At 73.1% G+C, this 47,901-nt stretch carries 41 protein-coding genes and 1 pseudogene; 25 read left to right on the forward strand and 17 right to left on the reverse strand.

The genetic code is table 11. The features are described 5' to 3' along the window. Nucleotides 1–287: 287 nt before the first annotated feature. Together ACOJTC_RS28620 and ACOJTC_RS28625 are read left to right on the forward strand one after the other, a co-directional pair. The gene (locus ACOJTC_RS28620; RefSeq protein WP_145921537.1) at nt 288–503 is read left to right on the forward strand and encodes a biotin/lipoyl-binding carrier protein; all 216 of its coding nucleotides are present in this window, start codon (nt 288–290) and stop codon (nt 501–503) included. Further along, a complete protein-coding gene (locus tag ACOJTC_RS28625; RefSeq protein ID WP_363656304.1) occupies nt 503–1,048 on the forward strand; it encodes a GNAT family N-acetyltransferase in 546 nt (181 codons plus the stop codon). The genes ACOJTC_RS28620 and ACOJTC_RS28625 overlap by 1 nt, the downstream gene beginning before the upstream one ends. Before the next feature lie 6 nt (nt 1,049–1,054). Here ACOJTC_RS28625 and ACOJTC_RS28630 read toward each other — a convergent pair whose 3' ends face one another. Then, nucleotides 1,055–1,636, reverse strand: a complete 582-nt coding sequence (locus ACOJTC_RS28630; RefSeq protein WP_420119222.1) for a TetR/AcrR family transcriptional regulator — start codon at nt 1,634–1,636, stop codon at nt 1,055–1,057. 116 nt (nt 1,637–1,752) lie between these two features. On the opposite strand from ACOJTC_RS28630, the gene ACOJTC_RS28635 reads away from it, so the two are divergent. Beyond that, a complete protein-coding gene (locus ACOJTC_RS28635) occupies nt 1,753–3,342 on the forward strand; it encodes an MDR family MFS transporter (RefSeq protein ID WP_420119223.1) in 1,590 nt (529 codons plus the stop codon). Between the two features lie 409 nt (nt 3,343–3,751). On the opposite strand, the gene ACOJTC_RS28640 is transcribed toward ACOJTC_RS28635, so the two are convergent. Then, entirely contained in the window at nt 3,752–5,599 is a 1,848-nt protein-coding gene (locus tag ACOJTC_RS28640; protein ID WP_420119224.1) for a tetratricopeptide repeat protein, read from the reverse strand. A gap of 188 nt (nt 5,600–5,787) precedes the next feature. On the opposite strand from ACOJTC_RS28640, the gene ACOJTC_RS28645 reads away from it, so the two are divergent. The 5 genes from ACOJTC_RS28645 to ACOJTC_RS28665 all read left to right on the forward strand — a co-directional run bounded on the left by ACOJTC_RS28645 (nt 5,788) and on the right by ACOJTC_RS28665 (nt 12,840). Further along, nucleotides 5,788–6,819 (forward strand): SIS domain-containing protein, encoded by a 1,032-nt coding sequence (locus tag ACOJTC_RS28645; protein ID WP_420119245.1) that lies wholly within the window; start codon nt 5,788–5,790, stop codon nt 6,817–6,819. 52 nt (nt 6,820–6,871) lie between these two features. After that, nucleotides 6,872–8,395 (forward strand): sensor histidine kinase, encoded by a 1,524-nt coding sequence (locus ACOJTC_RS28650; protein ID WP_204926834.1) that lies wholly within the window; start codon nt 6,872–6,874, stop codon nt 8,393–8,395. Nucleotides 8,396–8,657: 262 nt separating this feature from the next. Beyond that, nucleotides 8,658–10,310, forward strand: coding sequence for a glycosyltransferase family 2 protein (locus ACOJTC_RS28655; RefSeq protein ID WP_420119225.1), 1,653 nt, complete (start codon nt 8,658–8,660; stop codon nt 10,308–10,310). Continuing rightward, entirely contained in the window at nt 10,307–11,305 is a 999-nt protein-coding gene (locus tag ACOJTC_RS28660) for a glycoside hydrolase family 26 protein (RefSeq protein WP_420119226.1), read from the forward strand. Before ACOJTC_RS28655 ends, ACOJTC_RS28660 begins: the two co-directional genes overlap by 4 nt. Continuing rightward, nucleotides 11,302–12,840 (forward strand): glycosyltransferase family 39 protein, encoded by a 1,539-nt coding sequence (locus tag ACOJTC_RS28665; protein ID WP_420119227.1) that lies wholly within the window; start codon nt 11,302–11,304, stop codon nt 12,838–12,840. Before ACOJTC_RS28660 ends, ACOJTC_RS28665 begins: the two co-directional genes overlap by 4 nt. 78 nt (nt 12,841–12,918) lie before the next feature. Here ACOJTC_RS28665 and ACOJTC_RS28670 read toward each other — a convergent pair whose 3' ends face one another. Further along, nucleotides 12,919–14,592: a glycosyltransferase family 39 protein gene (locus tag ACOJTC_RS28670; RefSeq protein ID WP_420119246.1), complete on the reverse strand. Its 1,674-nt coding sequence runs from the start codon at nt 14,590–14,592 to the stop codon at nt 12,919–12,921. A 477-nt stretch (nt 14,593–15,069) separates the two neighbouring features. On the opposite strand from ACOJTC_RS28670, the gene ACOJTC_RS28675 reads away from it, so the two are divergent. Genes ACOJTC_RS28675 through ACOJTC_RS28690 form a run of 4 tightly spaced genes read left to right on the forward strand, consistent with a single transcriptional unit; the run spans nt 15,070 to nt 18,492 of the window. Further along, complete coding sequence (locus ACOJTC_RS28675; RefSeq protein WP_420119228.1) at nt 15,070–16,791, forward strand: nitrite/sulfite reductase; 1,722 nt, start codon at nt 15,070–15,072, stop codon at nt 16,789–16,791. Beyond that, entirely contained in the window at nt 16,788–16,946 is a 159-nt protein-coding gene (locus ACOJTC_RS28680) for an IS1 family transposase (RefSeq protein ID WP_141723017.1), read from the forward strand. Before ACOJTC_RS28675 ends, ACOJTC_RS28680 begins: the two co-directional genes overlap by 4 nt. Then, nucleotides 16,943–17,707 carry a phosphoadenylyl-sulfate reductase gene (locus tag ACOJTC_RS28685; protein ID WP_357929831.1) on the forward strand — a complete coding sequence of 255 codons (765 nt, stop codon included), beginning with the start codon at nt 16,943–16,945 and terminating at the stop codon, nt 17,705–17,707. Before ACOJTC_RS28680 ends, ACOJTC_RS28685 begins: the two co-directional genes overlap by 4 nt. After that, a complete protein-coding gene (locus tag ACOJTC_RS28690) occupies nt 17,689–18,492 on the forward strand; it encodes a sirohydrochlorin chelatase (protein ID WP_420119229.1) in 804 nt (267 codons plus the stop codon). Before ACOJTC_RS28685 ends, ACOJTC_RS28690 begins: the two co-directional genes overlap by 19 nt. A 142-nt stretch (nt 18,493–18,634) precedes the next feature. On the opposite strand, the gene ACOJTC_RS28695 is transcribed toward ACOJTC_RS28690, so the two are convergent. Beyond that, on the reverse strand, nt 18,635–18,892 hold the full coding sequence (locus ACOJTC_RS28695; protein WP_067311984.1) for a WhiB family transcriptional regulator: 258 nt from the start codon (nt 18,890–18,892) through the stop codon (nt 18,635–18,637). A 443-nt stretch (nt 18,893–19,335) separates the two neighbouring features. Next, nucleotides 19,336–20,286: a diacylglycerol/lipid kinase family protein gene (locus ACOJTC_RS28700; RefSeq protein WP_204926841.1), complete on the reverse strand. Its 951-nt coding sequence runs from the start codon at nt 20,284–20,286 to the stop codon at nt 19,336–19,338. A gap of 42 nt (nt 20,287–20,328) precedes the next feature. On the opposite strand from ACOJTC_RS28700, the gene ACOJTC_RS28705 reads away from it, so the two are divergent. Then, nucleotides 20,329–20,718: a hypothetical protein gene (locus ACOJTC_RS28705; protein WP_204926842.1), complete on the forward strand. Its 390-nt coding sequence runs from the start codon at nt 20,329–20,331 to the stop codon at nt 20,716–20,718. A gap of 42 nt (nt 20,719–20,760) precedes the next feature. Here the strand turns inward: ACOJTC_RS28705 and ACOJTC_RS28710 are convergent, their stop codons facing one another. The 3 genes from ACOJTC_RS28710 to sodN are packed head-to-tail and all read right to left on the reverse strand — an operon-like array spanning nt 20,761 to nt 22,126. After that, nucleotides 20,761–21,168 (reverse strand): ATP-binding protein, encoded by a 408-nt coding sequence (locus ACOJTC_RS28710; protein WP_204926843.1) that lies wholly within the window; start codon nt 21,166–21,168, stop codon nt 20,761–20,763. Continuing rightward, nucleotides 21,165–21,725 (reverse strand): GNAT family N-acetyltransferase, encoded by a 561-nt coding sequence (locus ACOJTC_RS28715; protein WP_377684269.1) that lies wholly within the window; start codon nt 21,723–21,725, stop codon nt 21,165–21,167. Before ACOJTC_RS28715 ends, ACOJTC_RS28710 begins: the two co-directional genes overlap by 4 nt. Further along, on the reverse strand, nt 21,722–22,126 hold the full coding sequence (gene sodN, locus ACOJTC_RS28720) for a superoxide dismutase, Ni (protein WP_088645999.1): 405 nt from the start codon (nt 22,124–22,126) through the stop codon (nt 21,722–21,724). Before sodN ends, ACOJTC_RS28715 begins: the two co-directional genes overlap by 4 nt. 84 nt (nt 22,127–22,210) lie before the next feature. Between sodN and ACOJTC_RS28725 the strand changes: the two genes are divergently transcribed. From ACOJTC_RS28725 to ACOJTC_RS28735, 3 genes are all read left to right on the forward strand, one after another. Continuing rightward, nucleotides 22,211–22,561, forward strand: coding sequence for a S24/S26 family peptidase (locus ACOJTC_RS28725; protein WP_204926844.1), 351 nt, complete (start codon nt 22,211–22,213; stop codon nt 22,559–22,561). Nucleotides 22,562–22,701: 140 nt separating this feature from the next. Continuing rightward, on the forward strand, nt 22,702–23,880 hold the full coding sequence (locus ACOJTC_RS28730; RefSeq protein ID WP_420119230.1) for an NAD(P)-dependent malic enzyme: 1,179 nt from the start codon (nt 22,702–22,704) through the stop codon (nt 23,878–23,880). Between the two features lie 98 nt (nt 23,881–23,978). Then, a complete protein-coding gene (locus ACOJTC_RS28735) occupies nt 23,979–24,941 on the forward strand; it encodes a zinc-binding dehydrogenase (RefSeq protein WP_420119231.1) in 963 nt (320 codons plus the stop codon). 8 nt (nt 24,942–24,949) lie between these two features. On the opposite strand, the gene ACOJTC_RS28740 is transcribed toward ACOJTC_RS28735, so the two are convergent. Genes ACOJTC_RS28740 through pta form a run of 4 tightly spaced genes read right to left on the reverse strand, consistent with a single transcriptional unit; the run spans nt 24,950 to nt 30,150 of the window. Then, nucleotides 24,950–25,927, reverse strand: a complete 978-nt coding sequence (locus ACOJTC_RS28740) for an alpha/beta hydrolase family protein (protein WP_420119232.1) — start codon at nt 25,925–25,927, stop codon at nt 24,950–24,952. 39 nt (nt 25,928–25,966) lie between these two features. Then, entirely contained in the window at nt 25,967–26,869 is a 903-nt protein-coding gene (locus ACOJTC_RS28745; RefSeq protein ID WP_420119233.1) for an alpha/beta hydrolase family protein, read from the reverse strand. Nucleotides 26,870–26,926: 57 nt separating this feature from the next. Continuing rightward, nucleotides 26,927–28,078: an acetate/propionate family kinase gene (locus tag ACOJTC_RS28750; RefSeq protein ID WP_420119234.1), complete on the reverse strand. Its 1,152-nt coding sequence runs from the start codon at nt 28,076–28,078 to the stop codon at nt 26,927–26,929. Then, the gene (pta, locus tag ACOJTC_RS28755) at nt 28,075–30,150 is read right to left on the reverse strand and encodes a phosphate acetyltransferase (RefSeq protein WP_420119235.1); all 2,076 of its coding nucleotides are present in this window, start codon (nt 30,148–30,150) and stop codon (nt 28,075–28,077) included. The genes ACOJTC_RS28750 and pta overlap by 4 nt, the downstream gene beginning before the upstream one ends. Before the next feature lie 249 nt (nt 30,151–30,399). On the opposite strand from pta, the gene ACOJTC_RS28760 reads away from it, so the two are divergent. Both ACOJTC_RS28760 and ACOJTC_RS28765 read left to right on the forward strand, forming a co-directional pair. Continuing rightward, nucleotides 30,400–31,005 (forward strand): hypothetical protein, encoded by a 606-nt coding sequence (locus ACOJTC_RS28760; protein WP_420119236.1) that lies wholly within the window; start codon nt 30,400–30,402, stop codon nt 31,003–31,005. Next, nucleotides 30,998–33,208 carry a bifunctional polysaccharide deacetylase/glycosyltransferase family 2 protein gene (locus ACOJTC_RS28765; RefSeq protein ID WP_420119237.1) on the forward strand — a complete coding sequence of 737 codons (2,211 nt, stop codon included), beginning with the start codon at nt 30,998–31,000 and terminating at the stop codon, nt 33,206–33,208. Before ACOJTC_RS28760 ends, ACOJTC_RS28765 begins: the two co-directional genes overlap by 8 nt. 72 nt (nt 33,209–33,280) lie before the next feature. Here the strand turns inward: ACOJTC_RS28765 and ACOJTC_RS28770 are convergent, their stop codons facing one another. The 5 genes and pseudogenes from ACOJTC_RS28770 to ACOJTC_RS28790 form a co-directional block, all read right to left on the reverse strand. After that, nucleotides 33,281–33,460 (reverse strand): DUF6104 family protein, encoded by a 180-nt coding sequence (locus ACOJTC_RS28770; protein WP_091241170.1) that lies wholly within the window; start codon nt 33,458–33,460, stop codon nt 33,281–33,283. A 73-nt stretch (nt 33,461–33,533) separates the two neighbouring features. Then, nucleotides 33,534–37,364, reverse strand: a pseudogene (locus ACOJTC_RS28775) (multifunctional oxoglutarate decarboxylase/oxoglutarate dehydrogenase thiamine pyrophosphate-binding subunit/dihydrolipoyllysine-residue succinyltransferase subunit). Nucleotides 37,365–37,581: 217 nt separating this feature from the next. Continuing rightward, on the reverse strand, nt 37,582–38,400 hold the full coding sequence (locus ACOJTC_RS28780; protein WP_420119238.1) for an ABC transporter permease: 819 nt from the start codon (nt 38,398–38,400) through the stop codon (nt 37,582–37,584). Continuing rightward, complete coding sequence (locus tag ACOJTC_RS28785; RefSeq protein WP_204926854.1) at nt 38,397–39,329, reverse strand: ABC transporter ATP-binding protein; 933 nt, start codon at nt 39,327–39,329, stop codon at nt 38,397–38,399. Before ACOJTC_RS28785 ends, ACOJTC_RS28780 begins: the two co-directional genes overlap by 4 nt. A 151-nt stretch (nt 39,330–39,480) precedes the next feature. Then, nucleotides 39,481–40,146: a hypothetical protein gene (locus ACOJTC_RS28790; RefSeq protein WP_420119239.1), complete on the reverse strand. Its 666-nt coding sequence runs from the start codon at nt 40,144–40,146 to the stop codon at nt 39,481–39,483. Nucleotides 40,147–40,343: 197 nt separating this feature from the next. Here ACOJTC_RS28790 and ACOJTC_RS28795 point away from each other — a divergent pair, with 197 nt between their 5' ends. The 7 genes from ACOJTC_RS28795 to ACOJTC_RS28825 all read left to right on the forward strand — a co-directional run bounded on the left by ACOJTC_RS28795 (nt 40,344) and on the right by ACOJTC_RS28825 (nt 47,836). After that, nucleotides 40,344–41,123: a GNAT family N-acetyltransferase gene (locus ACOJTC_RS28795; protein WP_420119240.1), complete on the forward strand. Its 780-nt coding sequence runs from the start codon at nt 40,344–40,346 to the stop codon at nt 41,121–41,123. Further along, nucleotides 41,120–42,082, forward strand: a complete 963-nt coding sequence (locus ACOJTC_RS28800; protein ID WP_420119241.1) for a lysophospholipid acyltransferase family protein — start codon at nt 41,120–41,122, stop codon at nt 42,080–42,082. The genes ACOJTC_RS28795 and ACOJTC_RS28800 overlap by 4 nt, the downstream gene beginning before the upstream one ends. A 237-nt stretch (nt 42,083–42,319) precedes the next feature. After that, complete coding sequence (locus ACOJTC_RS28805; RefSeq protein ID WP_420119242.1) at nt 42,320–43,150, forward strand: DUF4097 family beta strand repeat-containing protein; 831 nt, start codon at nt 42,320–42,322, stop codon at nt 43,148–43,150. Next, the gene (locus tag ACOJTC_RS28810) at nt 43,147–43,764 is read left to right on the forward strand and encodes a PadR family transcriptional regulator (RefSeq protein WP_420119243.1); all 618 of its coding nucleotides are present in this window, start codon (nt 43,147–43,149) and stop codon (nt 43,762–43,764) included. The genes ACOJTC_RS28805 and ACOJTC_RS28810 overlap by 4 nt, the downstream gene beginning before the upstream one ends. Nucleotides 43,765–43,883: 119 nt before the next feature. Next, entirely contained in the window at nt 43,884–44,585 is a 702-nt protein-coding gene (locus tag ACOJTC_RS28815; RefSeq protein ID WP_088646020.1) for a response regulator transcription factor, read from the forward strand. Continuing rightward, a complete protein-coding gene (locus ACOJTC_RS28820) occupies nt 44,582–46,132 on the forward strand; it encodes a sensor histidine kinase (RefSeq protein ID WP_204926860.1) in 1,551 nt (516 codons plus the stop codon). The genes ACOJTC_RS28815 and ACOJTC_RS28820 overlap by 4 nt, the downstream gene beginning before the upstream one ends. A gap of 84 nt (nt 46,133–46,216) precedes the next feature. Continuing rightward, nucleotides 46,217–47,836 carry a trypsin-like peptidase domain-containing protein gene (locus ACOJTC_RS28825; RefSeq protein ID WP_420119244.1) on the forward strand — a complete coding sequence of 540 codons (1,620 nt, stop codon included), beginning with the start codon at nt 46,217–46,219 and terminating at the stop codon, nt 47,834–47,836. The last annotated feature ends 65 nt before the right edge of the window (nt 47,837–47,901 follow it).

A 47,901-nucleotide genomic window follows, 5' to 3' on the forward strand; every position in this document is an offset into this window, starting at 1 on the left:
CGTGGTTCGCGCCGCTCTTCTTACGGGCCTTCTTCTTACGGGCCTTCTTCGCCATGCTGACCTCCTCGTGATGGGTCCGACCCTGCTGCGGTCGACCCGCGACTGCGTGCACGCCGCCGGCCTCCCGGCGTCGGGTCCGACCTGATGATGCTAGTGCGGCCGGCGGGCACCGTCGTGCGCCGGGGCGGCAGCGGTACGCGGGGCGCGCGTGGCGCTCTCCGCCCACGCGGGGCCGGTCCGTGATTGGATACCGACGCAGACACACCCGGTGGAGAGGGAGGGCCGTGATGGCCGAGGAGATCCGCGCCGAGATGGTGGCCAACGTGTGGAAGGTCGTCGCGTCGACCGGGGACACCGTCTCCGAGGGGGACACGCTGGTGATCCTGGAGTCGATGAAGATGGAGATCCCGGTCGTCGCCGAGTCCGACGGGGTGGTCGAGCAGCTCGCGGTCAACGAGGGCGACGTGGTGCAGGACGGTGACCTGATCGCGGTGATCGGTTGATCCCCGACGACCGGACGACTGGCCTGCTGGTCCGGCGGGCCGTACCGGCCGAGTTCCCGGCGGTGGCCCGGTTGACCGTCGCCGCCTACGAGGCCGACGGTCAGCTCAAGGGCGAGAACGGCTACGGCGTGGTGCTGGCCGACGTGGCCGGTCGGGCGGAGCACGGCGAGATCCTGGTCGCCGTCGACGGGGCGACCGGCACGGTTCTCGGCTCGGTCACCTACGTGCTGCCCGGCAGCCCGTACGCGGAGCTGTCCGGGCCGGGCGAGGCGGAGTTCCGGATGCTGGCGGTGGACCCGGCCGCCCAGGGGCGGGGCGTGGGGGTGGCGCTGGTGCGGGCCTGCCTGTCCCGGGCCGTGGCGCAGGGCTGCACGGCGCTGGTCATCTGCGTCCGCAGCGGGCTCGCCGACGCCGCCCACCGGCTGTACGCGGGGCTCGGATTCGTGCGTACCCCGCAGCGGGACTGGTCGCCGCTGCCCGGTGTCGACCTGCTCGCCCTGCGGCTGGCGCTGCCCGCCGGCGCGGACCGGACCACCGTCGGCTGAACGCCGTCAGCGGTCCGCCGGGCCGCCCTCGTCGATGCCGGCCAGCAGTTCGTCGGCCAGTTCGAGGGCGATCTTCTTGCGTTCGTCGTCGGTGATGTCCGGTGTCCGCACGGCGAACCAGCTGCTGTGTACGGCGAACAGCACGAGCGTCGCCCGCAGCTGGGCCCGGGGTGAGTCGTCGCCCTGGCAGATCGCGTCGGCCAGGCGGAACATCCGCTCACGCATCTGCTGGCCGGCGACGAGGCTCTTGAGCACTGTCTGGTTCTGCTCGAAGAACCGCATCACCACGGACTGCCCGGGGGCGAACATCGTGTCGGCGTACTGGCTGACCAGTTCCCGCCGGGTGGCCCGGCTGGCCGGTTGGTCGCGGGCCCAGTCGATCAGCTCGTCCATCCGGTGCAACCGGTCCTCGACGTAGCTGTTGACGATCTCTTCCTTGCTCTTGAAGTGGTAGTAGAGGGCGGCCTTGGTGACGCCGAGGCGCTCGGCGATCTCCCGCAGCGAGGTCTTCTCGTATCCCTGCTCGGTGAAGAGCTCCAGGGCGACGGCCTGGATGCGCCCGCGCGTGCCGCCTGTGCTCTGAGTCACCTGTACCTACCACCCAACTCGCTTGACGGGGTCCCGCCCTCCAACTTACCGTGCGGCTAGTAAGGTGACTAGCCGGGCGGCAAGTAAGTGCGACAGATCTCCGGGGGAGCTTACCCATGACTCAGGAAACCCAGGCGAGGGCGAAACCCAACATCCGGGTGGTGCTGTTCGGCCTCATGATCGCGATGATGCTCGCGATGCTCGACAACATGATCGTCAGCACCGCGCTGCCGCGGATCGTCAGCGAGTTCGGCGGCGTCAACCACTTCACCTGGGTGGTCACCGCGTACGTGCTGGGCACCACGGTCTCCACCCCGATCTGGGGCAAGCTCGGCGACCTCTACGGCCGCAAGGCGGTCTTCCTGACCTCGGTGGTCGTCTTCCTGATCGGGTCGGCGCTGTGCGGGATGTCCGGCTCCGAGCTACTCGGCGGCACCGGCAACGGGATGGTCGAGCTGATCGCCTTCCGGGCCGTGCAGGGGCTCGGCGCCGGCGGCCTGATGGTCGGCGTGATGGCGATCATCGGCGACCTGGTCCCGCCGCGTGAGCGGGGCCGCTACCAGGGCATGATCGCCGGCATCATGGCGATCGCCATGGTCGCCGGCCCGCTGGTCGGCGGGTTCATCACCGACAACCTCTCCTGGCGCTGGGCGTTCTACGTCAACCTGCCGCTCGGTGGCCTCGCGCTGCTGATCCTGGCCACCACCATGCACCTGCCGAAGTACCGCACCGAGCACCGGATCGACTGGCTGGGCGCGGGCCTGCTCTCCGTCGGCATCACCGCGATCGTCCTGATCACCACCTGGGGCGGCAACGAGTACGACTGGGCCTCCGCGCAGATCTTCGGCCTCGCCGCACTGGCCCTGGTCAGCCTGGTGGCCTTCGGCATCGTCGAACGGCGGGTCGTCGAGCCGATCCTGCCGCTCGGCCTCTTCGCCAACCGCAACTTCGCGCTGATCTCGGTGATCGGCTTCCTGCTCGGCTTCGCCATGTTCGGCGCGATGAACTTCCTGCCGCTCTACCAGCAGACCGTGCAGGGCGCCTCGGCCACCAACAGCGGCCTGCTCCTGCTCCCGTTGATGTTCGGCATGCTGGTGGTGTCGCTGGTGGTCGGCCGGGCCATCACCAGGACCGGCCGCTACCGGATGTTCCCGATCGTCGGCGGCGTGGTGATGGCCGTCGGCATGGCGCTGCTGTCCCTGCTGGAGGTCGACACCGGCAAGCTCGAGTCGTCCCTCTACATGCTGGTCCTCGGCGCCGGCATGGGCTTCCTGATGCAGACCTCGATGCTGATCGCGCAGAACAGCGTGGAGCAGAAGGACCTCGGCGCGGCCAGCGGCGCGGCCACCTTCTTCCGCTCCATCGGTGGTTCGTTCGGCATCTCGCTGTTCGGGGCGATCTTCGCCAACCGGCTCGCCGACTCGCCGGCCGGCAGCGCCTTCGAGGGGGGCACCGGCGAGGGCCGGGGGATGGACCTGACGAAGCTCAAGGAGTTGCCGGCGCAGGCGCGCGAGGTGGTGCTCGGCGGGCTCTCCGACGCCATCTCACACGTCTTCTTCTGGGCGATGATCATCGCGATCGCGGTGCCGGTGCTCGCCTGGTTCATCCGGGAGATCCCGCTGCGCACGGCGAACGCCGCCCCGCCGCCGGACGCCAGCGGCGAGGAGCAGGCCGAGGGTGCCCTCGGCAAGGGCCCGGGCGCCTGACCCGGTCCCGTCCGTAACGGCCGGTCCGTCCCCGCCAGGGGTACGGGCCGGCCGTGTCCGTGGTGCCCGTGTCCGTCGCACCCGTGTCGGTGATCGACTCGCCTGGGCCGATGGTGCGGCATCAACCCGCTCGGATTGCGCTACATCGGCCCAGATGAGTTGATCGAGCTACGGGGGCGGGCCCCTTCGCCGGGTGTCCGCGTGGCCGATGCCTCCCGATCATGATCAACTCTTCTGGGTCGATGTAGCGGCATCAACCTGGCCGGATACCGCTACCTCCGCCCCATGAGTCGGTGCGGCAGCTGGCAGCCCGTGCCCATGCCCGCCCCGCGTCGGTGATCGACTCGCTGGGGCCGATGTAGCGGCATCAACCCGACCGGACACCGCTACGTCGGCCCGGGTGGGTTGATCAATCCGGGCGGGGGCGAGAGCGGGGTCGGCGGCGGACGAGGGCGGTGAGGCGACGCCAGGCACGGGCCAGGGGACCGGACCGACGGGTCCCGGCCGGGGTGGCGAGCAGCCGGTGGGCCAGTGCGGTGGTGTCCGGGTCGACGGCCGGGGTGGCCAGCGCCAGGTGGGCCAGGGAGATGGCGATCGGCACCGGCCGGTCCTGCGCGACGGCCGCCACGTCGGCGAGCCGCTCGGCCACCAGCCCGGCCACGTCGGGGCGTACCGTCGGGTCGATCCAGGCGGCGGTGACCAGGGCGAACAGCGCCGCTTCGGTGATCCAGTCCTCCACGCCCCAGATCAGCTCCACCAGTACCCGGCGGCGGGTCGAGGTCGCCCACGGCTCGTCCGTGCTGTGGTGCAGCAGGCCGAGGCAGGCCCAGACCTGCACGCACCGGACCCACAGCGACGGGTCCTGGCCGCTGAGCACCCGGCCCAGCGCGGTCGGCGGCGCGTCGGGCGGGTGCACCAGCAGACCGAGCAGGTCGGCCAGGTCCAGGGTGGCCAGCCCGACCGCCGCGTCGTACGCGGCCGGTGGGTGCGGCCAGGCGGGGTGGGCCAGGTGGCGTACCCGCTCGGCGGCGGCCGGGGACGGGGCGGGCAGGGTCGGTGCGGCGGTGGTGCCGTCGTAACGCCAGAGCCGGTAGCCGGTGTCCCGACGGGGCTCGCGCGGGTCCGGTTCGGCCACCCCGGTCACCTCGACGTGCAGGGCGGGCACGGCGGCGGTGACGGTACGCATCGCGCTCGGTGGTTCGACGGTGTCGAGGCGTACCGCCGCGTCGGGGAAGCCGTCGGCGGCGAGCGCGCGGCGCAGCGCGTCGACCATCGCGCCGGTCGCCGGGGTGACCTGCCCCAGCCAGGGGCGTCCCCGGCAGGACTCGGCGAGGTCGGTGTGCTCGTGGCTGTCGTCCGGGTGGTCCCGGGTGAAGTCGGCGAGGTCGACCAGGTGCGCCACGTCGCCGTCGCGCAGGAACCGCAGCCGGTGCGCGGTGTGCACCGCGCAGTCGAAGGTCGGGTCGCGGGCCAGCGCCCGGTCGATCCAGCCGAGGGCGTCGTCGAGTCGGCCGTGGTCGGCCAGGGTGCCGGCGATGTCGGCATAGACGGCGAGGTCGTCGGGGTCGTGCCCGACTGCCCGTTCCAGCGCGGCCAGGGCGTCGCGGGTCCGCCCGGCGCTGCGGTAGGCATACCCGAGCCAGACCTCGCCGAGTTTGGACGGCGTCTCGCGTACCCCCCGGCTGGCCCAGGTGACCGCGAGGGTGATCTCGCCGAGCCGCCGGGCCAGCGCGGACGCCGCCCCGAGCAGCAGGGCGTGCCGGGGGTGCGCGGCGACCGCGTGCCGGGCCAGGGTGAGGTACGGCGTCAGGGGTGCCCGCCCGGCGCGGGGGACGGGGTCGGGCACGGCGGCGCAGACCTGCATGAGGATCCGGGCGCAGCGGTCCGGGTCGAGCCGTTGGGCCAGCTCGGGGGCGGTGACCCAGGGCACCCCGGCCCAGTCGACGCCGGGGGCGTGGCCGGTGGCGGCGACCAGCAGGTCGAGCCCTTCGGCCGGGCGGCCGGCGGCGGCGAGCAGGTGGGCGCGGGCGACCACGGCCCCGACGTGGGCCCGTTGGCCGAGCGGGAAGAGGTCGAGGTCGCCGCCCGAGGCGGCGGCGATCCGGGTGAGCGTTTCGTGCGTGTCGGGCAGGGTCGGTGCCAGCACCAGGGCGGCGGCGAGGTGGTCGGCGGCGTGGGCCAGGTCGCCCTCGTCGAGCGCGAGCCGGGCGAGGGCGAGTTCCTCGGCCGCGGTCAGCGCGGGTGGCTCCTCCGACACGTCGGCCTCTCACTAGCAGGGGGTTGCCAGGGCTGGGCAAGCGTAGGGGATGCCGGCAACCGGTGCCGATCTTCTGCTCATTAGTGCGCGCTGGATTGTCCCCAGCGACAGAATCGTGCAAGACTGAACATGAAACGCGCGGCGATCGCGCAGCGAGGGGAGTTTCCGTGACGCAGCCAGGGGCCGGGATGGCCGCCGACATCGCCGAGCAGCCGGCCGGTTACGCGCGGCTGCTCTCCACCGAGCACACCGCGGCGATCGCCCGGGTCGCGGCGGCCGTCGCCCAACGCCGCCCCCGGCACGTGGTCTTCACCGCCCGGGGCACCTCCGACCACGCCGCCCTCTACGGGGCGTACCTGACCGAGATCCGGCTCGGACTGCCCGCCGGGCTCGCCTCGCCGAGCGCGGTCACCGTCTACGGGGCCCGCCCCGACCTCTCCGACGCGCTCGTCGTCGGGGTCAGCCAGAGCGGCGGTTCACCCGACCTGACCGAGGTGCTGCGCACCGCCCGCGAGGCCGGCGCGCTCACCCTGGCGGTCACCAACGACCCCGGCTCGCCGCTGGCCCGGACCGCCGAGCTGGGCGTCGACATCGCCGCCGGGCACGAGCGGGCCGTCGCCGCCACCAAGACGTACACCGCCGAACTGCTCGCCCTGCTGCTGCTGGTGGAGGGCATCCGGGCCGGGGACGGCGTGCTGCCGGCCGACCAGCGGGCCGCCCTGGAACGCCTCCCCGAACTGGCCGAGCGCACCCTCGCCGACCCCACCCCCACCCAGCTCGCCCCGCGCTACCGGTTCGCCGGCCAGCTCGTCACCACCGGCCGGGGGTACGCGTACCCGACCGCCCGGGAGGCGGCGCTGAAGCTGATGGAGACGTCCTACCTGCCGGCGCTGGCGTTCTCCGGCGCCGACCTGCTGCACGGCCCGCTGGCGATGACCGACCCGGACGTCCCGGTGCTGGCCGTGGTCGGCTCCGGCCCCGGTGGCCGGTCCATGGGCGAGGTGCTGCCCCGCCTCGGCGAGCGGCGGGCCGACGTCGTGGTGGTCGGCTCGGCCGAGGTCGAGGGGGCCACCCGGATGGCGGTGCCCGAGGTCGACGAGCGGTACGCCCCGCTGCTGGACATCCTGCCGTTGCAGCGCCTGGCCCTCGCCCTGGCGCTGGCCCGGGGTGAGGACCCGGACGCCCCGCGCGGCCTGAAGAAGGTCACCGCGACGATGTGACCCGGGCCGGCCAGCGGGACGGCGTCCGGGTGGGCGTGGCACGCTGTGTCTCGTGTCCACGCTGCGCGACCTCGCCGAGGAGCACACCCAGCTCCGCCCGGCCGACATCGACCACCTGCACCGGATCGCCGGCGACTGGCAGCTGCTGTCCGACCTGTCCTTCGCCGACCTGCTGCTCTGGGTGCCGGTGGACGCCGACGGCACGTTCCTCTGCGTCGCCCAGGTCCGCCCGACGACCGCCCCGACCGCCTACCTGGACGACCAGGTGGGGCGGATCGTGGGCGGGCCGGAGGTGGCGCACCTGGAGGTCGCCTACCGGCAGGGCCGGATCTGGCGGGAGGGCGACCCGGTCTGGTACGGCGACGTGCCGGCCCGGCACGAGGCGATCCCGGTGCGGCTGCGGACCGCCGACGGGGAGGCCGGGGAGGTGATCGCGGTGGTCGGCCGGGACACCAACCTGTCCACCGCCCGCACCCCCAGCCAGCTGGAGCTGAACTACCTCACCACCGCCGACGACCTGGCCCAGATGATCGCCGACGGCACCTTCCCGCCGCCCCGGCACCCGGGCGAGACCACCTCCGCGCCCCGGGTCGGTGACGGGCTGGTCCGGCTCGACGCGGGCGGCAAGGTCACCTACGCCAGCCCGAACGCGCAGTCGGCGTACCGCCGGTTGGGGTACGCCTCCCACCTGGTGGGCGAGGACCTGGCGAAGCTGCACCGCCGGCTGGCCAGCGACCCGCTCGACGGCACCGAGGCGGCCAACGGCATCCTCGCCGCGCTGCGCGGCGAGGGCCCGCCGCGCCGGGAGATCGACGCCCGGGGGGCGACGATGCTCACCCGGGCCCTGCCGCTGATGCCCGCCGGGGTGCCGATCGGCGCACTGGTCCTGGTCCGTGACATCACCGAGGTACGCCGCCGCGACCGGGCCCTGATCACCAAGGACGCCACCATCCGGGAGATCCACCACCGGGTGAAGAACAACCTGCAGACCGTCGCCGCGCTGCTGCGCCTGCAGGCCCGCCGGGTGTCGATGCCGGAGGCCCGGGTCGCCCTGGAGGAGTCGGTACGCCGGGTCGCCTCCATCGCCCTGGTGCACGAGACGCTCTCCATGTCCAGCGACGAGGCGGTCGAGTTCGACGGGATCGTCGACCGGGTGGCGAGCGCGGCGACGGAGGTGGCCGCGACCGAGGTGAGCGTCGGGATGCGCCGTACCGGCAGCTTCGGGGTGCTGCCCGCCGAGATCGCCACCTCGCTGGTGATGGTGCTCAACGAGTTGCTGCTCAACGCCGTCGAGCACGGCTTTCCGCCGGCCGAGGAGGGCGACGAGGTGGTGGAGCCGGCGACCCGGCCCGAGGTGGTCGTCGCGGCGCACCGGCAGCGCAAGCAGTTGCACGTCTCGGTTACCGACAACGGGCGCGGGCTGCCGGCCGAGTTCGACGCCGACCGGGGCGGGCGGCTCGGGTTGCAGATCGTCCGGGCCCTGGTGACCGGGGAGTTGCGGGGCAGCATCGAGCTGCGTCCCGGCCCGACCGGTGGCACCGAGGCGGTGCTGGTGCTCCCGTTGGCCAAGGGCTGACGACGGTCGGGGCCGGGACGGGTGTCCGGCCGGTGACGCCCGGATGAATGTGAGTAGGGCGACGCGCGATCTGCGGGCTGGTGGGGCTTTCGATCGATTCGCGGGCATTGACACCTTGCGGCCGACTGAATAGTTTTCTAGCTTCACCACCATGTAGCCACGGCCAGTTCACCGTGCCCGGCTTTCCTGGACGCGTCCGGCGACATCCCGCTCGCACTGTCGGGGAGGGCGTGCGGACCGGCGAGCGGGGGAGACGAAAGCGATGACCTCACCGCCTGCGGTCGACCCGGCCGCGGTGCTGTCGCCGACCGCCGAGTTCCGGGTGCCGCGGCAGGTGTCGAAGTGGACCCCGCGCCGGACCGACGACGCGGCGCACCGGCCCGCGTACGCCCCGGTGCCGTTGCCGCCGACGGACGCCGAGATGGTCTCCTACCGCAAGCGGCGACTGGCCGCCCTGATGGTGCCGTCGCTGGTCAGCTTCGGTTGCCTGATCACCAGCCAACTGCTCTTCGTCCGGCTCGCCCCGTGGCTGTGGCTGCTCGCCCCGCTGCTGTTCTTCACCGTCGTCTACTACCTGATCTCGCTCGCGGTCAACCTGTTCACCCCGGGCTTCGACCTGGCCCGGCACCAGGAACTGGTGCGCACCTGGCGGCCGGCCCGGTACCCGAGCGTCGACGTCTTCCTGCCGGTCTGCGGCGAGCCCGCGCACGTGCTGCGCAACACCTGGGAGCACGTGCGGGCGATGGGCCGCCACTACCGGGGCGAGGTCACCGTCTACGTGCTCGACGACTCGCCCAACGAGGCGATGGAACGGATGGCGCTCGCCTTCGGCTTCGTCTACCAGCGGCGACCCAACCGGGGCTGGTTCAAGAAGGCCGGCAACATGCGGTACGCCTTCGAACGCACCATGAGCGACTTCATCCTGGTCCTGGACGCCGACTTCGTCCCGCGTAAGGACATGCTCGACCAGATGCTGCCCTGGTTCGACGCCGAGCCGAAGGCGGGCATCGTGCAGTCGCCGCAGTACTTCCGGGTGCACCTGGGGCAGACCTGGGTGGAGCGCGGGGCCGGGGCGGTGCAGGAGCTGTTCTACCGGTCGGTGCAGGTGTCCCGGCAGGCCCACGACTCGGCGATCTGCGTGGGCAGTTGCGCCGTCTACCGGCGTGACGCGCTGTTCTCCATCGGCGGGTCCACCCTGATCGAGCACTCCGAGGACGTGCACACCGGCTTCGACCTGCGGATGAAGGGGTGGAGCCTGCGCTACATCCCGGTCGTGCTGGCGGCGGGGCTCTGCCCGTCGGACGTGGACTCGTTCTTCACCCAGCAGTACCGCTGGTGCGCCGGCTCGATGAGCCTGCTCGGGTCGAGGAAGTTCTGGTCGACGAAACTGCGGCTGCGGGCCCGGCTCAGCTACATCTCCGGCTTCTGTTACTACCTGCACACCGGGCTGTTCACCTTCGTCGCGCCGGTCATCCCGGTGCTGATGCTGACCGTGTTCGCGCACCAGATCGCGATCGCGAACTACCTGCTGATCCTGCCCAGCGTGGTCTACAACCTGATCATCTTCCCGTTCTGGCACCGCAACCGGTACGGCCTGGAGAGCTGGACGGTCAAGATGATCTACGGCTGGGCGCACGCCTTCGCCATCATCGACATCGTCCGGGGCCGGCGGATGGGCTGGCAGCCCACCGGCGGCACCGCCAAGAAGAGCAAGACCCGGCGGCTGTGGACCGGCATGAGGGTCTGGACCGCCGGTACCGGCCTGGTCTGGGTCGGCGTCGCCGGCTGGCGGATGCTCGTCGAACCCGAACCGTGGATCTTCGTGCCGGCCCTGCTCAGTGCGGTCTTCTACCTGGCCGTCGTCGGGCAGGCGCTGCTTGTCGATCCGGAGCGCGACGTCGAGGTCGTCCGGTGAGGACGAAATACCTGGTCACCTTCCTGCTGGTGGTCGCGCTGGCGTTCACCGAGTTCGCCGTGCTGCGCCGGGTCGACATCAAGGTCGCCGGGTCCGCCGGCGGGCCGGGCGGGGTCGCCGCTGCCGAGGAACAGATTCCGGCGTACGACGTCACCGCGCTGAAGTCACCCAAGGGCAGGTACCTCGGCGTCACCGTGACCGGCGGTGCCGAGATGGAGCGGGTCCGCAAGTTCGCCGGGGAGACCGGCAAGACGCCCAACCTGGTGGCGATCTTCGAGAGCTTCGACGACAAATTCGCCGCCAGCGAGGTCCGCGAGCTGCACAACTACGGTGCGCTCGCGGTGATCCGCTGGGAGCCGTACGACGTGCCGCTGCGGGACATCGCCGCCGGCAGGCACGACGCGTACGTCAAGGAGTTCGCCACCGCCGTGCGCACCCTGAACCTGCCGATCGCCCTCACCTTCGCCCACGAGATGAACGGGCACTGGTACTCCTGGGGGACGAAGCAGACCAGGGCCACCGAGTACGTCGCCGCCTGGCGGCACCTGCACGACATCTTCACCCAGCAGGGCGCCACCAACGTGATCTGGACGTGGACCCCGAACGTCGTCAACTACCTGCGCAAGGTCAGCATCAGGGCGCTGTACCCCGGGGACGCCTACGTCGACTGGGTCGGCATGGACGGCTACTACACCAACCGGGGGCCCAAGACGTTCCAGGACCTCTTCGTCCCCACCATCACCGAGATCCGCACCTTCACCAGGCGTCCGCTGCTGATCGTGGAGACCGGGGCGGAACCGAGCAGCCGGCGACCGGCCCAGATCACCGACCTGCTCACCAACGTGGCCAAGCGCAGGGACCTCCTCGGGGTGGCGTACTTCAACATCAACGGCTCCGGGAAGTGGAACATCGACCGGGACGACGCCGCGCTGCGCGCGTTCCGCCGGGCCGCCGCGAAGGACACCTTCGGCTTCGACATCAGGACCGTGAAGTGACCGCGCCGACGGTGCAGTGGACCGGGCAGGCCGACCCGGCGGAGGTCACCGGTCACGCCGTACCCCGGCGGGCGGCGGGCCGGGGCGGCGGCTGGTGGGCGCTGCTGCCGACCGTCGTCGCGCTCGGCCTCGGCTGGTGGCGGCTGGACGCCCGCGACCTGTGGAACGACGAGCTGGTCACCTGGCACGTCACGTCGCTGTCGGTCGAGCAGTTCCGGATGCTGGTCGGCAACATCGACCTGGTGCACGCCGGCTACTACGTGATCATGTCGGTGCTGACCACGCTGACCGGGGACTCGACGACCGCCCTGCGGCTGCCGTCGGTGCTCGCGATCGGGCTCACCGCCGGGCTGGTCGCCCTGATCGGGCGGCGACTCTTCGACACCCCGGTCGGGGTGCTGGCCGGCCTGGTCTTCGCCCTGCTGCCCACCGTCTCCCGGTACGCCCAGGAGGCCCGGTCGTACGCCCTGGTCACCCTGGCGGCGGTGGCGGCCACCTGGCTCTTCCTGCGCGCGGTGGACCGGCCGACCCGGGGCCGCTGGTGGGCGTACGGCGTGCTGCTGGTGCTGGTCGGCTGGCTGCACTTCGTCGCGCTGCTGGTGGTGCCCGCGCACCTGTTCCACCTGTGGCGGTCGGTGCCCGGCGAGGAGCCGAGATGGCGGTGGGCGGCGTCCACCGGCATCGCCGGGCTGTTCGTCCTCCCGGTGCTGATCCTCGGCAGCCGGCAGTCCGGGCAGATCTCCTGGGTGGAGAACGACGGCGACGCCGTGCTCCGTTTCGTGGCGAACCTGACCGGCACGACGGCCGCGTTGGCGCTGGTCGCGGCGCTCTCCGTCCTCGCGGTGGCGGTGGCCGGCCCACGCTGGCGGGCCACGGTGCTGATGCTGCTGATCTGGGCCGTGCTGCCCCCGGTCGCCGGTTACCTGACGTTCAGCGTGGTGCACCTGTTCCTGGCCCGGTACTTCCTGTTCACCGTCCCGGCGTGGGCGCTGCTCGCCGCGTTCGCGGTCTGCCGTACCGCGCGGCTGGCCACCCGGGAGCGGTTGCCGGCGGCCTGGCTGGCCGGGGCGCTGGTGCTGCTGCCGGTGCTGGCCTGGCAGACCCTGCCGGCGCAGGAGCGGGTGCGCTCCAACGAGGCCGACGGGCAGCCCCGCTACCTCGACGCGGTCCGTTACCTGGGCAAGCAGGTCAAGCCGGGCGACGGGGTCGCGTACAACGACGGGTTCGGTGGCTCCAGCGACGTGGCCCGCAAGGCCACCGACTACGGCCTGCGCGACCAGCTGCACCCCCGGGACATCTTCGTGGCCGTCCCGGCCCGGCAGACCGGCTGGCTGACCGCCCGCGAGTGCCGGGAGCCGCTGCCCTGCCTCGGGGACACCAGGCGGATCTGGCTGGTGGAGACCGGCCACCTCAACGACCCGCTGGCCGGGTTGCCGCCGGCCCGGGAGGCGCTGCTGCGGCAGCGCTTCCTGATCCGGCACGTCGAACGGTTCGACCGGGTCCGGGTGGTCCTGCTGGAACGCAAGCCGGCCTGACCGGGCGACGGCACCGGCCCGGCACCGGACCGTCGGCGGCACCGGCCCGGCCGGGCACCGGCGGGGGAAGGTCGCGGGTCAGCGCCGGCGCGCGAGCAGCGCCACCGTCCCCCCCGGCCGGGGGTGGACCTGCTCGACGGTGAACCCGTCCCGCAGCGCGTCGCCCTTGCCGCCCGGGACCGTGGCGAGCGGGTCGTCGTGCCGCCCGGCGACCACCAGCCAGACCCGGTCCACGCCGGCCAGGCAGCCGGCGGGCCGGTCGCACTCGCGGACCCACAGGTCGGCCCGGTCCCGCCGCCCCTGGGCGACCAGCACGTCGCGGGGCCGGGGCCCGTCGGCAGCCCGGTCACCGGCGATCCGGGGCAGGTGGTAGTCGATGCCGAGGTCGAGGAAGAGCCATCCGTCGCGGGGCGCGTAGAGCACCGCGTCGCCGGGCCGCGGGCCGGCGGCGCTCACCGCCGCCGCCCCCCGGTAGTCGACGGTCGCGCTGCGCGGCCAGCCGTGGCTGTGCCGTACCGCCGCCTGGTCGGGCAGCCCGAGCAGCGCGGCGAGTGCCACCACCGCCAACCCCGCCCCCACCGGGCGGATAAACGTGCGCGCCGGTCGGGGCCACGCCCGTCGGGTCAGCTCCCGGGCCGCCGGCGGTGCGGGGCCGGCCAGGGCGGCACCGGCGAGCAGGCAGGCGTCGGGGAGCGGGAAGAGCAGGTAGCGCGGCACCCAGAGGGGCACGGCCAGCGCGGCGACGAAGACCAGGAGCACCGGCAGCAGCGCGCAGAGACCGGGCAGCAGGGCCCGCCGCCCCGAGCGGGCCGCCCCGAGCGCGGCGAGCCCGACGAGCACGCCACCCACCACGCCACTGTGCGCCAGCGCGCCCGGCAGGGCCGCCAGATCCGCCAGCCGGGCCGGAGCCACCCAGTCGAGCTGGTGGGACCGCTGCCGCTGTGCCGTCACCAGCAGCGGCACCAGCACCACCACGGCCACCGACACGGCCGGCACCCACCCCCGCAGCCGGCGTCCCCACCATCTCCCGTCGCCCGGTTCGCCGGCCCCCGGTGGGCGGTCGGCCGCTGCCGGGCGGGTGACGCCGGTGGTGGGCGGGCGGGTGACGCCGGTGGTGGACGGGCCCCAGGCGGCGAACGTCAGCACCGCCACGGCGTGCCCGGCGAGCAGGCTCAGGGCGAGCAGGTGGGCCAGGCCGAGCCCGGTGACGGCCGCCGCGTAGCCGGCCCAGCGCAGCCGGCCGGGACGGTCCAGGGCCCCGACCAGCAGCACGGTGGCCAGCACGGCGAGCAGGGTCACCAGCGCGTACGGCCGGGCCTCCTGCGCGTACCGGGAGGTGCCGGGCAGGACCGCGAAGAGCAGGCCGGCGAGCAGGCCGGCAGGTGCCCCGAACAATCGCCGCCCGAGGACGGCCGTGAGGCCGGCCGCCCCCGCCATCGCCAGCACCGAGGGCAACCGCAGCGCCGCCACCGAGTCGCCGAACACGCCGGTCCAGCCGTGCACCACCAGGTAGTACGCCCCGGTCGTCGCGTCGACGGTGCCGGTGAGCCGGAACAGGTCCCCGACCGGTCGGGTGGCCGCGCTCCAGGTGGCCAGCTCGTCCCGCCAGGGTTGGGCCCGGCTGATCCCCCAGCCACCGGCGACCAGGGTGACCAGCAGCGGAACCGCCCAGACCAGCGACCCCGCCGGTGATGGTGCCCGGGAACGCGGGTGCGCATCCGAACGCCCACCCGAATGCCCTTTTCCGGACATCGCACCCACGAGTCGAGGGTCCCACACCGGCGTCGTCGATACGGCCGGAGCCGGAGGTGACCATGATCGACGCATGTGGGCCGATGACGCGGTGTCCGTCCGGCCGGATGCCCCTCTTCGCACCCATTGGCGGCCGGCTATCCCTCGGTCGCCCTGCCGCACCACCCCGGTGACGGTGGAGATGCGGCCCGTGATGTGGGATGCCGCACGCGGTCCTTGGCCGGTTTCCGCAGGGTGTGGGAGCATGGCTGCATGACCGCCGCTGTCGTCCGCCGCTTCGTGGCACGTCGCCACGTCGACTACGGCCGCGTGCGCAGCGCGATCTGTCCGGCCCACTGACGACGCCCGACCCATCCGTCTCGGGCGCGTATTCTGCGCCGGCCGTTCCGACACCGTTGTCCTCGGCCCTTCCAGGGCCGGCCGCCGCCGCGTCCGCGCTCCCCCCGAGGCACCGCAGAGACAACGGAGGACGCCGCGATGGCGGTCAGCAGCACCCCGGCCCGTCCCGGGACCCCGACGGCCACCGCCGTTCCCGCCACCCGCGCCCCCCGCCGTCCCCGTGGCGAGGGACAGTGGGCCCTCGGCCACCGCGAGCCGCTCAACCCCAACGAGCGGATCAAGAAGGACGACGACCCGCTGAACGTCCGGGCCCGGATCGAGAACATCTACGCCCACGGCGGGTTCGCCTCGATCGACCCGCAGGACCTGCGCGGACGGTTCCGCTGGTGGGGCCTCTACACCCAGCGTAAGGCCGGCATCGACGGCGGGCGCACCGCCGTGCTGGAGCCGCACGAGCTGGAGGACGAGTTCTTCATGCTCCGGGTCCGGGTCGACGGCGGCCAGCTCTCCCTGGCCCAGCTCCGGGTGATCGCCGACATCTCCCGGGAGTTCGCCCGGGACACCGCCGACATCACCGACCGGCAGAACATCCAGTACCACTGGATCCGGGTCGAGGACATGCCGGAGATCTGGCGTCGGCTGGAGTCGGTCGGCCTGCAGACCACCGAGGCGTGCGGCGACTGCCCCCGGATCGTGCTGGGCAGCCCGGTCGCCGGGGTGGCCGAGGACGAGGTGCTCGACCCCACCCCCGCGCTCGACGAGATCGTCCGCCGGTACGTCGGCGACAAGGCGTACTCGAACCTGCCCCGCAAGTTCAAGACCACCATCTCGTGGCTGGTCGACACCCCGTACGAGGCGAACGACATCGCGTTCCTCGGGGTCGAGCACCCGGAGCACGGGCCCGGCTTCGACGTGTGGGTCGGCGGCGGCCTGTCCACCAACCCGATGCTGGCCAAGCGGCTCGGCGTCTGGGTGCCGCTGGCCGAGGTGCCGGACGTCTGGGCGGGGGTGGTCGGCATCTTCCGCGACTACGGCTACCGCCGGCTGCGCAACCGGGCCCGGCTGAAGTTCCTGGTCGCCGACTGGGGCGTGGAGAAGTTCCGCGAGGTGCTGGAAAAGGAGTACCTGGGCCGTACCCTGCTCGACGGCCCGGCCCCGCAACTGCCCGACAAGCCGGTCGACCACATCGGCGTGCACCGGCAGCGCGACGGGCGCAACTACGTCGGGGCCGCCCCGGTGGTCGGGCGGGTCTCCGGCGGGCAGTTGACCAAGCTCGCCGACGTGGTCGAGGCGCACGGCAGCGACCGGGTGCGGCTCACCCCGTACCAGAAGCTGCTGGTGCTCGACGTGCCGCCGGCGCGGACCGAGTCCCTGGTCGACGAGCTGCGCGGGATCGGCCTGGAGGCCCGGCCGTCGGCCTGGCGGCGCGGCACCATGGCCTGCACCGGCATCGAGTTCTGCAAGCTGGCCATCGTCGAGACCAAGGCGCGCGGCGAGGAGCTGGTGGCCCGGCTGGAGGAGCGGCTGCGCGACTTCGACGCCGACATCTCCATCCACCTCAACGGCTGCCCGAACGCCTGCGCGCGCACCCAGGTCGCCGACATCGGCCTCAAGGGTCAGCTGGTGGTCGGCCCCGACGGCCGGCAGGTGGAGGGCTTCCAGGTGCACCTCGGCGGCGGGTTGGGGATGGCCCAGGGCCAGACCGCCGGATTCGGCCGCAAGCTGCGCGGCCTGAAGACCACCGCCGACGAGCTTCCCGAGTACGTGGAACGACTGGCCCGCCGCTACCTGGCCGGCCGGACCGAGGGCGAGACGTTCGCCAACTGGGTGATCAGGGTCGACGAGGAGGAACTCCGATGAGCGAAACCCGATCCGCGCCGCTGCACTGCCCGTACTGCGGCGAAGAGGACCTGCGGCCGAACGAGGCCGGACACGGCGCCTGGGAGTGCCACGCCTGCGCCCGGGTCTTCACCGTCAAGTTCAACGGCCTGCTGAGCCGGGCGGTGACCCGGTGACCGGGCTGCTCTCCGCCACCGGTCTGGGCCTGGTCGGCCCCGGTGGCCCGAGGACGGCCGACCCGGCCCGTCGTGACCCGGCGGAGCTGCGGGCGCTGGCCGAGCGGGCCGGCCGCGAGCTGGAGGGCGCCCCGGCGCTGGAGATCGCCCGGTGGGCGGCCGACACCTTCGGCGACCGGTTCTGCGTGACCAGCTCGATGGCCGACGCCGTGCTGGCCCACCTGGTGTCCCGGGTCGCCCCCGGGGTGGACGTGATCTTCCTGGACACCGGGCTGCACTTCCCGGAGACGCTGCGGGTCCGCGACGAGGTGGCCCGCCGGTTGCCGGTGAACGTGCGCTCGATCCGGCCCCGGCAGACCGTCGGCCAGCAGGACGGCGAGTACGGCCCCCGGCTGTTCAACCGCTCCCCGGACGACTGCTGCCAGCTACGCAAGGTCGAGCCGTTGGAGCGGGCCCTGTCCGGGTACGACGCCTGGGCCGCCGGGCTGCGCCGGGACGAGTCGCCGACCCGGGCGAACACGCCTGTGGTGACGTTCGACCCCCGACGCGGCAAGGTGAAGGTGAACCCGATCGCCGCCTGGTCCCAGGCCGACGTGGACTCCTACATCTCCCGCTACGACATCCCGGTCAACGAGCTGCTCAACCGGGGCTACGGCTCGGTCGGCTGCTGGCCGTGCACCCGCCGGACCAGGGCGGGGGAGGACCCCCGGGCCGGCCGCTGGGCCATGTTCGAGAAGACCGAGTGCGGTCTGCACGTCTGACCGGGCCGGCGCACGCCCCGACTCCGGGCACGGCGCGGCCGGGACGGGCCGGCGCGGGTGTGCCGGTGGTGCTGGTGGCGCACGGCAGCCGGGACCCCCGGGCGGCGGCGGCGACCCGGGCGCTGGCCCGTGCCGTCGAGACCGCCCGTCCCGGTACGCCGGTGCTGCCCAGTTGGCTCGACCACACCGAGCCGGGGCCGACGGAGGTGCTGCGTGCCCTGGCGGCCGACGGGCACCGGACGGCGGTCGTGGTGCCCCTGCTGCTGACCGCCGCGTACCACCGGCGGGTGGACGTCCCGGCGGCGGTGGCGGCGGCCCGGGAGGCCGCTCCCGGTCTGACGGTACGGGTCACCGACGTGCTCGGGCCGGCCGACGGGACGGTGGACGCGGGCTTGCTGGCCGGGTTGGGCCACCGGCTGGCGCAGGCGTGGCCGGGGCCGGTGGACGCGTTGGTGCTGGCGGCGGCGGGCACCCGGGACGCGCGGGCCCGGGGGTCGGTGGGGCGGGTCGCCGCCGCCCTCGCCACCGGGTACGGGGTGCCCTGCACGGTGGCGTACGCCTCGGCGGCCCCGCCGACCGCCGATGTGACGGTGGCCCGGCTACGGGCGACCGGTGCGCGCCGGGTGGCGGTGGTGGCGTACTTCCTCGCGCCGGGGCTGTTCCACGATGCGGTGGTGGCGGCGGCGGAGCGGGCCGGGGCGGTGGCCGTCAGCGCCCCGCTGAACGACTCCCCGGAACTGGTGGATCTGGTGCTGCGTCGGGTCGACACGGCGGGTGACGGGTGACCGGAGTCACTCACGCGCTCATTACCGTCGGTAATTGTCTCGCGACAATGCATTGACGAATTTTGATCACGGGGAGTGCGGGCAGCAGAACGCCCCGGCGGGCGGACCCGGCCGGGGCGGACAGCGTGTGTGATCGGTTTTTTCAGGCGGAGTGAGCGCGCAGCACCCGGAGACCGCCACGGCGCTTGACCGCGCGGCGCTCCTCTTCGCTCATCCCGCCCCAGACGCCGGCGTCCTGACCGGACTCCAGTGCCCACTGGAGGCACTGATCGGTCACGGAGCAGCGCCGGCAGACGGCCTTGGCCTGCTCGACCTGCAGGACAGCAGGGCCGGACGTCCCGATCGGGAAGAACAGCTCCGGGTCCTCGTCGCGGCAGACGGCATTGTGACGCCAGTCCATGGCGGCAACACTCCTCATTCTGGATGGATGGCAGTAACGCTGGTGCTTTTCTTATATCCGTCCGCAGTGCCGGTCGTCACGGTTCGCATACGACTATTCGGCAATGCGTGAGCAGACTCGTTTTCAGCGCCTGGGCCTGCTGGAACTGCTCAACCGGCCGAGCATATCCAGGCAATGTCCCGGTAACTCAAGTTCGCTTGTGAATACTTTCACGAACGAACGCGATGTCAAGGGGTGACACTCGGAAAAACTCCGCTCGGTGAGCAAGCTCACGACCCTTTTGTCCGGTTTCCGGGCTTCCCCGTCACCCGGCGTACCACAGTCGAGGATCAATATAGTACAGTCCGCGTGACATTGCTGACATTTCCGACACTCCTCCTCGGTGTGGCGGCCACCGCGCCGCGCGGCGTTCCAACCGCTCGACCTAGGGCGTTACCCGAGACCTAGCAGATTACTCTCAGTGCGCCGGAAACGGAGGTGAATCTGACTTTGTGTCGCTCGCCGAGGTAGTCCCCGTCCAGCTGGAAGGCCTGCGGGCGGGCCGAGACCAGCGTGAACTCCTCCAGATCGTGCAATCGGAGCACCTGCTTGCCGCGCGGATCGGGGTGTCGGGAGAGGAACTGCGTCACCGTGCGTGTCGTGCTGGCGACGCGGAGCTGACGCAGCGCCATCACGTCCAGCCCGAGATCGAACGACGCCGCCGGGTTCGGGTTGACCTCCCGGTCGCCGAGGTACGTCCACGGCGCGGTGTTCTGGATGATCACGGTCGCCAGCTCGGCCTCGGCCGGCTCGCCCGGCCGCTCCAGGCTGATCGCCGGATGCCGCCGGTCCGAGCCGAGGAAGTAGTGGCTCAGGGTGGAACGGAAGTAGAGCGCGGGGGAGGAGACCCGCCCCCGCCGCCGGGCCTGCTCCACCCGGTGGATCACGGCCGCGTCCAGGCCGAAGCCGGCGCAGAAGGTGAAGTAGCGGTCGTCGGCCCGGCCCAGCCCGATCGTGCGGGACCGGCCCAGCCGCAACCCCTCCAGGATCATGCTGGTGCCGTCCGCCCACTCCCGGGGCAGCCCGAGGGCGCGGGCGAAGACGTTGGTCGAGCCGCCCGGCACGGTGGCCAGCGCCGGCAGCCGCTCCGCCGGGGAGCCGCCGGTGCGGATCGTCGGGGGATCGGCGGTCATCAGGCCGTTGACCACCTCGTTGACCGTGCCGTCCCCACCCAGGGTGACCACCAGGTCGACCCCCTCCTGGGCGGCCTCCCGGGCCAGGTCGGTGGCGTGGCCCCGGCGTCGGGTGTACCGCACCGACAGGTCTACTTGGCTGCGCAGCGCCCGGACCAGCACGTCCCGGCTGCGTTCGCTGGTGGTGGTGGCCTTCGGATTGACCACCAGGACGGCCCGCATGGCGGGCACTTTACGTGATGGGGCAGGGGTATCGTGGCCCGCGTGACGATCGACTCCGCGCCGGTTCCCGACACCCTGCGCTGGGCGGTACGCCTGCTGCGGGCCGAGGCCGTCGCCCTGGCGCTGCTCGCCGGCTGGCTCGTCTGGGCCGACCTCACCGCCACCAAGACCGATCTGGTCTCGGCACTCTTCGTGACCGGGTTCGCCATCGCCGGTGCGGTCGCGCTCTGGGCGTTGGCCGGGGCGCTGGCCCGCCGCCGGGCCGGTGCCCGCGCCCCGGCGATGGTGCTGGAGCTGATGCTGGTGCCGGTCGGCTGGTTCATGATCTCCGGCGGGCTGGGCTGGCTCGGCGCACCGCTGATCGTGCTCGGGGTGGGCGTCTGCGCGCTGCTGGTCAGCCCACCGACCACCCGGGCCCTGGGCTTCGGCTGACCCGCACCGCCGGACGCGGCGCGACGTCGCCGGCCGGCCCGGTCAGTAGCCGGCGGAGCGGCGGGTCAGCAGCGAGATGGTGGCCCGGCCCTGGGTGGACTCCGCCGCCGCCGCAGTGGTCAGCGCGGTGAGCACCTTCCAGGCGAACGAGGACTCCCCCGGCAGGGTTGCCCCGCGCACGGTCGGCACCGTCACCTCGACGGTCAGCGCGTCCTCGGTGACCGAGAACCGGCACTCCAACTCGGCGTCGCGGGTGGCGATGGCGAGCAGCATCGCGCACGCCTCGTCGACCGCGATGCGCAGGTCCTCGATCTCGTCGAGCGCGAACTGGAGGCGGGCCGCGAGCCCCGCCGTGGCGGTGCGCAGCACGCCCAGGTAGCCGCCGTCGGCGGGCACGGTGAGGTGCACGACGTCGTCGTCGGTCGCTGGCTGGCCGGTCAGTTGAGTCACGCCTCATCCCCCCGGTCCGGGACTCTACCCGGCCGGGCGGACAGCCGCGTGGCCGACGTCACCCCTTCGGCGGCGAGGCCGTGCAGGGCCCGCCCGTCGAGCCGGTAGGGCACCCACTCGGTCATCGGCTCGGCCCCGATCGAGGCGTAGAACCGGGCGGCCGGGTTCCAGTCGAGCATCCACCACTCCAGCCGCCGGTAGCCGCGCTCCACACAGATCCCGGCGAGGGTGGCCAGCAGCGCCCGGCCGGCCCCGGTGCCCCGCCACGCCGGGCGGACGTACAGGTCCTCCAGGTAGATGCCGTGCACGCCGGCCCAGGTGGAGAAGTTGAGGAACCACAGCGCGAAGCCGACCGGCTGGTCGGCGTCGTCCACCGCGACGTGCCCGAACAGCGCCGGGGCCGGCCCGAACAGGGCGGTGTCGAGCTGTGCCGGGGTCAGCCCGCAGCGGTCGGCCGCCTGCTCGTAGTCGGCCAACTCGTGCACCATCGCGACGATGGCCGGCACGTCCCCAGGACGCGCCGGCCGGATCGTCGGTGCCGTGGTGGGCAGGCTCACGCCTGCTTGGTCTCCCAGAAGATCTTGGAGATCTCGTCGATCTTCTGGAGCAGCTCGTCGGCCTTGGCCGGGTCGGTCGCACCCTTGGCGCCGGCCGCGCCGGCAGCCTTGGTGGCCTCGTTGAACAGCTGGTGCAGGTGCGGGTACTTCTCGAAGTGCGGCGGCTTGAAGTAGTCGGTCCAGAGCACCCACAGGTGGTGCTTGACCAGGTCGGCGCGCTGCTCCTTGATCAGGATCGCCCGGGTGCGGAACTCGGGGTCCGTGTTCGCCTGGTACTTCTCGCAGATCATTTTGACCGACTCGGCCTCGATCCGGGCCTGCGCCGGGTCGTAGACGCCGCAGGGCAGGTCACAGTGTGCGCTGGCGGTCACACGGGGCGAAAGGATGCGGGGAAGTCGCATCAGGTTCCTCCATGGGATGTTTGCGATGATCCGAGCCGACATTACTCCTGACGACGTCCCCGGCAGGGGCGGAGGGGAAACCTCGTGACGGTCGGCGGCTCCGGTCCCACCCTTCGGTCGCGCGCCCCGTTCACCGCCGTCGGCGTGACCGGGCCGTCCATGTCACCCACCCTGCGCCACGGCGACGCGCTGCTGGTCCGCCGGGGTGGCCGGCCCGTCCGCCCCGGCGACGTGGTGGTGGCCGTGTTCCGCAGCCGCCCGGACCTGCTGGTGGTCAAGCGCGCCGTACGCCCACAGGACGGCGGGTGGTGGCTGCACGGTGACAACGCGCTGGTCACCGACGACTCCCGGGCGTACGGGGTGGCCGACGTGCTGGGTCGGGTGGTGTTCCGCTACTGGCCCCACCCCGGTCGGCCGGCCACCGCACCGATATGACCCTCCTCACAACCCGGTGCCGGTGGCCTGACTATGCTCGGGAGGTGCCCGGGTGACCCCCGTACCGCGTGTCGCCGCTCCGCCTCACCTCGCGCCCTCGCGCCGGCCGCTCCGTCTGCTCGACAGATCCTGGAGTCACCATGTCTGCGTCCACCGTGGATCCCGCTGATCCCGTCTTCCGACTGCACCTCGGCGGCAAGCTCGCCGTCGCCTCGACCGTCCCGCTGACCAGCCGCGAGGACCTCTCGCTCGCGTACACCCCGGGGGTGGCCCGGGTGTGCGAGGCGATCGCCGCCGACCCCGCGCTGGTCGACGACTACACCTGGGTGTCGCACACCGTCGCCGTCGTCACCGACGGCTCCGCCGTGCTCGGCCTCGGCAACATCGGCCCCCGCGCGGCGCTGCCGGTGATGGAGGGCAAGGCGGTGCTGTTCAAGCAGTTCGCCGGCGTCGACGCGGTGCCGGTCTGTCTGGACACCCAGGACGTCGACGAGATCGTGGCGACGGTCCGTGCCCTCGCCCCCTCGTTCGGCGGGATCAACCTGGAGGACATCAGCGCCCCGCGCTGCTTCGAGGTGGAACGGCGACTCGACGAGGCGCTGCCCATCCCGGTCTTCCACGACGACCAGCACGGCACCGCGATCGTGGTGCTGGCCGCGCTGCGCAACGCGGCGTCCCTGCTGAACCGCAAGCTCGGCGACCTGCGGGTGACGGTCAGCGGGGCCGGCGCGGCCGGCGTCGCGGTCACCCACATGCTCGTCGCCGGGGGAGTGGACCCCGAACAGGTGGTGGTCTGCGACTCCCGGGGGGTGATCGGCCGGCACCGCGACGACCTGACCGAGACCAAGGCGTACCTCGCCGAGACCACCAACGCGCAGGGGCGGCGCGGTGACGTCACCGAGGCGCTGCGCGGTGCGGACGTGCTGATCGGTGTCTCCGGCGGGCGGATCCCCGAGGCGGCGGTCGCCGGGATGGCCCCGGGCGGCATCGTCTTCGCGCTGGCCAACCCCACCCCCGAAGTGGACCCGGAGGTCGCCGCCCGGCACGTGGCGGTGGTCGCCACCGGACGCAGCGACTACCCCAACCAGATCAACAACGTGCTCGCCTTCCCCGGGGTGTTCCGGGGCGCGCTGGACGCCAGGGCCACCCGGATCACCGACGGGATGAAGGTGGCCGCCGCCGACGCGATCGCCGCGGTGGTCGACGGGTCGCTCAGCGCGGACGCCATCGTGCCGTCCCCGCTCGACCCCCGGGTCGCCCCGGCGGTGGCGGCGGCGGTGGCCCTGGCGGCCCGCCACGCCGGCGGCGCCCGCGCCTGAGCGACTGGCGCCGGGCGCACGACGCGCCCGGCGAGCAGGTGCGAAGGGTCCGGGCCGGCCGGCCCGGACCCTTCGTGAACGATCGTCGCGCTGTTACGGTGCGGATCATGCGTGCCGCCTATGCCTCCCGGTTCGACGCCGACAACCCGCTCGCCGCGCTCACCGTCGGCGACCGTCCCGAGCCCGCCCGCCTCGACGACGACTGGGTGACGGTGCAGGTGCGGGCCAGCTCGCTCAACCACCACGACCTGTGGTCGCTGCGCGGGGTCGGGCTCGCCGACGGTCAACTGCCGATGATCCTGGGCTGCGACGCGGTCGGCACCGACCCGGACGGCAACGAGGTGGTGATCTACCCGGTGCTGCCCACCCCCGGCGACCCGCGGGGTGTCTCCATCCTCTCCGAGCACTACCAGGGCACCCTGGCCGAGCGGGTGGCCGTACCCCGGATGAACCTGCTGCCGCTGCCGACCGGCCTGTCGGCGACCGACGCGGCCTGCCTGCCGACGGCCTGGCTCACCGCGTGGCGGATGCTCACCACCCGGGGCCGGATCGCCGACGGCGAGGCGGTGCTGGTGCAGGGGGCCGGCGGCGGGGTCGCCACCGCCGCCGTCGCGCTCGGCCTGGCGCTGGGCAAGCGGGTGTACGCCACCAGCGGCGACGCCGCCAAGCGGGACCGCGTCGCCGCGCTGGGGGCGACCGCCCTGGAACCCGGCGCCCGGCTGCCGGAGCGGGTCGACGTGGTGATCGAGACGGTCGGCGCGGCCACCTTCGACCACTCGTTGAAGTCGGCCGCCCCGATGGCCCGGATCGTGGTCGCCGGGGCGACCTCGGGTCACCTGCCGCCGGTGAACCTGCGCCGGGTCTTCGCCATGCAGCTGGAGATCCTCGGCACCTCGATGGGCACCCCCGACGAGCTGACCGAGCTGCTCGCCTTCTGCGCCGAGCACGAGGTACGCCCGGTGGTCGACAGCGTGGTCCCGTTCAGCCGGGTGGCCGACGCCTTCGCCCGGCTGCACTCCGGTGAGGTCTTCGGCAAGGTCGTGGTCGACCACACCGCCTGATCCGTGGCTCAGAGGCGGTCGTCGAGGGTGGCGATGTCGCCCCGGGTGGCCGAGGCGGGCAGCCGGTCCCGGGCGGCCGCGTCGCCGTAGAGCGTCCAGCGGAGGAACTCGACGATGGTGTCGGAGACCACCCGCAGGGCCGTGTCGTCACCGAGCAGGACCCGGCCGTGGTCGCCCCGGGTCAGGCTGAGCATCGCCTTGGGCCACGGCACCGCGTCGTAGACGGCCTTGCCGGCGGCGTAGTCGACCACCTCGTCGGCCCGGCCGTGCACGAAGAGCTGCGGGGCGGCGGCCCCGGCGAAGGCGGTGCCCACGCCCAGCCCGGTCCCGGCGAGGACCACCCCGGCGCGCAGCCGCTCGTCCCGGCCGGTGGTGAACAGGCCGATGGTGGTCACCCCGCCGGCCGAGTGCCCGGCGGCGGCCACCCGGTCGGTGGCCAGCCGGCCGCGCAGCGGGTCACCGGCCTTCGCGTCCAGCGCCAGCACCTTGTCCAGCACGTACGACACGTCGGCGGGCTGGTTGAGCACGTCCAGGACGCTGCCGTCGGTGCCCTTGCCGGTGTGCGGGAACATCGGCGCGGCCACCACGAAACCGGCCGCCGTCCAGCGGGTCGTCAACGCCCGGTAGTCGGTCGGCCGCCCGTCGAGGCCGTGGCTGAACGCCACCACCGGGAACCGTCCGGCCGCCACCGGGGCGTCGCGCTGCGCCGCCCCACCGGCGGTGCCCCGGGCCGGATACCAGAGGGTCACCGGCAGCGGGCGGTCGCCGCCCCGGTTCAGCCTCAGCTCCCGTACGCCGACCGCGAACGCCCGCGTCGGCGCGGTCCCGGCGGGAACACGCGACGCCTGCGGGGTGGCCTGCGGCGCGGTCGCCTGCGGCGTCGGCGACGGGGCGGCGGGGGGCACGGACGGCGACGCCGAGCAGCCGACGAGGCCGGCGGCGAGCAGCGCGGCGGTCAGCAGGACCGGGATACGACGACGGGACATGAGAACGATTGTGCCTGCCCGTCGCGGCTGCCCGGCGGGCTACGGTCCGGCGTCGGCCAACCGGTCGTCGAGGGTGGTGACGCCGGGGCGGGTGGCGTCGGTGCGCAGCCGCCGGCCGGCGTCCCGGTCGTCGTAGAGGGTCCAGCGCAGGAAGTCGGTGACGGTGGCGAGCACCTGCTCGAAGCCCGGACGCCCCGGGGTGAGGTATTCGCCGTGACCCTGCCCGAGCACGCTGAGGAACGCCTTCGGGCCGCCCGCCCGCCGGTAGCCGGCCCGGCCGACGGCCAGCGGCACCACCGGGTCGGCGGTGCCGTGCACGAACAACAGCGGTGCGCTCGGCCCGGCGAAGGCGCCGGCCAGTCCACCCCCGGCGATGATCACGCCGGAGCGCAGCCGGGCCGGATGGCCGGAGGTGAACATGCCGGCCGTGGTGAAGCCGCCCGCCGAGTGCCCGGTCGCCGCGAACCGGCCCACGTCCAGGTGCCCGGCGAGCGGGTCACCGGTGCGGGCGTCCAACCGGACCAGGTGCCGGATCACCCGCCAGCCGTCGGCGGGCTGGTTACGGACGTCGGCGCGACTGAACCGGGCCGCCCGCCGGTTGGTGTACGGGTAGGTCGGCGCGGCCACCACGAAACCGGCGGCGGCCCACCTGACGGCCAACGCGGCGTGCAGCTCGGGGAGGCTGTGCAGGCCGTGGCTGTGCAGCACCACCGGGAACCGGCCCGGGGCGACCCGGCCACCCACGCTCGGGTACCAGAGCGTCACCGGCAGCGGGCGCGGCCCGGCCGGGTCGACGGTGAACGTGCGCACCGCGACCGGTAGGGCGTGGTCCGGGGCGTGCCGGGCCGGCGGCGGTGGCGGCGGGTCGGTGGCGGCGGCGGCCGGGCCGCAGCCGGCGAGCAGCGCGGCCAGCACCACGGCGCACAGCCGCCTCACCCCCATGCCTGCACGGTAGGTGGTCGACGGACCGGTCCGGCCCGGCCGTCCGGACGATGGTGGTCACCGCCCCGGTCGGTCCGGCTCCACCGCTCGGTCCGCCCCGGCCAGCACCGCGCGGGTCTGCCGGGCGATCTCCCGCTCCTCGTCGGTGCCGACCACGCAGACGCTGACCGGCGCGCCGGCCGGGGAGATCACCCGGTCGCCGGTGCCGGCGTTGCGGTCGGGGTCGACGGCGATGCCGAGCCGGTCCAGTCCGGCCAGGGCGGCGGCCCGTACCTCGGGGGAGTGCTCGCCCACCCCGGCGGTGAAGGTGATCGCGTCCGCCCCGCCCAGCAGCGCGTGGTAGGCCCCGACGTAGCCGGTGATCCGCCGGCAGTAGACGTCGAAGGCGAGGACCGCGGCAGGATCTCCGGCGGCCCGGCGGGCCTGCACCTCCCGCATGTCGTTGGCCCCGGTGAGGCCGAGCAGCCCGCTGCGGTGGTTGAGCAGGTCGTCGATCTCGTCGACCCCCATCCCACCCTCGCGGCGCAGGTGGAAGATCACCGTCGGGTCGAGGTCCCCGCTGCGGGTGCCCATCACCAGCCCCTCCAGCGGGGACATCCCCATCGAGGTGGCCACGCTGCGTCCGCCGTCCACCGCGCAGGCGCTCGCCCCGTTGCCCAGGTGCAGGCTGATCGTGCGCAGCCGGTCGTACGGCCGGTCGAGCAGCTCGGCGGTGCGCCGCGACACGTACGCGTGGGAGGTGCCGTGGAAGCCGTACCGGCGGATGTCGTGGCGGCGGGCGGTGTCCAGGTCGATGGCGTACGTGGCGGCGGACTCGGGCAGGGTGTGGTGGAACGCGGTGTCGAAGACCGCCGCCTGGGCGACGTCCGGCAGCAGTTCCCGGGTGACCTCGATGCCGGCCAGGTTGGCCGGGTTGTGCAGGGGTGCCAGCGGCACCAGCTCCCCGATCGCGGCGACGACCGCGTCGTCGATCCGCACCGGCGCGCTGAACCGCCGACCGCCGTGCACCACCCGGTGCCCCACGGCGGTCAGCCCGGTCAGGTCGAGCCGGCCGAGGACGTCCCGGACGGCGGTGGCGTGGTCGGGTGGGCCGCCGCCCGGCTCGCCGATCCGCTCCACGGTGCCGGAGTCGACGGTCGACTCCCCGGCGTAGAACCGGTACTTCACCGACGACGACCCGCAGTTGAGCACCAGCACCCGGTCGGTCACGACCCCTCCTCCGACGATCCGGCCGCCTGGATGGCGGTGATCGCCACGGTGTTGACGATGTCGGCGACCTTCGCGCCCCGGGACAGGTCGTTGACCGGTCGGCGCAGGCCCTGCATCACCGGGCCGCCGGCCACCGCCCCCGCCGACCGCTGCACCGCCTTGTACGTGTTGTTGCCGGTGTTGAGGTCCGGGAAGATGAACACGGTGGCCCGCCCGGCGACGGTGCTGCTCGGCAGCTTCGTCGCCGCGACCTGCGGGTCGATCGCCGCGTCGTACTGGATCGGCCCCTCGACCAGCAGGTCGGGCCGGCGCTCGCGGACCAGCCTGGTGGCGGCGGCGACCTTCTCCACGTCGGCTCCCGCGCCGGAGTCCCCGGTCGAGTACGACAGCATCGCCACCCGGGGTTCGATGCCGAACCGGGCCGCCGTGTCGGCCGAGGAGATGGCGATGTCGGCGAGCTGGGCGGCGTCCGGATCGGGGTTGACCGCGCAGTCGCCGTAGACCAGCACCCGGTCGGCGAGCAGCATGAAGAACACGCTCGACGCCACCGAGACGCCCGGCACGGTACGGATGATCTCGAAGGCGGGACGGATGGTGGCGGCGGTGGTGTGGGTGGCCCCGGAGACCATCCCGTCGGCGTGCCCGGTGGCCACCATCATGGTGCCGAAGTAGTTGGGTTGGGCCACGATGTCGTGCGCGATCTCGGCGGTGACGCCCCGGTGGGCGCGCAGCGCCGCGTACCGGGTGGCGAACTCGTCCCGCCAGGCGCTGCCGGCCGGGTCGACCACCTGCGCGCCGGTCAGGTCGATGCCCAGCTCGCGGGTGCGGCGGGCCACCTCGTCGGGGCGGCCGAGCAGGGTCAGGTCGGCGACCCCCCGGCGGAGCAGGATCTCGGTGGCCCGCAGGATGCGCTCGTCGGTGCCCTCGGGCAGCACCAGCCGGCGGCGGTCGGCGCGGGCCCGGTCGATCAGGTCGTACTCGAACATCAGCGGGGTGACCCGCTCGGAGCGGCTGACCCGCAGCCGGCGGGCCAGGTCGACGGTGTCGACGTGACCCTCGAACGCGCCGAGCGCGGCCTCCACCTTGCGCGGGTTGGCCGGGCCGGGCCGGCCCTCGATGTGACTGGACGCCTCGACCGTGTCGTAGCTGTCGCTGGTCACCGAGAGCACGGCGAAGCCGGTGTTGAGCCGTTCGACCAGGCGCATCGCCCGGGGGTCGGGCTGTTCGCCGAGGGTGAGCACCACGCCGGCCAGCGAGACCTGCCCGGCGACGTGCGCGGTGGCCGCCGCGACCAGCAGGTCGGCCCGGTCGCCCGGGGTGATCACCAGGGCCCCCTCGGTGAGGTGGTCGAGCAGGGTCGGCACGTGCGCCGCGCCGACCACGTAGTCGAGCACGTCCCGGCCGAGGGCGGCGTCGTCGCCGGCCAGCAGGGTCGCGTCGAGCGCCGCCGCCACCTCGGCCACCGTCGGCGCCGACACGCTCGGCACCTCCGGGATGGCGTACGCGGGGACGGGCAGCTCCGGCAGGGTCAGCGCCCCGGTCACCCGGTTGGCGATCACCGCCAGCACCGTCGCGCCCAGGTCGGCCAGATCGTGGTACGCCCCGCGTGCCGCCGCCGTGACCGCCTCCGGCTGCTGCCCGAAGCCGTCGACCACGGGCACCACCACGCTGCCGAACTCGGTGGCCAGCCGGGCGTTGAAGGCCAGCTCCCGGGGGCCGGCGGTGTCCCCGCCGTCGGTGAAGTCGCTGCCCACCACGATCACCGCCGGGCAGCGCCGTTCCACCGCCCGGTACCGCTCGACGATCCGGGAGATCAGCTCCTCCCGCCGGCCGTCGGCGACCAGGGCCGCCGCCTCGGTGTACGTGGTGCCGGTCAGGTCGGCCTGGGGCAGGTCGATCCGGTAGCGGTCGTGCAGCAGGGCGAGGATCGGGTCGTCGCCGGTGTCGGAGACCAGAGGCCGGAACACGCCGATCCGTTCGACCTGCCGGGAGAGGAGTTCCGCGAGGCCGAGGGCGATGGTCGACTTACCCCCGCCGGACCCCACGCTGGTCAGGTAGACGCTGCGGGCCACGGCACCACCCTAGGAGATCACGTCGTGTCCCGCCCGGGACCTTCGCCCTGAACCGTCGCCGGCAGGTGCCCGCAGGTGCGACCCGAGTCTCATTAGTGGGACGGGCTGGAAGCTGAGTGATCCTCGTGCCTAAACTCGCATCCCATGACTGCCGACCGCCTGAGCAGGAAGAATGCGCCATCCAAAGGATCGAAGCCCATGGGCGCGCTCGGTGGTTGGTCGGCTGTCGATCCACATCGTACCGATGACGTGACGGTAGTCGATGGGCCGACCGTGGTGCTCGACCGCACCGCCGGCCCGACCGACGGCCCCACCGCGTTGATCGCCGCCGTACCCCCGCCCGTCCCCGTCTTCGTCGACCCCAGCGGCCGACGCCACTCCCGGCTGCGCTGGCTCGCGTACGCCCTGGGGCTGGTGGTCCTGATCTACTCCGGGCTGGTCGGGATCAGCTTCGCCGGGGGCATCGCCCCGCACGCGGTGCTCCCCTTCGTCGACGAGGTCGCGCAGCCCGAGCGGTCGTCGCCGCCGGCCCCGACGGCCACCACCACCCCGGCCACCCCCGCCACGACCACCGGCGCCGTGGCACCGAGCGTCGCCCCCCGGGCGCCCCGGGGGAGCGGGCCGGCCGTCGCCCCGGTCACCCCGTCCGCCACCGGCGGCACCGTCAGCCCCTCGCCGTCGCCGAGCGCCAGCCGGTCGCCGAGCCGCAGCCCGGCCACCTCCACGGCGTCGCCCCGACCGACCCGGTCGACGCCGCAGGCCACGACGCCGAACCCGCCGACGCCCACCGACGAGCCGCCCGCCCTGCCCGATCCGCTCCCCGGCGGTGCCGAGGGCGTCCGCGTCGATGGCTGAGCCCGCTGCGCCGACCACCCGCCGGCGCTCACCCGGGCCGACCCGTCGCCGCGCACCCGGCCCGGCCCGACGACGCCGGCCGGTGCCGCAGCCGAGCGGAATCCTGCTGGGCACGGTGCTCGCGCTGCTGGCCGGTGTGCTGCTGGTCGGCGCGTACGCCAACGCCTCCTTCGCCCCCGACCGCCGGGACAGCGTCGCCGGGCAGCGGGAGGTGCCCACCTCGGTGGTGACCGGCGGGCCGATCATCAGCGCCAGCAGCGAGCTGGTCCGCTCCTACCGGCTGCCGCCGCGCACCATCGCGTTGACCTTCGACGACGGCCCCCACCCGGTCTGGACCCGCGAGGTGCTCAAGGTCCTGGCCGCCCACCAGGTCAAGGGCACGTTCTTCGTACTGGGCTCGCAGGTCGCCCGGCACCCCGAGGTGGCCCGCGAGCTGACCGACGGCGGGCACCAGCTCGGCGTGCACACCTTCACCCACCCTGACCTCGCCGAACTGCCGGCGTGGCGGCAACGCCTGGAGTACGCCCAGACCCAGCTCGCCGTGGCCGGGGCCACCGGCATGCGGACCTCGCTGGTGCGCTTCCCGTACTCCTCGCATCCGGGGGCGATCGACAACCGGGACTGGCCGGTGGTCACCGCCGCCGGTGACCTGGGCTACCTCACCTTCCTCAACGACACCGACAGCCAGGACTGGTCGCTGCCCGGAGTGGACCGGATCGTCGAGAACGCCGCCCCCGACGGGGACTCCGGTGCGGTCACCCTCTGGCACGACGCCGGCGGTGACCGGTCGCAGACCGTCGCCGCCCTCGACCGGTTCATTCCGATGATGAAGGAACGGGGGTACCGGTTCGTCACCGCGACCGAGGGGCTGAACCTCGCCTTCGCCGCCGCCGGGGTCGACCACCGGATGGACGCCGCCACCCCCGCCGGCACCGGGGAACGGTGGCGTGGCCGGACGCTGATCTGGGCGGTGCAGGGCGCCGACCGGATGCTGACCGTGTTCGGTGTGCTCTTCGTCGTCGTCGGCGTGCTCACCGTGGGCCGTACCCTCGTGTTGTTCGTGCTGGCCGGGCGGCACGCCCGACGGCGGCGGGCCAGGGACTGGAGCTGGGGGCCGCCGGTCACCGCGCCGGTCTCGGTGATCGTCCCGGCGTACAACGAGAAGGAGGGGATCGCGGCGGCGGTCCGCTCCCTGGCCGGCGGCGACCATCCGGGCGGGATCGAGGTGATCGTCGTCGACGACGGCTCCACCGACGGCACCGCCGACATCGTCGACGCGCTCGGCCTGCCCAACGTCCGGGTGGTCCGCAAGCCCAACGGCGGCAAGCCCAGCGCCCTGAACACCGGCCTGGCGCTGGCCCGGCACGACCTGATCGTGATGGTCGACGGGGACACCGTCTTCGAGCCCGACGCGGTCCGCCGGCTGGTGCAGCCCTTCGCCGACCCGCAGGTCGGCGCGGTGGCCGGCAACGTCAAGGTCGGCAACCGGCGCAGCCTGATCGCCAAGTGGCAGCACATCGAGTACGTCATCGGGTTCAACCTCGACCGGCGGCTCTACGAGACGTTGCGCTGCATGTCCACCGTGCCGGGCGCGATCGGCGGGTTCCGGCGGGAGGCGCTGCGCTACGCCGGGGGGATGACCGACGACACCCTCGCCGAGGACACCGACATCACCATCGCCCTGGGCCGGGCCGGCTGGAAGGTGGTCTACGAGGAGACCGCCCGCGCCTGGACGGAGGCCCCGGCGACCATGGGACAGCTCTGGAAACAGCGCTACCGGTGGAGCTACGGCACCATGCAGGCGATGTGGAAGCACCGGCGCTCGGTGCTCGACCGGGGCGCGTCCGGCCGGTTCACCAGGCGCTGCCTGTTCTTCCTCAGCGTCTGCGGGGTGCTGCTGCCGCTGCTCGCGCCGGTGATCGACCTGCTGGCCCTGTACGGCCTGTTCTTCCTCGACCGCCGGGCCACGGCGGTGGCCTGGCTGGTCATGCTCGGCGTGCAGACCCTCACCGCCGTGGTGGCGTTCCGGCTGGACCGGGAGAAGCTCGGGGTGCTGTGGGTGCTGCCCCTGCAACAGTTCGTCTACCGGCAGCTGATGTACCTGGTGATGGTGCAGGCGGTGGTCACCGCGCTGACCGGCGGGCGGCTGGGCTGGCAGAAGCTGCGGCGTACCGGCCTGGAGCCGGCGGTGCGCAACGGCTGACCGCCCCCGGGTCCGGTGCGGGGCCCGGGGTGCGCGCCCGCGTTCCGCCCGTCCCGGGGGCCGCCGCCGGGATCAGTCCTCGTCGAGGTCGTCGAGGCGGGCCAGCCAGGTGGCGAAGCGCTCGATCGGCGTCTCGAACTCGGGGTTGAGGTCGACGAAGTCGCGCAGCCGCTCACCCAGCCACTCCAGGGTGACCTGCTCGTCGCCCCGGCGCTGCACCAGCTCCTCGATCCCACGATCGGTGAAGTACACCGTGTTCCTCGTTCCTCGCTGACGGGCCCGGCCCGCCCCCTGACAGGGGGCGGGCCGGGTGGGTCGGAATGGATCAGGGGCGGGGCAGCGCGGCGTCGATCAGCGCGGTCTGCTCCACCTCGTGCATCTTGGCCGAGCCGACCGCCGGGGCGGCGGCGGCGGGCCGGGAGATGCGACGCAGCCGGACGTCGGCCAGGTGCTCCAGCAGGTTGAGCGCGACGAAGCTCCACGCCCCCTGGTTGGCCGGCTCCTCCTGCACCCAGGCGAAGTCCTCCGCGTTCGGGTACGCCGCCAGCGCGTCCCGGATCTCCTGCACCGGCAGCGGGTAGAGCTGCTCGATCCGGATGATCGCGGTGTCGGTGACACCCCGTTCCTGCCGTGCCTGGAACAGGTCGTAGTAGACCTTGCCCGAGCAGAGCAGCACCCGCTTGACCTGCTCGGCCGCGGGCGCGGCGGGGTCGGCCAGCACCGGGGCGAAGGTGCCGGTGGTGAAGTCCTCCACCGGGCTGACGCAGAGCTTGTGCCGCAGCAGCGACTTCGGCGTGAACACCACCAGCGGCTTGCGCTTGGGCGACAGGGCCTGCCGTCGCAGCAGGTGGAAGTAGTTCGCCGGGGTGGTCGGGATGGCCACCCGCATGTTGTCCTCGGCGCACATCTGCAGGAACCGCTCGGGACGGCCGGAGGTGTGGTCCGGGCCCTGCCCCTCGTGGCCGTGCGGCAGCAGCAGGGTGACCGCGGAACGCTGGCCCCACTTCACCTCGCCGGAGGAGATGAACTCGTCGATCACCGACTGGGCGCCGTTGACGAAGTCACCGAACTGCGCCTCCCAGCAGACCAGCGCGTTGACGTTCTCCACCGAGTAGCCGTACTCGAAGCCCATCGCCGCGTACTCGCTCAGCAGCGAGTCGTGCACGAAGAACCGGGACCGCTCGCCGTCGGCGGTGAGCGACTTCAGCGGCAGGTGGTCCTCGCCGGTCTTGGCGTCGACGATCGAGGCGTGCCGCTGGACGAAGGTGCCCCGGCGGGAGTCCTGCCCGGCGAGCCGGACGGTGACCCCGTCGTGCAGCAGCGCGCCGAACGCGATGATCTCGCCGTACCCCCAGTCGATGTTGCCCTCGGCGGACATCCTGGCCCGCCGGTCGAGCAACTGCTGGATGCGCTTGTGCGGGGTGAAGCCCTCGGGCAGGTTGACGTGCGCCTCGCCGACGGCCTTGACCACGGCGGCGTCGGTGGCGGTCTGCACCTGCGGCTCCGGCTCCTCGGCGCGGCTGGGCCGGCTGACCTGGCGCGGGGTGGTGGCGGCGTCCCGGGTGGCCTTGAAGACCCGCTCCAGCTGCGCCTGGTAGTCGCGCAGCAGCTCCTCGGCGTCCTCGACGGTGATGTCGCCCCGGCCGATCAGCTCCTCGGTGTAGAGCTTGCGGACCGACCGCTTCGAGTCGATGATCTTGTACATCTGGGGGTTGGACATCGACGGGTCGTCGCCCTCGTTGTGCCCGCGCCGCCGGTAGCAGACCATGTCGATCACGACGTCCTTGTTGAACGCCTGCCGGTACTCGAACGCCAGCCGGGCCACCCGGACCACGGTCTCCGGGTCGTCGCCGTTGACGTGGAAGATCGGCGCCTGGATCATCCGGGCCACGTCGGTGCTGTAGAGGCTGGACCGGCTGTACTCCGGGGCGGTGGTGAAGCCGACCTGGTTGTTGACCACCACGTGCACGGTGCCGCCGGTGCGGTAACCACGCAGCTGGGACAGGTTGAGCGTCTCGGCGACGACCCCCTGGCCGGCGAACGCGGCGTCACCGTGCACCGCCAGCGGCAGCACGGTGTAACCCTCCAGCTTGAGGTCGATCCGGTCCTGCTTGGCCCGGACGATGCCCTCCAGCACCGGGTCCACCGCCTCCAGGTGCGACGGGTTCGCCACCACCGACACCTTGACCGAGTGGTCGCCGTCCGGCGTGGTGAACTTGCCGTTCTGACCCAGGTGGTACTTCACGTCGCCGGAGCCCTGGGTGGAGCGCGGGTCGAGGTGCCCCTCGAACTCCGAGAAAATCTTCTCGTACGGCTTGCCGACGATGTTGGCCAGCACGTTGAGCCGGCCCCGGTGCGCCATGCCGATGACGACCTCGTCCAAGCCGTCCTCGGCGGACGCCTCCAGCACCTCGCCGAGCAGCGGGATCAGCGACTCGCCACCCTCCAGCGAGAACCGCTTCTGGCCCACGTACTTGGTCTGTAGGAAGGTCTCGAACGCCTCGGCGGCGTTGAGCCGGTTGAGCACGTGCTTCTGCTCGTCGGCGGCCGGCTTCTCGTAGCGGCGCTCGATCCGCTCCTGGATCCAGCGGCGCTCCTCCGGGTCCTGGATGTGCATGTACTCGATGCCGAGCCGACGGCAGTACGAGTCGCGCAGCACGCCGAGGATCTCGCGCAGCTTCATCCGCTGCTTGCCGGCGAAGCCGTTGACCGGGAACGTGCGGTCGAGGTCCCACAGGGTCAGCCCGTGCTGGAGGACGTCCAGGTCGGGGTGCTTGCGGATGGTGAACTCCAGCGGGTCGGTGTCGGCCATCAGGTGGCCCCGGACCCGGTAGGCGTGGATCAGCTCGTGCACCCGCGCGGTCTTGTTGATCTGGCCCTCGGAGTTGACGGCCACGTCCTGCATCCAGCGCACCGGCTCGTACGGGATGCGCAGCGAGGTGAAGACCCCGTCGTAGAAGCCGTGCTCACCGAGCAGCAGCTCGTGCATGACCTTGAGGAACTCGCCGGACTGCGCGCCCTGGATGATCCGGTGGTCGTACGTGCTGGTCAGCGTGATGATCTTGCTGACCGCCAGTTCGGCCAGGGTCGCCTCGCTCATCCCCTGGTACGGCGCGGGGTACTCCATCGCGCCGACCCCGATGATCGCGCTCTGCCCCTGCATCAGCCGGGGGATCGAGTGCACCGTGCCGATGCCGCCCGGGTTGGTCAGCGAGATCGTGGTGCCGCCGTGGTCCTCCATGGTCAGCTCGTTGCGGCGGGCGCGCCGGACCACGTCCTCGTACGCCTGCCAGAACTGCCGGAAGTCCCTCTGCTCGCAGCCCTTGATGGACGGCACCACCAGGTTGCGGGAGCCGTCGGGCTTGGTCAGGTCGATGGCGATGCCCAGGTTGACGTGCTCCGGGCGGACCATCGCCGGCTTGCCGTCCACCTCGGCGAAGGAGTTGTTCAGCTCCGGGTGTGCGACCACGGCCCGGACCAGCGCGTATCCGATCAGGTGGGTGAAGCTGACCTTGCCGCCGCGCCCCCGGGCGAGGTGGTTGTTGATCACGATGCGATTGTCGACCAGCAGCTTGGCCGGGACCGCGCGCACGCTGGTGGCGGTCGGTACGGACAGTGAGGCGTCCATGTTCTGCACGATCCGCGCGGCCACCCCGCGCAGCGGCGTGGTGCCGGGGGCGCTGGCCGCCGACGCCTTCGCCGCCGGCTTGGCCGGGGCGGCCTTCCCGGTGGCCGCCGGCTTCGCGGCGGACCCGGGGGCGGTCTTCGCGGTGGCCGGCTTCGGGGCGGTGGCCGGCTCGGCGGTGGCGGTCTGCTTGGTGGCGGCCGGCCTGGTGGCTGCCGGCTTGGTGGCGGGGGCCGGCCTGCTGCTGGCGGTCGGCTTGGCGTCGGCCGTCGCCGCCTTCGCGGCGGGCCCGGTCGCGACGGTGGCGACCGGCTCCTGCTTCTCTGCCGGCTACTGCGTCGCCGCAGCGCCGTCAACCGGGCGCGGGGTCGCCGCGCCCGGGGCGGGTCGGTAGTCGGCGAAGAAGTCGTGCCAGGCCGAGTCGACGCTCGACGGGTCGGCGAGGTAGCGCTGGTACATCTCCTCGACGATCCACTCGTTCGGACCGAAACCCGCCAGTGGGTTCTCCTGCGAAGTCTGCTGGGTCGACACGGCCGGTAATCGCCTCTTTCACGCGGGTCTGTGTGTCACGCGGTGTCCGCCGTCGTCCGTACGTGCATGTGGACGGGCGACGGCTCCCAGGCTACGCCGCAGAAATACCATAGGCATTTCCGCCTCCAAGGGGTGTGCGGTTTCACAGAAGAAACCGAAAGTCAATCAGCTCTTCGTGTTCCGATGACTCCTTACCGCAGTGGCGCCGGGTGGTGCGTCACCCAGCCGCACCAACGGGGCCGCCCGAAAAGGCGCCGGCCACCACCGCGTACCCGATGAGGACCACCGCACCCGCCCAACGCGGCGGGTTGCCCGGGATCTCGGTCCCGCTGACCATCAGCGACGACGCCAGCGACGGCACCAGCACCTGGAGGTCGTTGATCCAGTCGCCCCAGCGGGCGGCCAGGATGCTGATCGCGATGGCCGCGCCGACCGCGCCACCCAGGTAGAGCAGGATGCCGGTGACCGTGGCACCGATCTGGCTGCGGATCAGCACCCCGATCCCGACCCCGAGCACCGACCAGAGCAGGTACGCCAGGCCGTTGAGCGCGGTGGCCCGCCAGACCGCGCCGCTGCCGAGCTGCGAGCCCAGGTCGACGCTGTTCATCACCAGTGCCCCGAAGGCCAGGTTGAACACGGTGGTGACCAGCCAGAACAGCACGGCCAGAATGGCCGCGGCGGCCAGCTTGGCCAGCATCACCGCCGTGCGGTGCGGCACGGTGAGGAAGGTGGTGGTGACCGTCTGGTGGAAGAACTCGCTGGTCACCACGATGATGCCGAGCAGCATCACGATCATCAGGCCGAAGAACTGCCCGTTGGTGTAGACGTTGGCGGCCAGGCTGTCCACCGACTGCGCCGCCTGGATCTGGTCGGCCTGGTCGGCCGGCACGTCGCCGAAGTTGTTGTTGGCCAGCGCGTCGGTCTGCAACCAGTTGATCAGGGCGGTGAGCGCCCACAGCGGCACCGTGATCAGCCCGAAGATCCACCAGGTGCTGGTGGTACGGATCTTCAACAGCTCGGATCGGACGAGGTTCATCGGATGCCCGCCTTCCCGGCCGTCAGCTCCAGGAACACCCGCTCCAGGTCGGGTCGTTCCGGGGTCAGTTCGTGCAGCTCGACCTTGGCGGCCAGCGCGGCCCGGCCGATCGCCGGCGCGTCCACGCCGCTGACCAGTAGCACGCCGTGCTCGTCGGTCTCCACCGTGGCGGACTGCTCACGCAGCGCCACGGTCAACTCCTCGGCCTGCGGGGTGCGCACCCGCACCCGGCCGCCCTGCGACATCGAGCCGAGCACCTGCTCGACCGGACCCTGCCGGATCAGCTTGCCGGCCGCGATGATCACCACGTCGTCGGCGAGGAGCTGCATCTCGGACAGCAGGTGGCTGGAGACCAGCACGGTCCGCCCCTCGTGGGCCAGCCCCTTGAGGAAGCCACGCATCCAACGGATGCCCTCCGGGTCGAGACCGTTGGCCGGCTCGTCGAGGATCAGCACCTGGGGGTTGCCGAGCATCGCGGCGGCGATGCCGAGCCGCTGCTTCATGCCCAACGAGTAGCCCTTGAACTTGCGCTTCGCCGCCGGGGTGAGCCCGACCAGGGCCAGCGCCTCGTCGGCCCGGCTCTTCGGCAGGCCGGCCGCCGCGCAGATCACCCGCAGGTGGTTGATGCCGGTACGGCCCTTGTGCGCGCTGGAGGCCTCCAGCACCGCGCCCACGTGCCGCAGCGGATCGGTCAGGTCGGCGTACCGCCGGCCCCCGATCGTCGCCGTGCCACCGGTCGGGGTGACCAGGTTCAGCAGCATCCGCAGGGTGGTCGTCTTACCCGCCCCGTTCGGGCCGAGGAAGCCGGTCACCCGACCGGGCTCGACCGTGAAGGACAAGTTGTCGACCGCCCGGACGTTCTTGTACTGCTTGGTCAAACCGGACACGACGATCTGGCCGGTGCTGGGGCTCCACTGCCCGTCGGACATCGTTCTCCTCCCGTGCGGCGGCGCGCGGGGCACCGCGTTCTGCGACGCCGTTGCGGAATGCGCCGCTGCCAGCCTTGCTGGTCAGGTCAAGTTACGCCATCAGCCCCGGTCGGTAGGCCCTGCTCCGACTCAGGCAGGAGCGGAGTCGTCCTCAGGGACGAGGCGCGGCGGGCAGCGCGACCCAGGTGGCGCGGGCCCGGCCCAGCAGCCCACCGGCACCGTCGTAGAGGCTGGTACGCACCACCGCCAGGCGTCCCTCGACGGTGTCCACCGCCCCGGTGACCACGTACTCCCCGCCCGGCGCGGGCAGCGCGTCCACCGTCACGGCGAGCCGGCCCAGCACGTACGGCCGGCCCGGGGCGATCACCGCCCAGCCCCCGGGGCAGTCCAGCGCCGCCCACACCGTCGGCGCGCTCACCCGGGCAGGCGTCCGCCACGGCGCGGCGGTCCGGCCGTCGGGCAGCCGCCCGGGGTATATCCGCAGGCCGTCCGGGTGCTCCGGGCCGCAGACGTAGCAGCCGGGGAAGGGGTGGTCCACCAGCCCCGGGTACGTCGCCGAGGCGGCCCGCGCGGTCGCCGGGTCCACCGGGGGAACCGGGGCGGGCGGATCACCGGCCGGGCGTACCTCGGCGACCAGGTGCCCCCCGGGGTCGCGCACGTCGCCGTCGGCGAGGGTGAGCGGGGTGTCCAGCGGCGGCGGGCGACGCAACGTCACCTCGACCGGCCCGTCCGCGCCGTACGCCCCGGCGAAGATCCCCGCGCTCCAGCCGCCGTTGCCCGTGCCGGGCGGCCCCTGGTACCGCGCCTCGATGATCATCGACCCTCCACCGTGTCGTCGGCCCGGCCGGCCGGGCCCCCGCAGCAGCCTCGCACGCGCCGGCCACGCCTCCCGCCCGCCCCACCGACCCCGTGCGCCACCCTGGTCACGCCCGGGACCGGTCCCGCCGACAGGCGTTCACCGGATCGACACCCGTCCCCGGCCGACCGGCAACCCGGGGCACCTACACAGGTCCCATGGCTGTTCTGCATGCCGCTGGCGCACCCCTGACGACCAGTGGATACACCCTGCTGATCGCCGACGACCCGACCCAGGTCGCGGCCGCGCAACGCCTGCGCCACGAGGTGTTCGCCACCGAACTCGGCGCCACCCTGCGTCCGGGTGCCGCCGGGCTGGACACCGACGACCTCGACGTCCACTGCGACCACCTGATCGTCCGCGAGGAGCGCACCGGGGCGGTGGTCGGCACCTACCGGCTGCTGCCCCCCGGCCGCACCGACCGCCGGTACGCCGCCGGCGAGTTCGACCTGACCCCGCTCGAACCGCTGCGCGACCTGCTGGTCGAGACCGGCCGCTCCTGCGTCCACCCGGACCACCGCTCCGGCGCGGTGCTCAACCTGATGTGGGCGGGACTGACCCGCTACCTGCACCTGCGCGGGATGAACTGGCTGGGCGGCTGCGCCTCGGTGCCGGTCGACGGCGGCGGCCGGGCCGTCGCCGAGACGTGGGCGCTGGGCCGGACGGGGCACCTCGCGCCCCCGCTGATGCGGGTCCGTCCGCTGCGGCCGTGGTTCGCCGAACCGGGTGCGGCGACACCGGCCTCGGCCACCGGGGACCCCGCCGGGCGGGCGCTGATCCCTCCGCTGGTCCGTGGCTACCTGCGGCTTGGCGCGTGGATCGCCGGGGAACCGGCGTACGACCCGGACTTCCGCTGTGCCGACTTCTACCTGCTGTTCTCGTTGGACCGGATGAACCCGCGCTACCGCCGGCACTTCCTCGGCGGGGTGACCCGGTGAGCGCCGAGTTGTGGCGCCCGACCGCCGGCTGCGGGCCGGACTGCCTGCCGGGGGAGGGCCGGGCCGGGGTGTCGCCCGGCCGGCAGGTGGCACGGCTGGTGGGCGTACTCGGGATGCTGCTGGCCGGGGCCGGCCTGACCGTACTGCTGCCGGTGCTGCCGGCGGCGCGGCGGGCGGCGGTGCTGCGGGCCTGGGCCCGGCGGACCGCCGGGGTGCTCGGGGTGCGGCTGGTGGTGCGCGGGCGGCTGCCCCGACGACGGGCACTGCTGGTCGCCAACCACGTCTCCTGGCTGGACGTGTTCGCGGTGCTGGCGGTCGCGCCGGCCCGGCTGCTGGCCAAACGGGAGGTGCGGAGCTGGCCGGTGCTGGGACTGCTGGCCCGCGCCGGTGGCACGGTCTTCGTCGACCGGTCCCGGCCCCGGGACCTGCCGCGCACGGTGGCCCGGCTCGCGGCGATCCTGCGCGCCGGTCACCCGGTCACGGTCTTTCCCGAGGGTACGACCTGGTGCGGCATCGTCCCCCCGGCCGCCTGCCGGCCGCGCCGGGGCTTCCGGCCGGCGGTCTTCCAGGCGGCGGTCGACGCCGGCGCCCCCGTGGTGCCGCTGCGGATCAGCTACCGCTGCGCTGCCACCGGGGCGACGACCACCACCGCGGCCTTCCTCGGCGACGACACGCTCTGGCGCTCGGTACGCCGGGTGCTGGCCGCCCGGGACCTGGTGGTCGACGTCGCGGTGACCGCCGCCCTGCACCCGGTCCCCGGGGCGGACCGTCGGGTGCTGGCCCGGGCCGCCGAGTCGGCCGTGCACCTGCTGCCGCCCCGACCGGCCGCCGGCCGCCCCACCCTGGCCGTCCTCGACCCGGTGGGCGTGCCGGGTTCGGTGGCCGCGTCGGGTTCGATGTCCGCGCCCGGTTCGGTGGCCGCGCCGGCTGTCGGGGCGGGCCGCGGCCTGGCCGCCTGACCCGAGGGCCGCGATCAGCCTGCGTGATCGACTCGTGGGGGCCGATGTTGCGGTGATCCAACCGCGGGATACCGCTGGATCGGCCCAGATGAGTTGATCATCCCGACCGGACGTGGGTCGGGTGGCGCGTCGGGTGGGACGGTAACTCGCGACAGTCTTGTTCTATCGCGATGTATCGCGTTATGCTTTCTCCGTGCAGTGGCGCGGCCGTCGGCCGTGACCCCGGAGGGAGACGCCATGACCAACTGGAAGGTCGACAGACCACAACGGATCACCATCGACGAGCCGGTCACCCGGCTCGACGTCCGCCTGGTCGCCGGGCGGCTCAACGTGGTCGGCACCGACGGGCCGGCGCGGGTCGACGTCACCCGGGTCAGCAGCCGGCCGGTCCTCGTCGAACACCACGACGGCGTCCTGCGGATCGAACACGAACGCCCACCCCGCTGGCCCGGGTTCCTCTGGTGGCTCGGTCAGCTCGGTCGCCGGTTCCGGGCCGAGGTGTCCGTCGCCGTCCCGGCCGGCACCCTGGCCGACCTGCACCTGGTCGACGGCACGCTGGTCGCCTCCGGGCTGTCCCACGACACCACCGTGGACGTCACCTCCGGGCAGATCACCCTGATGGGGCTGGCCGGGCGCACCAACGCGCGGATCGTCTCCGGCCCGGTCGAGGCGCTCGGCGTCACCGGCGACCTCGTCCTGAACACGGTCTCCGGTGAGGTGACCCTCGCCGACAGCGCCGCCGGCCGGGTGCACGCCAACACCGTCTCCGGGGCGATCACCTGTGACCTGGACAATCCCCGGCGCAGCGACATCCGGCTCACCACCATCTCCGGGCCGATCACCGTCCGGGTCCGCGAGGACAGCGACCTCGCCGTCCACCTGCACACCACCTCGGGCCGGATCACCAGCGGTTTCCCCCAGGTCGGCGGCGGGTCCGGCGTCGGCTCGGTCAAGGACAGCCACGGGGTGCTCGGCGCGGGCGCGGGTAAGCTCTGGGCGTCCGCGACGTCCGGCAGCATCGCGCTGCTCGCCCGGCCGGTGGACGCCAACCAGGAGGAGCTGCCGTGACCGCCGTGTTCAGCCACGGGCGGCTGCGGCTCTACCTGCTGCGGCTGCTCGACGACGGCCCCAAGCACGGCTACGAGCTGATCCGACTGCTGGAGGAGCGTTTCCTCGGCCTGTACGCCCCGAGTGCCGGCACCATCTATCCCCGGCTGCAACGGCTGGAGGCCGACGGCCTGGTCACCCACGCCGCCGCCGGTGGCCGCAAGGTCTACGAGATCACCGAGGACGGCCGGGCCGAGCTGCGCCAGCGCGCCGACGAGCTGACCACCCTGGAGTCCGACATCTCCGCCTCGGTGGAGGATCTGTCCGCACTGGCCGGCGAGATCCAGACCGAGGTACGCGGCTCGGTGCGCGACCTCAAGCGGGAGCTGCGCGAGGCCACCCGGCAGACCCGGCAGACCCGCTGGGACCGTCCGGCTCCCGGCCCCACCCCCCGCCCGGCGACCCCCGCCACCGACGGCTCCCCCCTGCTGGTCGAGTTCGACAGGCGGCTGGCCGAGTTCACCGTCGAGGTGGGTGCGCTGGTGCGGGCCGGGCGGCTCAGCGACACCCAGTTGCGGACCGCGATCCGGGTCCTCGACGGCGCGTTGGACGGGTTACGCCGGCTGCTGCGGTGACCGCCGGCTCGCAGGGTGCGGGCCGGCAGAGGGCGGGGAGCCGGCGTCGGCGCGGCTTCACAGGGTTTTTGCAGGAAGCGTCCAGCACCGACGCAGCGACGTCACGGATGATGGCCAGCATGGCCGCTACCCAGACCGAGGCGCGACTGCTCGTCGTCGAGGACGATCCCAACATCCTCGAACTGCTCTCCGCCAGCCTCCGCTTCGCGGGGTTCGACGTGGCGACCGCCACCAGTGGCAGCGCGGCCCTGCACGCGGCCAAGGACCACCGCCCCGACCTGGTGGTGCTCGACGTGATGCTGCCCGACCTGGACGGCTTCGAGGTCATCCGGATGCTCCGCGAGGGCGGCACGCGTACCCCGGTGGTGTTCCTGACCGCCCGGGACGCCACCGACGACAAGATCCGTGGGCTCACCCTGGGCGGCGACGACTACGTCACCAAGCCGTTCAGCCTGGAGGAGCTGACCGCCCGGATCCGGGCGGTGCTGCGGCGTACGGCCACCGGCGAGCACGCCCCCTCCCGGCTCACCTTCGCCGACCTGGAGCTGGACGAGGAGACCCACGAGGTGCACCGGGCCGGTCAGCGGGTGCAGCTCTCGCCGACCGAGTTCAAGCTGCTGCGGTACCTGATGCTCAACGCCAACCGGGTGCTGTCCAAGGCGCAGATCCTCGACCACGTGTGGAACTACGACTTCCGGGGTGACGACAACATCGTCGAGTCGTACATCTCGTACCTGCGCCGCAAGGTCGACAACACCCAGCCCCGCCTGATCCACACCCTGCGCGGCGTGGGCTACGTCCTGCGCAAGCCGGCGGCGTGAACCCGCTCGACGAGGCGAAGGGGCGGCTCCGGAGCATCCCGCTGCGGGTCAAGCTGGTCGCGGCGGTCCTCACCCTCGTCGCCATCGCCCTCGTGGTGATCAGCTCGCTGACCACGTACTTCCTGCGGGAGTACCTGATCGGCCAGGTCGACGACCAGTTGCGCGGTGACACCAACGGGGTGGCGCGGGCGCTCGGCCAGGGACGGGGCCCGCTCCTGGTGGGCATCCCCACCGACTACGTGGCCGCGCAGGCCAGCCGGACCGAGGTGGAGGGGCCGTCGCGCTACTCCGGCCTGCGTCCCGAGGAACTACCGGAGTTCCCGACCGACTTCGCCGGTTTCTCGGCCCTGGTCGGCGACCCGTTCACCGTGCAGTCCATGGACGGCCGCACCCGGTGGCGGATGCTCTACACCGACCTCGGCGACGGCCGGGTCCTCGCCTTCGGCCAGCACATGACCGACGTCGACCTGGCGGTCAAGCGGCTGATCTGGATAGACATGCTGGTCGGCGGGGCGGTGCTGATCCTGCTCGCCTCGATCGGCGCGGCCATCGTGCGGACCAGCCTGAAACCGCTGGTGGAGATCGAACGGACGGCTGCGGCGATCGCCGGTGGTGACCTGAGCCGTCGGGTGCCCGACCCGGAGGAGGGTCAGGAGTGCGCCACCTCCGAGCTGGGCCGGCTCTCCCGGGCGTTGAACGCGATGCTGGCGCAGATCGAGGCCGCCTTCACCGCCCGCGCCGCCTCGGAGATGGCGGCCCGTACGGCGGAGGCCGGTGCCCGGGACGCGGCGCACGCCGCGCTGGCGTCGGAGGCCCGCGCCCGGCGTTCGGAGGAGCGGATGCGGCAGTTCGTCGCGGACGCCTCGCACGAGCTGCGGACCCCGTTGACCACCATCCGGGGCTTCGCCGAGCTGTACCGGCAGGGGGCGGCCCGCGCCCCCGAGCAGACCGCCGACCTGCTGCGCCGCATCGAGGACGAGGCGGCCCGGATGGGGCTGCTGGTGGAGGACCTGCTGCTGCTCGCCCGGCTGGACCGGGAACGCCCGCTGTCGCTCGCCCCGGTGGAGTTGCCGGTGCTCGCCTCCGAGGCGGTCGAGGCGGCCCGGGTGGTCGCCCCCGAACGGCACATCGAGCTGGAGATCGCCCCGGACTCGGGCCCGCTGGTGGTGCACGCCGACGACGCCCGGCTGCGGCAGGTGATCGGCAACCTGATGACCAACGCGTTGACGCACACCCCGCCGGAGGCGTCGGTGACCCTGCGGTTGTGTTCCGAGGACGGGAACATGGCCGTGGTGGAGGTGATGGACACCGGGCCGGGGCTCGCCCCGGAGCAGGCCGAGCGGGTCTTCGAGCGGTTCTACCGCGCCGACGCGGCCCGGACCCGCCGGGCCAGCGGGATCACCAGCACCGGACTGGGGCTGGCCATTGTCGCGGCGCTGGTCAGCGCCCACCAGGGCACCGTCGAGGTGGACGAGACGCCGGGCGGCGGGGCGACGTTCCGGGTCCGGCTGCCCCTGCTGCCCGACGCGGACGGCGACGCGGAGTGACGCCCCGCCGGCCCCGCTGTGACTTTCAGAAAACTTCCAGGCGGGTTCCAGGTGGGTGACAGTGCGACGGGGAAAGCTAGGGGCATGACCGAGTTCGAGACCGACCCGCAGCGTCGGCCGGCTGCCCCCGACGCCGAGCCGTCGCACCCCTCCGCCGAGCCTGCCCGCGCCGTGCGCGGCGAGTCCGACACCCCCAACACCCCCGGTCAGGCCGCCGGCACCGCGGGGGAGCCGGCCGGCACGGCCAACCCCGGACCGGGGTACGCGCCGCCCGCGTCGCCGTACGCGCCGCCCGCCGCCACGCCGTACCCGCAGTCGTCGTACCCGTCCGGTGGCGGCGACCAGCAGTACCGGCCCGGCTATCCCGCGTCCACCGGCTACCCGGCGGGCCACTCCCCGGCGGGGCAGTACCCGTCGGCGGGCTACCAGCCCGGCCAGCAGCAGCCCGGGTGGGCCGGTGGCTACCCCGGTCAGCACCGTCCCGGTCAGCCGGGCGCGGGCACCGGGTCGGCCGGCTACCCCGGTCAGTCCGGTGTCGGCTACGGCCAGCCCGGTGTGAGCCAGCCGTCCGCCGGCTACCCGGGGCAGGGCGGGCCGCAGCACCCCGGCCAGCCGACTCCGCCGTGGGCGCCGGCCCCGGCCCCGCAGGCCGGCAAGGTGGCCAAGTTCGTCGGCGCCGGGGTCGCGGTCTTCGCCCTGATGCTCGGCTCCGGCGTGGCCGGTGGCGCGCTCGCCCTGGCGGTGGACGGCGACCGGGGCGGGATCACCCGCAACTACTCGGCCGCCCCCGTGATCAACAGCGCCGACCTGCCGAAGATCGCCGCCTCGGTGCAGGACAGCGTGGTCTCGATCATGACCGACAGCGGCGAGGGATCGGGCGTGGTCCTCAGCTCCGACGGCTTCGTGCTGACCAACAACCACGTGGTCGCCTCCGCCTCCGGCGACGCCGTCCGGGTGGTCTTCGCCAACGGCAAGACCGCCCCCGCCAAGATCGTCGGTACCGACCCGAAGACCGACCTCGCGGTGGTCCAGACCAGCGGCATCGACAACCTCAAGGCGGCGAAGTTCGGCGACAGCGACGCCATGCAGGTGGGCGACCAGGTGCTCGCCCTGGGTAGTCCGCTCGGCCTGCAGGGTTCGGTGACCGCCGGCATCCTCAGCGCCCGCGACCGCACCATCCAGGCCGGCAGCGGCAACGGCCCGCAGCAGTCCCCGCAGGGCGGTGCCAGCTCGATCTCCGGCCTGCTCCAGACCGACGCCCCGATCAACCCGGGCAACTCCGGTGGCGCGCTGGTCAACACCCGGGGCGAGGTGATCGGCATCAACACCGCCATCGCCACCGCCGGGCAGGGCAGCACCGGCAACATCGGCGTCGGCTTCGCCATCCCGAGCAACAAGGCCAAGGACGTCGCCGAGAAGCTCCAGCGGGGCGAGAAGGTCAGCCACCCGTCCCTGGGGGTCAGCGTCAACGCGGCCGAGGACGGCGGGGCGCTGGTCGCCTCCGTCGCCGGCGGCAGCGCCGCCGAGAAGGCCGGCATCCAGCGCGGCGACGTGATCACCAAGTTCGGGGACAAGGTGATCAACGACTCCAACGATCTGGTCGGCGCGGTGCAGGCCGGCAAGGTCGGCGACCGGGTCCAGGTGACCTACAAGCGAAATGGTGCCGAGTCGACCGCAACCGTGACGCTCGCCGAGACGTCGTAACCACAGACCTGCCTCCTCCGGGCGGGGGGGGGGGGGGGGGGAGCGGCGGGGGGACGCCCCCCCCC

Source organism: Micromonospora sp. (assembly GCF_048594385.1).
GTDB classification, from domain to species: Bacteria; Actinomycetota; Actinomycetes; order Mycobacteriales; family Micromonosporaceae; genus Micromonospora; species Micromonospora wenchangensis.

What these genes read in the sequence shown, in the direction of transcription:
- ACOJTC_RS28620 (WP_145921537.1), top strand. Translation starts at nt 288, where the DNA reads ATGGCCGAGGAGATCCGCGCCGAGATGGTGGCCAACGTGTGGAAGGTC.
- ACOJTC_RS28635 (WP_420119223.1), top strand. Translation starts at nt 1,753, where the DNA reads ATGACTCAGGAAACCCAGGCGAGGGCGAAACCCAACATCCGGGTGGTG.
- ACOJTC_RS28645 (WP_420119245.1), top strand. Translation starts at nt 5,788, where the DNA reads ATGGCCGCCGACATCGCCGAGCAGCCGGCCGGTTACGCGCGGCTGCTC.
- ACOJTC_RS28655 (WP_420119225.1), top strand. Translation starts at nt 8,658, where the DNA reads ATGACCTCACCGCCTGCGGTCGACCCGGCCGCGGTGCTGTCGCCGACC.
- ACOJTC_RS28670 (WP_420119246.1), bottom strand. Translation starts at nt 14,592, where the DNA reads ATGTCCGGAAAAGGGCATTCGGGTGGGCGTTCGGATGCGCACCCGCGT.
- ACOJTC_RS28675 (WP_420119228.1), top strand. Translation starts at nt 15,070, where the DNA reads ATGGCGGTCAGCAGCACCCCGGCCCGTCCCGGGACCCCGACGGCCACC.
- ACOJTC_RS28680 (WP_141723017.1), top strand. Translation starts at nt 16,788, where the DNA reads ATGAGCGAAACCCGATCCGCGCCGCTGCACTGCCCGTACTGCGGCGAA.
- ACOJTC_RS28695 (WP_067311984.1), bottom strand. Translation starts at nt 18,892, where the DNA reads ATGGACTGGCGTCACAATGCCGTCTGCCGCGACGAGGACCCGGAGCTG.
- ACOJTC_RS28700 (WP_204926841.1), bottom strand. Translation starts at nt 20,286, where the DNA reads ATGCGGGCCGTCCTGGTGGTCAATCCGAAGGCCACCACCACCAGCGAA.
- sodN (WP_088645999.1), bottom strand. Translation starts at nt 22,126, where the DNA reads ATGCGACTTCCCCGCATCCTTTCGCCCCGTGTGACCGCCAGCGCACAC.
- ACOJTC_RS28730 (WP_420119230.1), top strand. Translation starts at nt 22,702, where the DNA reads ATGTCTGCGTCCACCGTGGATCCCGCTGATCCCGTCTTCCGACTGCAC.
- ACOJTC_RS28740 (WP_420119232.1), bottom strand. Translation starts at nt 25,927, where the DNA reads ATGTCCCGTCGTCGTATCCCGGTCCTGCTGACCGCCGCGCTGCTCGCC.
- ACOJTC_RS28745 (WP_420119233.1), bottom strand. Translation starts at nt 26,869, where the DNA reads ATGGGGGTGAGGCGGCTGTGCGCCGTGGTGCTGGCCGCGCTGCTCGCC.
- ACOJTC_RS28765 (WP_420119237.1), top strand. Translation starts at nt 30,998, where the DNA reads ATGGCTGAGCCCGCTGCGCCGACCACCCGCCGGCGCTCACCCGGGCCG.
- ACOJTC_RS28780 (WP_420119238.1), bottom strand. Translation starts at nt 38,400, where the DNA reads ATGAACCTCGTCCGATCCGAGCTGTTGAAGATCCGTACCACCAGCACC.
- ACOJTC_RS28785 (WP_204926854.1), bottom strand. Translation starts at nt 39,329, where the DNA reads ATGTCCGACGGGCAGTGGAGCCCCAGCACCGGCCAGATCGTCGTGTCC.
- ACOJTC_RS28790 (WP_420119239.1), bottom strand. Translation starts at nt 40,146, where the DNA reads ATGATCATCGAGGCGCGGTACCAGGGGCCGCCCGGCACGGGCAACGGC.
- ACOJTC_RS28795 (WP_420119240.1), top strand. Translation starts at nt 40,344, where the DNA reads ATGGCTGTTCTGCATGCCGCTGGCGCACCCCTGACGACCAGTGGATAC.
- ACOJTC_RS28805 (WP_420119242.1), top strand. Translation starts at nt 42,320, where the DNA reads ATGACCAACTGGAAGGTCGACAGACCACAACGGATCACCATCGACGAG.
- ACOJTC_RS28815 (WP_088646020.1), top strand. Translation starts at nt 43,884, where the DNA reads ATGGCCGCTACCCAGACCGAGGCGCGACTGCTCGTCGTCGAGGACGAT.
- ACOJTC_RS28825 (WP_420119244.1), top strand. Translation starts at nt 46,217, where the DNA reads ATGACCGAGTTCGAGACCGACCCGCAGCGTCGGCCGGCTGCCCCCGAC.